The following is a 56,966-nucleotide window of genomic DNA, read 5'->3' on the forward strand; positions in this document are numbered from 1 at the left end:
ACGGCGTGCTGCAGGCCGCGCCGGCGCACAAGTCGAACAAGGACACTCACGTCCTGCCCTATGTGACGGCGGTCTATTCCTTCACGCCCTCGCTGCGACTGAAGGCTGCCTTCAGCCAGACCTTGGGCCGGCCCAATCCCGAAACCATCGCGACCGTCGAGGAGGTGGACACCACCGACTTCACCATCACGCGCGGCAACCCGGACATTCAGCCGCGGCGCTCGGCCAACTTCGACCTGGGCGGCGAGTACTACTTCAACAACAACCAGGGCATGGTCACGCTGACCGCCTTCTACAAGGAAATTAAGGACGACATCCTGGAGATCAGCTCGATCGAGACGATCGACGGTCAGGATTGGCAGATCACCGAGCCGGTGAACGGCGACACCACCAAGTATAAGGGCGTGGAGTTCAGCGCCACCAACAGCAGCTTCGGCAACATTCACCCGCTGCTCGGGAACGTCGGCGCCTCGATCAACGCCATGTGGGTGAACAGCGACATCGCCTACCGGTACAAGGGCCAGCGGCGCGTGCGGCACAACGTGCAGTTCCAGGCCCCTAATTTCGGCGGCAACGCGGCTGTCTGGTACGCCTTCGGCAAAGGCTCCGAGGTCCGGTTGGCTTACAACCGCACCGGCCGCTACATCGAGGAACTCGGCGCCGGCCCCTGGCAGGACATCGTGGACCCGCCGTACGACACCGTTGATCTGACCGTCAAATGGGCCGTCACGCCCAACTGGTTGGTCAGCCTCGATGGACGCAACATCCTCGACAAGGATCGCCTCAAGACGACGGGCCCGGACGGCGGCAAGTACGATCGCGCGCTGTTGGAAACCGGCAGTTCGTGGTTCGTGCGGCTGACCTATCGCCAGTAACGTCTCGTAGATCGAAGACTGCCAGGCCGTGGAAGCGCAAGCGCCTCCACGGCCTTTGTCATTTGACCGCCGACTCGCCGCCAGCCGAGTCGACGGACGCCTCCTCAGCCGATATGCGATGGCTCGTATCCATGACGCGGTTCGGCCTATCGTCGGTCGACGCGCCTCAAGACGATCCGCGCCTCAAAGGCCGAGCGACAAAGGGGATAGTTCGATGTCTGACGGTGAATTTCTGGTCGCGAACTTCTCGCGTGGACCCGGCGTAATCGGCGCGCATTTCGAGCTGCCGCTCGAGGCGGGCGCCGAAGAGGTGTGGTCGTTCCTGACCGCGCCGGATCGTCTTCCGCAATGGCTGGCCCCGGGCTCCATCGAGCTGCGGGAAGGCGGCGCGGCCAAGCTGGACTTCCAGGACAGCGGCATCGTGATCGACAGCCAGGTCACCCGTTGCGAGGCGCCGCACGCCCTCGCCTATTCCTGGAGCGCGCCCGGCCAACCCGACCGTCCGGTTCGCTGGACCCTAGCCGCCGACGGCGAAGGCACCCACCTTTCGCTCGACCTCGAGCTGCCCTCCGACGAGGACGCGGCGCGTTCGGCGGCGGGCTGGGCCGCGCACCTGGAGATGCTGGCGGCCGCCATGGCCGGGGCGCCCATGAAGTTCCCCTTCCCGACCTTCAAGGCGGCGCGCGAAGCCTTCAACGACAAGGTTGCGCAACTGCCCGCCTAGGTGATCACAAGCAGGTCCTCGGATGCTATACCGGCGCCGGCAGTCGGCGCCGCTCGCGGCATAGGCGCTAGTCCGCCCCTGCCAGCGCCTGGTCGCAATGGATTCTTGAGTAAATTCCGGGGCTCCCCGGGCAAACGGAGGCATACGTGGGACAAGCCGGGAACTCTGACGTCGTCATCTATCACAATCCGGCCTGCGGGACCTCGCGCAACACCCTGGCTCTGCTGCGTGAAAAGGGCGTCGAGCCGACCGTGGTCGAGTACCTGAAGGAAGGCTGGACCAAGGAGCAGCTCCAGGACCTCCTGGCCCGGATGGATGTCCCGGCCCGCGAGATCCTGCGCGACAAGGGCACCAAGGCCCACGAACTCGGCCTCACCGATCCGGCCGCCTCAGACGAGGCGATCATCGCCGCCATGATCCTCGATCCGATCCTGGTGAATCGGCCTATCGTTTCCACCCCTAAGGGTGCGGCGCTGTGCCGTCCTGCCGAACTGGTGCTGGGTCTGCTTTAACTTCGCCGTCGGGTAGCGGCAAAGCTTACCTGGAATTAACCATATCGGTAGACAACGGCTAAGCCGTTCACCAGCACTATGCGACCCGCCGAGGTTTGCCGCCTTGGCCGCACGAGTATGGGGGCACGATGCAAGAGTTTGATCCGCGACGCCCGACGTTTCGCCTGACGCCGGCCCTGGCCATCGGCCTCGCCGGTGTCGCCGCCCTGGCGGTAGGTTGGAAACTCAGCGCCGGTCAGGCCGCCATCCCCGCCCCTAAACCCTCGCTCGACCCGGCCGCGATCTCCGCCCTGCAGCACGCGGCCTTCATCCAGTCCGAGGCCCAGCCGGGCTTCGCCCGCCCGCAAAGCGTCCCGCTGAAGGTCCGCCCCGGCGAGACGCTGGAGTCGGCCGTCCAGCGCGCCGGCGTGCCGCGCGACGAGGCCCGCAAGGCGGTCGAGACCTTGGCCGCGGCCATGGACACCGTCCACATCAAGGCCGGCATGGCCTTCGACGCCGCCATCGCCAAGCCGCGCGGCGAGCGGGGCCAGGCCCGCCTGATCGGGCTGTCGCTGCGCACCGGCCCGGCCAACTCCATCACCCTCTCGCGCACCTTCGACGGCGCCATGCGCCTGCGCGAGATGGAGGAGAAGATCCGCGACGAGCAGATGGTCGCCCACGGCCAGATCAGCGGCTCCCTCTACGAAAGCGCCGCGCGCATGGGCGCCAATCCCGGCGTCGTCAGCGGCATGGTCAAGCTCTTCTCGCACAAGGTCGACTTCGACCGCGACCTGAAGGCCGGCGACGCCTTCACCATGGTCTTCGACCGCAAGGTCACCGAAAGCGGCCGAACCATCGAGACCGGCGCCCTGGAATACGCCGCCATCAAGGGCGTGCAGTTCTACCGCTTCGAGCGCGCCAATGGCGACGTCCAGTACTTCGACGAGAACGGCAAGAACATCAAAGGCTTCCTGCTGCGCACCCCGGTCGACAACGCCCGCATGACCAGCCGCTTCGGCATGCGCCGCCACCCGATCCTCGGCTACAACCGCATGCACCAGGGCATCGACTTCGGCGCCGGCAGCGGCACGCCGGTGTTCGCGGCCGGCGACGGCGTGGTGGTCGAGGCCCGGCGCTGGGGCGGTTATGGCAACTGGGTCCGCATCCGCCATTCCGGCGGCTTCGAAACCGGCTACGCCCACCTCTCGCGCTTCGCCAAGGGCTTGCGCAAGGGCCAGCGCGTCAGCCAGGGCCAGGTCGTCGCCTATGTCGGCACCACCGGCGCCTCCACCGGTCCGCACCTGCACTACGAAATCTGGCAGAAGGGCCGGCGCGTGAACCCCGTCGGCGCCAAGGTGCCCCAGGGCACGGTGCTCGCCGGTTCGGAGCTGGCCGCCTTCCGCGCCCAGAAGGCGCGCATCGACGCCCTGGTGCGCGAGCAGGCGGGCGGCGCCCAGACGACCGAGCTCGCGGCGGCGGACACCGTCACCCGCCGCTGACGCCGCGGAAACTTCGCGCAAATCAAGCGGCTAAGACGCAGACCTAAGCTTCCAACCGGCCAACCGGCGCATTAAGCTTTCTTTTTAGCCGAGTCCGCGCGGAGAGGCGCCTTGACCGCAGCCAGCCAACCCAAGCCCCGCGCCCGCTACGCCGCCAAGCGCGACGCCATCATGGCCGCCGCCACCAAGGTGTTCGCCGACGCGGGCATGAGCGGCTTCACCCTGGCCGCGGTGGCCAAGCGGATGGACCTGCATCCGGTCAGCCTCACCTACTACTTCAAGCGCAAGGAAGACCTCGCCGCGGCGGTGCTGCAGGAAACCATCCGGCGCTTCGCCGAGATGCTCGACCATGCCGAGGACCAGAATTCCCCGGCCGAGCGCCTGCGCGCCTTCGTGGCCGCCTATTTCGAGACCCGCCGCAAGATCGCCGTGGACGAGGAAATCCCGCTCGCGCCGTTCAGCGAGGTCTATCTGGTCGAGGGCGAGCAGAAGAAGCCGGTGATCAAGAGCTTCGAGGCGCTCTATGTCCGTATCGGCCGTCTGCTGAAGTCCGACGACATGCCCTGGGTGGAGGCGCCGCGCCGCCAGGGCCTGGCGCGCCTGATCGTCAACCAGCTCACCTGGTCGGACGTCTGGCTGCCCTCCTACGAGCCGGAGGACTACGGCCGCGTCGCCGACCGCCTGGCCGATGTGATGATCTTCGGCCTCGCCGCCGATGGCCAGGCCTGGCCCGACCTGCCGCTCGTCAATCTGGGCGATCACGACCCCGAGAGCGACGACGTCACCCGCGACCGCTTCCTTGTGGCGGCCACCAAGCTGATCAACCGCGAAGGCTATCGGGGCGCGTCGGTCGACAAGATCTCGGCCGAGCTCAAGGTCACCAAGGGCTCATTCTACCACCACAACAGCGACAAGGACGAGCTGGCGATCGCCTGCTTCAACCACACCTTCGACCTGATCGACCGGGCCAAGCGCGAAGCCGCCTCCGCCTCGTCAGGCTGGAACCGCGTGTGGCTCGCGGTCTCGTCCCTGGGCATGTATCAGGCGCAAAGCGGCGGCGGCGTCATCCTGCGCCATCACGCCATGGCGGCGGTTCCCCAGGACATGCGCCGCCGGATGCGCGTGCGCTTCCAGCAGATCACCTATTCCTTCGCGGGAGTGATTTCCGACGGCGTCGCCGATGGTTCGATCCGCCCCGTCGATCCGCTGCTGGCGGCCAATGCGATGATGGTGACTTTCAATGCCTGCCTGCCGCTCGGCCAGCGCGCCGATCCGCCGGACACGGCCGGCGTCATGGAAGAATACTTGCGCCCGGCTCTGCTCGGCTTCTTCGTGAAATAAGGGGCGCCCGCGGCCGGGGGGACTGGACCCGCGGGCGCGCCCTCCTCCCTACTTGGTCGCGGGCTTGGCCGCAGGCTGCGCCGTCTTCTTGTGATGATGGTGCTTCTTGTGGTGGGTGGTCATCTTGGCCGCGCTAGCGGGCGGGGCCGGGGCGGCGCTCTCCGCGGCCAGGGCCACGCCGGCCATCGCCAGCGAGGCCGCCAGCGAGCCGGCCAGGATCATCGAGGTCTTCATCAGGTCTTCTCCGGGGCTGTCGTCTTAGGCGGGTCTTCGCCGCCACCCCCGGAGCCTCGCCCGCTCACCTGTCCGCGCCCCGCCCGCCGCCTTACAAATTGTTGAGCGAGGCGAGCGCCAACAAAAAAGCCCTCCCCGAAGGGAGGGCTTCCATGTCTCGAAAGAGTGCTCTTTAGGAGTCGAAGACGATGACCGAACGGGCCAGTTCGCCCTTCTTCATCTCTTCGAAGCCTTCGTTGACCTCTTCCAGCTTGATCCGCTGCGAGATCATCTCGTCCAGCTTCAGCTTGCCGGACATGTAGAAGTCCACCAGCCGCGGCATGTCGACCGGGAAGCGGTTGGAGCCCATCAGCGAGCCCTGGATCTTCTTTTCCGACAGGAACTGGAAGCCCGGCAGGGTCACGCTCTGGCCGATCGGGATCATGCCGATGACGTTGGCGGTGCCGCCCCGGCGCAGCATGCCGAAGGCCTGCTCGGCGGTCTTGGCTAGGCCGATGGCCTCGAAGGCGTGGTGGACGCCGCCCTTGGTCATCTCGATCACTTCCTTGACCGCGTCGGTCTTGGAGGCGTCGACGAAGTCGGTGGCGCCGAACTGCGAGGCGATGTTGCCCTTCGAGGCGACCATGTCGACCGCGATGATCCGCGAGGCGCCGGCGATCGCCGCGCCGTTGATCGCCGCCAGGCCGACGCCGCCGCAGCCGATGACCGCCACGGTCTCGCCCGGACGGACGTTGGAGGTGTGGATCGCAGCGCCCACCCCGGTCATCACCGAGCAGCCGATCAGCGCCGCGCGGTCCAGCGGCATGTCCTTGCGGATCGCCACGCACGCATGCTCGTGGATCAGCATCTGTTCGGCGAAGGACGACAGGTTCAGGTACTGCTGCATGGGGCCGTTGGTGGCCTTCAGGCGCGGCTCCTGGCCTTCGTCGCGCTTGGTGTCGGGCGACACGCACAGCGACAGGTGGCCGGTCAGGCAGAACTCGCAGTGGCCGCAATAGGCCGACAGGCAGGTGATGACGTGGTCGCCGGGCTTCACGGTGCGCACCTCGGCGCCCACGGCCTCGACGACCCCGGCGCTCTCGTGACCCAGCACCGCCGGCAGCGCGGTCGGATAGGAACCTTGCATGAAGTGCAGGTCGGAGTGGCAGAGGCCGGCGGCCTTGGTGCGGATCAGCACCTCGTGCGGGCCAGGCTTGTTGATCTGCACATCCTCGATCTGAAGCGGTTTGCCCACTTCACGCAGCACGGCGGCTTTCATTCTTCGCGATCTCCCCAAGCGTCGCCCGGCAGGGCGGTTCATTCGACGCTGCGGGCCGACCGCAGCATCGTGCGCCGAACCTTATCACCGTTAAGATGGCCGGGGCCAAGCGGGTTTTTCGCGAAGGCCGCCGCTCTAGCGAGGCGCCCAGACCTCGGCCTTGCTGGCCGACGAGACGAGGCCCGTCGCCGAGTTCGAAAGGCTGGTCGCCGGCACCGTCGTTGTCTTGCCGCCCGAAGACAGCGTGACGATCGTCTTGCCCTCGACCTTTTCGACCTTGCTGATCCGGCCGAGGTCGGCGCCAGCCGCGTCCTTCACCGCCGCGCCGGGACGCAACTCGGCCTCGGCCGCCACGGCCGACACATTGGCCGCCGCCCCGACCCGGGCGCTCTCGCCCGCGATCGGCGGGGTCGCGCCGCGCACCGGTTCGGTGTCCACCGGCGGCAGGCCAGACATCGCCCCGGAGGGACCGGCGCCCGCCGGGGGCTTCGGAATCGGAGGCGCGTCGCCCGGGCTGCCGACCACCTGGGCGGCCGCCGGCAAGGCCAGCGCCGCCGCCAGGGCGCCGCCCAAAAGCATCTTGGAGATCATGAGCTTATCTCCGCTGAGCCCGCCCAACTGCCGACAACCATCCCCGCTCACCCCCGGTTCCAGACGCCGGCCAATCGTGATTGGGGCCAATCGCGATCAGGCCCGAGCCTGGGGCGCGCCGAACCAGGACATCGCCGGCAGCCGCGGCAACCGCAGCCGGAACGGCTTGCGGACCGGGATGCAGCCCTCCAGCGCCGCCAGCAGCGGCCCCACCGGCTCGTCGTTCAGGAAATGGTTGGCGCCGGCCACCCGCTCGAAGCGGATCGGCCGGCGCGCCCGCGTCTGCGCCACCAGCCGCTCGGCGATCTCGATGGGCGCGAAGTCGTCCTTGTCGCCGTGGATCACATGCACCGGAATCCGCAGCCGGCTCAGCGCCGCCCGCAGATGGTCCAGTTGCGCCGGCTGGCCCGAGACCTCGATCACCGCATGGCGCAAGTCGCGCGGAATGACCCTCAAGAGCCGCGAGCCCAGCCCGATCAGCCAGCGCGCCGTCGGTCCGCTCTCGCCGAAATAGCCCGACAGCAGCACCAGGGCCGCCACCTTGCCGGGGTTCTGCTCGGCCATCAGGCTGGCGATCGCCGCCCCATAGCTCTGTCCGACCAGCAGCACCTTCTGCCCCGGGCGCGCTTTCAGCAGCGGCGCCAGGGCCTTGGCCTGCACCCGGATGTCGCCGACATATTCCACCGGCTCGGAGCCCGCATAGCCGGGCCGGTCGACCACGATCATCTCCCGGTCCTGCGGCAGGGCGGCCAGGGCCGGCGCCCAGTATTCGGCCCAGGACGGCGCGCCGGTCACCACCACCACCTTCCACGGCGCGGTCTTCTCCCGCGGCGTGACGATGGCCGAAAGCTTCCAGCCCAGGCCGCCGCCCGCGTCGATGCGGACACGGCGAACGATCGTGTCGGGATAGTCGTCCGCCGTCGGGACATGCTCGGTGCGCCCGCTCGCGGCGCATGCGATGCACGCCCATCCCATGGACCACACGCCCCTGGGTCTCTTGCGTGTCACTTCCGGCTCCCCGGGCCTGCGCCCGTATGGATTCCTGACTTGAATGCTGAACGCTCCGCCCGGGCCGCGGTTTCTCTCGCGCGCCCCTTCATGGCAGGGCCATCTAGGCTTGCAGATCGTAATCCCCGGCCGCGCGAGCGCGCCGGGGATTCATACGCGCCAGCCTTTGCGGCGGGCCCTCGGCGTCCATGGATGGCCGGGACTGGCGGCCCGGCCATGACGAACGGCGAGCAAGGCCCCCTCACCGCCCCGCGACCAAGTCCCGGATATCCTTGCTGAACTGCAGACGCGTCGGCTGATCGCGATAGAACATGTGCCCGCCCTCGTAGCAGCGGAAGCTCATCGACGCCTTCAGCGCCGACGGCAGGTTCCGCTCCATCTCGGCGTTCGTCGTGCAGCTCGCCAGCGAGTCGTAGCGCCCCGCCGCCACCAGGATCTTCAGCGCCGGCTCCAGCGCCACCGCCTCGGCCGAACCCGGCAGCGGCGGGCCGAGCTGCGGCGGGCCGCCGCCGCGCTGGGCTGCCTCGCGGATGGCCGCGGCCATCTCCGCCGCCGAGACCTCCTTGGTCGCATAGTTCCACTGCGACCCGACGCTCGGCGCCGGCTTGCCGGACGGCGCATAGCCGCTCGCCTCGCCCAGCCCGACATAGATCAGGTCCGTCCGGTAGCCGAGCTCCTGGCGCAGATAGCGGTCGATGGCCCCGTCGAACTCCTCCTTCGGCGCGGCCGTCAGGCGCATGTCGAAGATGTTCAGCACCTTGCCCTCGTCCTTCAGCAGGCCCTGCAGGTACTGGCGAGGCGTGAAGGTCAGGCTCTTGCGGTCGACCAGCGAGGCGTCCAGCCCGGTGTAGCGGGCAAGGTCCGCAATCACCGCCGTGCGCTCGGCCTCCGACAGCTCGCCGGCCCGCTTCAGCGCCGGCGCATAGGTCGTCCGCGCCCAGGCCTCGGCCCGCGCGCGCGCCGCCTCGCCGTCCTTGCCGAGCTTGGGATCGAGCTTGCCGTGCGCCAGCGCCACCGGCGCCAGGTCCGCCGCGCCCAGAGCTGTCGCCAGCTCGGCGGAGACCGGCTTGTCGTGCAGCCCGGCCCCGCCGGAGATCAGCACCAGCCCGGCGACCGGCACGCCCTGCTTCAGCAGCCCATAGCCGACGCTGGCCGCGCGCCCGGCGCCCCAGCTCTCCCCGGCCAGGTAGAGCGGCGCGTCCTGCGCCTCGTGCAGCAGCCGCCAGGCGCGCACGAACTCGGTCACCGAGGCCACGTCCCCGACCGTGCCGTAGAACTCCTTGCCATATTCCGCCTTGGCCGGGCGGCTGAAACCGGTCCCGATCGGATCGACGAAGACCAGGTCCGCATAGGCCAGCCACGTCTCGGCGTTGTCGACCAGCCGCGCGCCCTCCCCGCGCTTGGGACCGACGATCTCGAAATGCAGCGTCGAGGAGTTCGCCCCCGGCCCGCCGTTCCACACGAAGATCAGCGGCCTTAGCGCCGAGCCGGCCGCGCCGGCCGCCCCGCCCGCGCGATAGGCGATGTAGCCCATATAGCCGTGCGCCTCGCCACTCTCCGCATCCCGAATGGCCACCCGCCCGACCTCGGCCGTGTAGTCGAGCCTGCGCCCCCCCGCCGTCATGCTGTGGCTGGTGATCACCGGCGAAGCCGGCACGGCCGAGGCCTCCGAAAACGGCGCATACCGCACCGCCGGCTCAGCCGCCGCAGCTGATCCCGCCGCCAAGGCCACGCCCGCCGCGGCCCCGAACAGCCACCCCCTGCCGCGCACCATCGCCATCAAACCCTCAAGCCCACGCCCAAGCTCTCAGGCTAGGCGCTCGCCAGGGGAATTTCATTGCGTTCGAGGGGGAGGATGGGGACGGCTGTGCATAGGCTAGGCGTGGCGGGGTATCGATTGCGACGGCCCACTCCACCCACAACCGTGACGCGTCCCACTAGCCGGTATATATTATGGGGATAGCCGTCGAGGGCGGCTTGGGGGCATTGATGGTATTCCAGCACTTAGAGCCGACAATTAATTGTCTGGCTGACGAAACCGTTCTGATCCAAGCGTGGAAAAAGGCGTCCGCCTATATTCGTTATCACAACTGGTTTTCCGACACCCTTGAATTGGACAGGCGAGCGATCAACTTGCCCGAATTCATCGCTTCGATTTCCGACGAGGTGAAGTCTGGTGAACCGGTTGTATCTGAGTCCATTCGAATGGTGCCCGCACCCAAAAGTCAGCGGTGGCGGGTAACTGGCGAGGGGCTGTGGGAACCTGCAGAGAAACGTAAAGCAGCTTCCAAAATTCGGCCGCTGGCTCATGTAAGTCTTCGCGACCAAGTACTCGCCACCGCCCTCATGATGTGCTTAGCAGATCGTGTCGAGACGCGACAGGGAAATCCCAGCTTACCACTCGACAGTGCGGACCTGCATGGCATGATCTCGTACGGCAATCGCCTATTCAGTGATTACAATGATGGTAAAGCTCAACAGCGGTGGGGATCCTCGACGCTATACCGTGGATTCTATGAGGACTATCAGTCCTTCTTGGCACGACCTGAAAAGGTCGCCGAGCGTACCGACGCTACTGCACGACGTATTTTCATCGTCCAGTCCGATCTTCGGCAATTCTACGATAGAGTAACCCCATCTCTTCTGGAGAAGCGAGTTCGCGAACTTCAGGTTGAAGGGGACGACCCTGCCTTCTTCGACTTGGCTATCGGCTTTCTAAGGTGGTCCTGGGCGCAGGCTGACATCAGTGAGGTGCAGATCTATGCACAGCAGGCCGGCTTGAGCGACTTCGGAACCGTTGTCCTGCCACAGGGGCTCGTATCTTCAGGATTTTTCGCGAACATCGCCCTGCTTACCTTCGACGACGAACTGAAGGCCCAGATAAACAAAGATATTGCGCCGGATTTGAAGCTTCACGACGCCTCACGGTACGTTGACGACCTTCGGCTAGTAATCTCCGGTCCAGCGGCAACCAAGATTGAAACAGTTCAGAATCAAGCTTTCGAGTGGTTGGAAGCTCTGCTCGATCAGACGGCCCCGGGCCTTGAACCTGCAGCAGAGAAAACACAAGCATCCGCATTCCGCGCGGACGAACGCCCTCTAGTTCAACAAAGCAAACGGATGGCCCGAATTCAAACGGCCATCTCGGGCGGCTTCGATCCAATCGGTGGCGGTGAGGTCTTGGATTCGGTGCTGGCACTGATCCGCGCCCAGGCGCGGCTCGCAAGTTCTGATCCGCCCGATACACACAACCCGTTCACCCCAGTGCCAGATGTTCGAGACGCAACCGTAGACAGGTTCGCTGCCGGGCGGTTCAGAACCACCTATCGATCCCTGAGGCCGCTCCTTTGGGAGTCGGAAGAGGCTCAACGCCGCGAAGGAGAAAACGACGACCTGAGTCAGTTCAAAGGAGTTCGCACGCGACGGGAATTGGATGACGAAACAAGGGCATTTGCACTCGAATTGATTGCAAAATGGGTCCGAGATCCATCGAATGTTAGACTCCTTCGCATCGCGCTCGACCTTTGGCCAGCCCCAGATATACTTGAAAAGATATTGGCGTTACTTCGCCCATTCACCGAGAAAGGCGGACGCCGCAGCGCGCCGCGCCGGGTCGCTTGGTACTGCTTGTCTGAGATATTGAGAGCCGGAGCCACTGAGACCGGCTTCGTCCGAGATATCGAACAACTCCCCTCGGCAGTCGACCTCGACGCGTACAGGCAACGCCTCCGCGCAGAGGCGTTGCGCATCGTCAGGACCAAGAACACCGATCTACCATGGTACCTGAAGCAGCAAGCCTACCTACTCCTTGCCACCAATCCACCGGCCGACCTTCGCAATCTACTGCCAGGTAAGAAATCTCCACTCCAACCATATCGCTCCCTAATTCGGTTCTTGCTGGGCGAGTTCGGTGGCCTAGCTACAGCTGACTTTGCAACTTATGCGGTGCTGGCCCGTAGATCTTACGTGGATCGGGACAAAGCGATCGAACTCGCCGGTCCCTCGATGTCACCAGCGAGACTGAATCGGATCGCTTCGCTAGACCCCAACTTCGCTGCAGAGATAATTGGCAAATCAGGCGATGCTACAGACCTACTTCCGCGAGCATTGGCAGACCTTGGCATCGAAAGCTCCAGCGTAGCCGGACACAACTCCCTCGCCTCTATCGTGCTCGGGAAGGCGACCCGCGAACTTCTGAGAAACGAGCGATCCCTGCTTAGCTTTGCGGCGGCGTTCCTAAAATCCGCGGCGACATTGCCACCAGATGTCACGAGCATCGCGCCTTCAGAGGTCGGCGTCCGACTTTCGAGCGAGGAAAGCCAAGAGGTTGCAGAGGTCTACTTACACCCACGCAACCTCAGCGGCGCTTCTCTCTACGAACCACCAGCATGGGTGCCAGCCGAGAACCGGTGGCGCATCCAACTTGGCTTCCTGCTCAGGTTTATCCTGACCGCACAGCCGGACTTCACGAGAACCGCTGGGGATAAGCATTGGAAAGAAGGTCTTGAACTTTACCGATCCCCCGGCAGTCATTGTCATCAGCGCATCTATGGCCTGTTCAATGGACACACAGCTTTTGGCGACGATTGGCTTCCAATCTCAGATTGGACGGAGCAACTCCTTTTTGGGTTACTTTGGTGGCCTGGGTGCGCCCAGGCCCTGCGTTCGCGCGAGATCGTCAGCACACTACAGTCCACGCGAGACGCTATATCCGTGCGTCTAGAGAAATTGCGTGAGCTACAGGGCTCCAGCGCAGCACTCCTCCCTTTGCGCCTGCCTCGAGTATTCGCACCCCTAAACGGTCGCCCACTCCGGGCCTGCGTTGCTCAGACTGTGTTCCCCTCCGAGAGCGACTTCAATGTAGCCGACTTGCAGATGTCCTCGGCAGCGCACCGAACTCGGCATCGCAGGCACCTGTCCGCAGCTCTCGCGGCGGTGAAAAGCGCCCTCGCCCTACGCGAGACACACAAGGGCATGGACGGTCGGTTAGACTGGCTCATTCTTCCCGAATTGGCCGTTCACCCCGACGACGTAACAACCCACTTGGTCCCTTTCGCGAGGGCACATAAGGCGGTGATCCTCGCGGGTCTCACCTATCAAGAGTTGTTTGCGGGTCAGCCGCTCATAAATTCCGCAGTGTGGGTACTGCCCACGCAAGACCCACACCGGGGACTTCAGGTACTCCTACGCCGCCAAGGCAAGAAGCATTTGGCCCCACTTGAGCAGACCTTAAATCAGTCAGCACCACTCATTCAGTCGTTTCGGCCTTGCCAATGGCTCATCGGCTACGAATGGTCAGTCAACACTGAAGACGATCCGCTCTGGCTTACCGGAGCGATATGCTACGATGCCACCGATATCGGCTTGGCGGCAGACCTTAAGAATCGATCAGACGTATTTGTTGTGCCCGCCCTAAATAGGGACGTCACAACATTTGATCAAATGGCGCTCGCACTTCATTACCACATGTATCAGATGGTGGTCGTCGCAAACAATGGCCGCTACGGAGGCAGTAATGCATACGCACCATTCCGCGACCCATGGAATAGACAAGTATTCCACGTCCACGGTCAACCGCAAGCCTCGATATCTTTCTTCGAACTAGATCATATAGCAGACTTCAAAGCACGCAAAAACGGACAAACCAGCGGGCAGTACCATTTTAAACCCGTTCCAGCGGGTAGTTGAACGTTGACTCGCCCCCTCCCGCAACCAAACCTCGCCCCCCAACGTTCTACAGTCACGCTTCCCACGACACAGGAGCCACGCGTTGCGTAGAGCTACGATCTTCCTGGTTTGCGGTCTGAGCCTGCTGGCGGGCGGTGCGGCGGCTCAGGAGAAGAAGCCGGCGGATGAGGCGGAGGGGCGGGCCATGACCTCGTCGCAGGTCGGCAAGTCGAGCCTGGAGGGGGCGATCACCACGCCCCTGCGGGACATCAACGTCCTGAGGGCCGAGGCGCCCGAGGTGCTGGTCCGGGCCGCGGCCAATCCCTACGCCCGGCCGGCCAAGCTGACCTGCGCGGCCCTGCGGCCGGAGATCGCCGCCCTCGACGACGCGCTGGGCGACGACTTCGACGAGGCCCCGATCCGCAAGGACGGCACCCGCGCCACCGCCTATGGCCTGGTCTCGACGGCGACCGGCGGCCTGCTCCCCATGCGCGGCTGGATCCGCAAGCTCTCGGGCGCCGAGGCGCGCGACGAGCGGATCCAGAACGCGATCCTCGCCGGGGTGGCGCGCCGCGCCTACCTCAAGGGGATCGGCCAGGCCAAGGGCTGCAAGGCGCCCGCCGCGCCCCGCACAGTGGTCGCGACCGCGGCTCGGCCCGCCCCGAAAAAGAAGTAGCCGCGGCAGGTTCCTGGGCGTTTCGGCAGGTTTCCTGCCGACAGGCGGCCTATCGGCAGGTTGTTCTCGGCAGATTCAGGCCGCCATCCGCGCCTTGAAGACCCCGTCCGGCAGAGCGCCCGCCCGGCTCGGGTGGACGAAGAAATAGTCCTTCCAGGGGACGTTCGTCTCGACCTCGGTGCGCTCCTCGAGCCGGTCGCCGTTGACCGCGAACATGCGGTAGCCGCGCGAGCGGAAGACCTCGAGCACCCGGTCGGCCGAGCCGCCGAACCTGGCCTCGAGCATCATCGGGTGGATCTCGATCAGGACGTGGGGAAAGTCGCGGTCGATGATCCCCTGCGCGCCGGTCAGCGCCCGCAGCTCCGCGCCCTCGATGTCCATGCGGATGAAGTCGACGTGCTCGATCCCGTTGGCCGCACAGTAGTCGTCGAGGGCGACCACGGCGGTTGGCTCGACCTCGAGGCCGACGTCCGCAACGTCCGGCCGGACCTGGCCGCACGGCGCTTCGGAGGCGACGTAGGCGTAGGAATGGCCCATCCGTCCGGAGGTCTTCTTGGGCGTGACCAGCAGGAGCTCTCCGGCCGCGTCGGCCACCGCGGCGTGGACCGGCGTCACCTGGGCCCCGATCCCGTGCCAGGCCAGGCAGAGCTTGAGAACCTCGAAGGTGAAGCTCGACGGTTCGAAGGCGTAGATGTGGGCCTGCGGGGCCACCTGGGTCATCACATAGGAGTGGCGCCCGTCGCTCGCGCCGACGTGCAGGCAGACAGGCGCTCCCGACAGGAGATCGGCGAGATAGGGCGTTTCCGGCTCGTGCTTGGCCCACCGCTTGTTGCGGCGCCAGGCGCGGAAAGCGTGACCGAGCACGCGTATCGAAGGCATGACAGCTACCTCTTGACCGCGTGTCTACGCTGCGTCGCGCGTGACCGTCATCATGTAGTTGACGTCGCAGTCGCCCGATCGCCCCCAACGCCCGGTCAGCGGGTTGAACACCACCCCGAACGGCCCCTGCACCGAGACGGAGGCCTCGCCGGCCAGGAAGCCGCGAAGCTCCTCCGGCGTCAGGAATTTCCGCCAGTCGTGGGTTCCGGCCGGCACCCAGCGCAGGACGTACTCCGCGCCCACCTTGGCCAGGGCCAGGGCCTTGAGCGTGCGGTTCAGCGTCGCCACGATCATCAGGCCGCCGGGCGCCAGCAGGCCAGCGCAGGAGCGCAGATAGGCCCCCGGATCGGCCACGTGCTCGATGACCTCCATGTTGAGGATCACGTCGAAGGCCTGGGTGTTTTCGGCCAGCAGGTCCTCGGCGGTCGAGGCGCGGTAGTCGATGGAGAGCCCCTGCTCGGCCGCGTGCGTGCTGGCCGTCCCGATGTTGCGCTCGGAGGCGTCGACCCCGGTGACCTGAAAGCCCAGGCGGGCCATCGGCTCGCACAGCAGGCCGCCGCCGCAGCCGATGTCCAGCAGCCGCAGCCCCTCGAAGGGCCGCACCGACTTGGCGTCGCGGCCGAAGCGCAGCAGCGCCTGCTCTCGGATGAAGGCCAGCCGGGTCGGGTTGAACTTGTGCAGGGGGGCGAACTTGCCCTTCGGATCCCACCACTCGGCGGCGATGCGGGAGAAGCGCTCGACCTCCTGCGGGTCGATTGAGGATACGGACGCAGGCGACATGCCGCCCTTTTCCTCCCACCGCCCGAAAGACGCCAGCCCCTATCGGCCTTCGCCCCGAAGAACGGGCGCCATCTTGCGCGACGCGCGTCCTTTTGGCCTTGGTTCAGGCAGAGATTGCCCCTGCCCGCGCGCCCCGCTATTAGGCGCAGCCTTTCCTATCAAGCGGAGCTCCTGCGCTGTCTCGGCTAGTGATGAAATTCGGCGGCACCTCCGTCGCCGACCTCGAGCGTATCCGGCGCGTCGGCCGCCTGGTGGCTGCTGAAGTGGCCGCCGGCCATCAAGTCGCGGTCGTGGTTTCGGCCATGGCCGGCAAGACCAACGAGCTGGTCGCCTGGACCGACGGCGCGGGCGCCGCCGCCCAGGGCCTGACGCCCTCGGACGACGAGTACGACACCGTCGTCGCCTCGGGCGAGCAGGTCACCGCCGGCCTGCTGGCCATGACCCTGCGCAACATGGGGCTGCCCGCCAAGTCCTGGCTGGGCTGGCAGATTCCGATCATCGCCGACGACGCCCACGGCCGGGCGCGCATCGACGACATCCCGCCGGAGAAGCTGGCCGCGGCTCTCGACGCCGGCGAGGTCGCGGTGATCGCCGGCTTCCAGGGCGTGACGCGCGACGGCCGCATCGCCACCCTGGGCCGCGGCGGCTCGGACACAAGCGCCGTCGCCATCGCCGCCGCCGTCAAGGCCGTGCGCTGCGACATCTACACCGACGTGGACGGCGTCTACACGACCGACCCGCGCATCGAACAAAAGGCCCGCAAACTCAACAAGATCTCCTACGAGGAGATGCTTGAGATGGCCTCCCTGGGAGCCAAGGTCCTGCAGACCCGCTCCGTCGAGCTCGCCATGGCCCAGAACGTGCCGGTGCGGGTGTTGTCCAGTTTTGTCGAGCCCGGCGAAGCGCCCGGCCAAGGCACCATCGTGTGCGACGAGGAAGAGATCATGGAAAAGCGCATCGTGAGCGGCGTCGCCTACAGCCGCGACGAAGCCAAGATCAGCGTGTTCGGCCTGCCGGACCATCCGGGCGTGTCGTCGTCGATCTTCGGCGCCCTGGCCGACGCCAACGTCAATGTCGACATGATCGTCCAGAGCCATGCGCGCACCGCCAACACCGCGAACATGGAGTTCACGGTCGGCAAGCGCGACGCGGCGCGCGCCGTCGAAATCGTCCGCGCCGCCCAGCCGCAGGTCGGCTTCGACGACGTGCAGGTGAACGAGGACGTCGCCAAGGTCTCGGTCATCGGGGTCGGTATGCGCAGCCACACCGGCGTCGCCAAAACCATGTTCGAAGCCCTCGCCGACAAGGGCGTGAACATCCAGGTCATCTCGACCAGCGAGATCAAGATCAGCGTGCTGATCGACGCCGCCTACACCGAGCTGGCGGTCCGCGCCCTGCACGCCGGCTTCGGCCTGGACCAGCTCTAAGTTCCCTAGGATCTCGGGGCGGTCAACCTGAAGGCCGCCCAGACTCCCGCCAGCGCGACCGGCAGGATCAGGGCGAACACCCAAAGCCCGGTTTCGCGCGCGCTGGCCTCGGAGAGCCCTTGCGAGAACCCCGCAAGGTTGGCGATCGCCCCGGCGGCGGCTGCGCCCACGGCCGAGCCGGTCAGTCGCACCGTCGTCATTCCCGCAGCCCCGATCGCCCGCTCCTCGCCCTCCAGCGAGGCCAGGATGCGCTGGCTCATGAAGGCCCAGGAGAGCCCGAACCCGCCGCCAAGGAGCACGCCGGCGGCCACCACCCCGGCCACCGAAGCTGCGGGAAACGCCACGGCGCTGAGCAGCACGCCGAGCGTCGCCACCACCGCTCCCAGCCGGATCATCCGCACCGGCCAGGCTCCCGTCAGGTGCGCCACCGCAAGGCCCAGCACCGTCCAGGCCACCGACTCCACCGCCACCACATAGCCGGCGGTCAGCGCCGAAAGCCCGGCCAGGGTCTGCAGGATCGCCGGGCCGTAGATCGCAAAGCCCATGGACGCGGCGGTCATCAGGAACATGGTCGCAAAGCCTGCGCCCGGGATCGACATCATCGAGCCCGAGCCCCGCGGCAGCAACCGCACCGCCATCCGCCCGTCCGTCCAGATCATCATCAGCAGCAGCGCGACCCCGCCGGCGGTCATCAGCAGCGAGCGGGCGAAGTCCTGGGCGATGTCGGCCAGGCCGATGGCCGCGACGCCGGCGGCGATCAGGCCAAGCTGCGGCCAGGCCAGCCGCGCAGCCCCGTCGCCCTCGTGCTCCCCCTTCGGCAGCATCACATGGGCCGCCCAGGCGACCCCGACCGCCTGGATGGCGAAGAACCAGAAGGCCCAGCGCCAGATCCCGAGGTCAGCGAAGATGCCGCCGACCAGCGGCCCCAACAGGCTGGCCACGCCCCAGATCCCGGTGATCGCCGCATAGACCCGCGGCAGCACCCGGTCGGGGAACAGAAGACCGATCGCCACCGAGCAGAACCCGACCACCCAGCCGCCGCCCAGCCCCTGAAGGACGCGTCCGAAGAGGAAGCTCGCCATGTCCGGCCCCATGGCGCTGAGCACGCAGCCGGCCGCGCACAGCAGGGCGGCCGCCGAGGTCGCCCGGCGCAGGCCAAAGCGCAGGGCCAACAGCCCCGAACTCGCCCCGGCCATCACAGAGCCCAGCAGGAAGCCGGCCGTCGCCCAGCCGAAATAGGCATAGCCGCCGAGGTCGGCCCCGACACTGGGCATGATCGTCGCCGTCACCAGCGAGTCGGCCGCCGTGATCCAGACGCCCATGCAGATCAGGACGAAGCGCGGCAGCCGCCCCTCGCCGATCACGTCGGCCCAGCTTCCGTCCTGGCGCGCAACCATCGCCATTCCACGCAATCTCCAAACCGGCCCTGGCGAAGCGCCGCCTTGCCCCTACCTAGTCGCTCATGGAGATCGTCGCTCTCGAAAAACTCGATCCCGCCCAGGTCACCGACTGCGCCCGCATCCTGCGCGAGGCCTTCGCGGCCAGCGGCGGCTATGGCGGCCCGAGCGAGGCGGAGCGGGAGATCGCGAGCTTCCTTCCGCCCGGCGAGCGCTTCGCCCTGGCGGCGGTCGAGGGCCGCCGAGTGCTCGGCCTGGTCGGGGGCATAGACACCTACAGCCACGCCATGGAGCTGCATCCGCTGGTCGTCGATCCGCCGCAGCAAGGCCGGGGAATCGGCGCGGCCCTGGTCAAGGCGCTGGAAGCCCAAGCCGCCGCCCGCGGAAAACTGGCCGTCTATCTGGGCACGGATGACGAAATCGGCGGCACGAGCCTTTTCGGCGCGGATATTTTTCCGAACGCGCTCGCCAAGCTGGCGGCGATCGCTCCCACCACCGGACATCCCTTCTTCTTCTACCAAAAGCTTGGCTATGAACCGATCGGCGTCATTCCGGACGCCAACGGTTTCGGCAAACCCGACCTGCTCATGGGCCGCCGGATCGCGAAAACCTGACTTCGGCCAAGCCTCACAAGGTCGCGCGCGCCCTTTTCGTCTCTGTTCCGACGTTCAAAGCTGCTAGGAGGCAAGCAGCACCAGGGAGAAATGCTGACCGATGGCCATGCCTGGCGTCGCGGTTCGAGGACAACGCAGTCTGCTTCGGCAGATCCGCGAGGCGCTCGCCTCCGGCGGGCCGGCGCAGTCCCGTCTCGACATGGTCGTGCGGATCATCGCCCGTTCGATGGTCGCCGAGGTCTGCTCGCTCTACATGCGCGAGGCCAGCGGCGACATGGAGCTGTTCGCCACCGAGGGCCTCGATCCCGAGGCCGTGCACGTCACCCGGATGAAGCCGGGCGAAGGCCTGGTCGGCGAGATCATGCGCCTGGGCCGGCCGCTGAACCTTTCGGACGCCCCGAACCATCCGGCCTTCTCCTACCGGCCCGAAACCGGTGAAGACCCCTTCCACGCCTTCATGGGCGTGCCGCTGCTGCGCGGCGGCCGCGCCATCGGGGTGCTGGTCGTCCAGAACCGCACCGAGCGGGTCTATACCGACGACGAGGTCGAGGACCTGCAGATCGTCGCCATGGTCCTGGCCGAGATGGTCGCCGGCAGCGAGCTGGAAGGCGAACTCAAGGGCGTGGAGATCGCGCCCCGACGGCCCGAACGGCTGATCGGCTCGCGCTTCGCTGACGGCCTGGCGCTGGGCGTCGCGGTCCTGCACGAGCCGCCGGTGGCGCCCTCCCAGCTCCTGGCCGAGGACGTCGTCGCCGAAGAGACCCGCCTGAAGGCCGCCGTGGCCAGCCTGCAGGCCCAGATCGACGACATGCTCAGCGGCGAACATGGCCTGGTCGAGGCCTCCTACGAGGTGCTCGAGACCTACAAGATGTTCGCCCACGATGGGGGCTGGAACCGCAGTCTGGAAGACGCCGTGCGCAACGGCCTGACCGCCGAGGCCGCCGTGGAGCGCGTCCGGTCCGAGCACCGCGCGCGCCTGGGTCAGGCCCGCGATCCCTACCTGCGCGAACGGCTGCACGATTTCGAAGACCTGGCCGACCGCCTGCTTCGCCACTTGGCCGGCGACGGTCACATGGCCCGCGACCTGCCTGAAAACGCCATCCTCATCGCCCGCAACCTGGGCCCGGCCGACCTGCTGGAATACGACCGCACCAAGCTGGCCGGCCTGCTGCTGGAGGAAGGCTCCTCGGCGAGCCACGCGGCAATCGTCGCCCGCGCGCTCGACATCCCCTGCGTGGGACGGCTGCCGGGCCTGCGCGACAAGGTCTCCGAAGGCGATCCGGTCATCGTCGACGCCGAGACCGGCGAGGCCTACCTGCGACCGCGGGCCGACGTGATCAAGGCCCTGCACGCGCGACTGGAAGTGCGCCTGCAACGCCGAGCCGAATTCGCCAAGCTGCGCGACACGCCGGCCTTCACCCGGGACGGCGCGAAGATCAGCCTGCTGATGAACGCCGGGCTCGACGTCGACCTGGACATCCTCGACGAGACCGGCGCCGAGGGCATCGGGCTGTTCCGGACCGAGTTCCAGTTCATGGTCGCCGAGGAGATGCCGCGCTTCAACGCCCAGGCGATGCTCTACGAGCGGGTGATGGACGCCGCCGGCGGCCGCCCGGTGACCTTCCGCACCCTCGATCTCGGCGGCGACAAGGTCTTGCCCTATCTGGAGGCCGAGCGGGAAGAGAACCCCGCCCTCGGCTGGCGGGCCATCCGCATGGGGCTGGACCGGCCGGCCCTGCTGCGCCTGCAGCTCCGCGCCCTGATCGCTGCGGCCCGCGGCCGGCCGCTGCGGATCATGTTCCCGCTGGTGGCGAGCGTCGATGAGTTCCGGGCGGCCCGCGCCCTGGTCGATCACGAGGTCGCCTGGGCCCAGCGCCGCGGCCGCCCCGCCCCCTCGCGCCTGGACGTCGGCGCCATGATCGAGGCCCCCGCCGTGGTCTGGCACCTGGACGCTCTACTTCCGATGACTGATTTCGTCAGCGTCGGCACCAACGACCTCATGCAATATCTGTTCGCGGCCGACCGGGGAAACCCAAGGGTGTCGGACCGCTACGACTTCCTCTCCCCGCCCGCCCTCCGCGCGCTCGAAACCATTCAGATCGCCTGCGAGGAAACCGGCACGCCGGTGTCGGTCTGCGGCGAGATGGCGGGCCGGCCGCTGGAGGCCTTCGCCCTTGTGGCGCTTGGGTTTGAGCGTCTTTCCATGCCTCCCGCCGGCATCGGTCCGGTGAAGCAGATGGTGCTGTCCTGCGACCGCGAGGCGGCCCGCCGCGGCGTGACGACCCTGGCCCGCAGCTCGGCTGGTTCGGTCCGGAACGAGATCGAAACCCTCGCCCGGAAATTGTATTTGGCGATCTAGAACTCGAGTCGCAACAAGCGTCGCCTCGTCTCTCCGCGTCTGATTAACGCATTGAATTGGAGAGGATTCGGTGTTATCCACAACCAAATATTAAGCTCTTTACTGTAATCCCGGCTGGGCGTCAGTTCGCCTTTAGATCGCAACGCTAACAAGAGGCGCCAAGTAGCCATGCCGCTCGATACTGGCGGGGTTACAAGTTTGGACTTCCGCAACGACCGCGACCGCAAGGCCGGGCGCCGCAACATCCCGACTCCCACGATCGATGCCGCGCCGGATATTGGCGCTGCGCTCAGGGCCGTGCGCGAGTTCAAGGGCCTCAACCTTCAGGACTTGGCGGATTCTACGCGGATCCGTCGCAGTTACCTCGCCGCCATTGAAGAGATGCGGATCGAGGAGCTCCCTTCCCGCCCCTTCACCATCGGCTACATCCGCGCCTACGCCGCGGCCCTCGGCCTGGACGGCGACGCCGCGGTCGAACGCTTCCGCCGCGACGAGCCGACGCCGGACACCGCCCTGCGCGCGCCGATCGGGGTCGAGGAGGGCAAGGATCCGCGGCTGACCATGGTGATCGGCGGCGGCCTGCTGGTGATCGCCGCCATAGTGCTCTGGAACGTCGCCCAGCGGGCGATGACCCAGGACGCCCCGCCGCCCCACACCGCGCCCGCCTCGGCGATGGCCAAGGCCAAGCTGGCCGCGCCCGCAGGCCCGGTCGCGCTCGGCGCGCCGCTGCCGGCGCCGGTCGAGTCGACCACGCCGACGCCCTACGAGACCCCCGGCCTGGACATCGCCACCGCGGCCGGCGGCTCGTCCGACGCGGTCGAAGCCGCCAAGGCGGCCGCCGCGGCGGCCCCGAAGACGGAACCGGCGCTCCCGGCCCAGCCCCTGCCCCCGATCTTCGTCGCCGGCGCGGCGATCTACGGCGCCCCACCCCATACCTCGACCGTGACCCTGCAGGCTCGCAAGGGCGCATCGCTGATCGTCCGCGGCGACAGCGGCGCGGTCTATTTCGCCCGCCAGCTCTCCATGGGCGAGGCCTATCGGGTGCCGAACCTCAAGGGCCTCCACCTGGAGGTTTCCGACCCTGCCGCCTTCCAGGTTTTCGTGGCCGGCGAGAGCAAGGGCCTGATGCCCGCCGCCATCACCACCGCGGCCAAGCTCGCAGGCTAGCTTCGAGCGGCCAATCCGGCCAAGTTGCCCCTCCTTTTGAGTGGAGGTTTCGACATGGCGGCTGGCGGCGACGGCGGAGAGCCCAGAAACGAGGCGCAGATCGCCTCGCCTTCCTACCGCCTGGCGGCCCTGGACGAGGACTTCCTGCTCGGCGACTCCATGCGCGGCGTGCGCTTCCTGCTGGAATACGCCAAGGCCGAGGAGGCCCTGCGCGCCTGGGGCGTGCGCACCACCATCGTCGTCTTCGGCAGCGCGCGTATCGTGGAGAACGGCCCTGGCCGCCATGCCGGCTGGTACGCCCAGGCCCGTGAGTTCGGTAAGATCGCCTCCGAACGCGGCGGCGCCATCCTCGCCAACGGCCGTCCCCGCGACAACGTCATCGCCACCGGCGGCGGCCCGGGGATCATGGAGGCGGCCAACCGCGGCGCCGCGGACGCCGGCGCCCCTTCCGTGGGCTTCAACATCACCCTGCCCTTCGAGCAGGAGCCGAACGCCTATTCCACGCCGGACCTGACCTTCCGCTTCCACTACTTCGCCATGCGCAAGATGCACCTGGCCATGCGCGCCAACGCCCTGGTGGTCTTCCCCGGCGGCTTCGGCACCTTCGACGAGCTCTTCGAGATCCTGACCCTGCGCCAGACCGACAAGGCCCCGCCGATCCCGGTGGTGCTGTTTGACGAGAGCTACTGGCGCGCGGCCATCAACTTCGAGGTCCTGATCGCCGAGGGCATGATCAAGCGCGAGGACCTCAACCTCTTCCGGTACGCCGAGAACGCCGAAGGCGTCTGGCAGGCTCTGCTGGACTGTGGGCTGAAGCCCTACGAGGATATCGCCTAGCGACCTTTGGGGGCCTCGCGTTTTCGTGCGCGAGGCCTTATTTTCCACAGCCATGACCGTGCAAGATCACACTCACGTCCGCCCCTGGCGCGCCATAGATCGCCGCGTCTCGCGCAAGATCCGCGTCGGCTCGGTGGAGGTCGGGGGCGATGCGCCGATCACGGTCCAGTCGATGACCAACACGCTCACGGCCGACGCCGCGGCGACCATCGACCAGATCCGCCAGTTGGAGGACGCGGGCGCCGACATCGTCAGGGTCTCCTGCCCCGACGAGGACTCCACCGCCGCCTTCAAGACCATCGCCAAGGCCGCGAAGGTCCCGCTCGTGGCCGACATCCACTTCCACTACAAGCGCGGTATCGAGGCGGCCCAGGCGGGCGCGGCCTGCCTGCGCATCAATCCCGGCAACATCGGCTCGCCCACCCGGGTCAAGGAAGTCATCCAGGCGGCCCGCGACCACGGCTGCTCCATGCGGATCGGCGTCAACGCCGGCAGCCTCGAGCCTCACCTGCTGGAAAAGTACGGCGAGCCCTGCCCGGCGGCGATGGTCGAGAGCGCCCTCGACCACGCCCGCATCCTGCAGGACAACGACTTCCACGAGTTCAAGATCAGCGTGAAGGCGTCCGACGTCTTCATGACCGTCGCGGCCTACCAGCAACTGGCCGAGGCCATCGACTGCCCGCTGCACGTGGGCATCACCGAGGCCGGCGCCACGCGCACTGGCACAGTGAAATCCTCGATCGGCATGGGCTCCCTGCTCTGGGCCGGCATCGGCGACACCATCCGCGTCAGCCTGGCGGCCGACCCGGTGGAGGAGATCAAGGTCGGCTTCGACATCCTGAAGTCGCTGGGCCTGCGCCACCGCGGCGTGAACATCATCGCCTGCCCGTCCTGCGCGCGTCAGGGCTTCAACGTCATCGCCACGGTCGAGGCCCTGGAGAAGCGTCTGGCCCACATCGCCACCCCGATGAGCCTCTCGATCATCGGCTGCGTGGTGAACGGCCCGGGCGAGGCGCTGCTCACCGACATCGGGTTCACCGGTGGCGGCAAGGGCGCGGGCATGGTCTACATGGCCGGCAAGCCCGACCATAAGATGGACAACGAGCGGATGGTCGACCACATCGTCGAGCTGGTCGAGGCCAAGGCCGCCGAACTCGCCAAGGCTGCCGCCGCGTCCCTGGAGGCCGCCGAGTAAAATCCTGTCGGCGCGCACTATCGGCGATTGTCCCCGCGCATCGAAGTGCCTAGACCTTGAAGGGCGGTCTTCGAGGCGCTTTGAGTGATGACAGATCTCCCGCTCGACAACCGACGTGCCATCGTCAGGATTTTCGCTTACGACGCGCTCCGCGCCCTGAGTTCGCTGGCCCGGCTGGGCGAGGGCGACCTCATCGAGGTTCTCACCTTCACCGGCATCTGGACCCTCAACAGCCATCACCTGATCGGCGAGGAACGCTACGTCGAGCTGCGCGACATCCCACCTGACGCCCTTCGGCGGCCTGTCAGCCTGGACGAGCTCCTGCGCCTGCTGTCCATGCCCGAGGACATCGTCCGCGCCTATGTCGATCGCCTGATCGCCAAGGACATGGTCGAGCGCAGCCCCGGCGGAGGTCTCGTCGTGCCCTCGGCAGTCTTCTCGCAGCCGGCGATGCTGGATGCGACCAACGAGATCTACGGCTGGGCCGTCGCCCTGGTGACCGACATGCGGTCCGCAGGTTTCCGGTTCGGCGACGACGATGAGCTTGACCTTAGGGGGCCCGCCTCTTCATAGGTGTGCCGATTTGACACGGGGGAACTGGCGGGTGAGCAGTAATCGAGGCGCCGATAACCGCCGGGCCGTGGTCCGAACGAGCGCCTTCGAAATCCTGAAGGCCCTGCGCTCGTTCTCACGCCTGCACGGCGGCGACATGTTCGCCCTGCTGGTCTTCACCACGATCTGGAGCGCCAACAGCGCGCACCTGATCGGCGACGATCGCTACAAGGGCATCTACGACGTCGCGCCCGACAGCACCAATGTGCCGATCACCGACGAGGAGCTGTACCGCGCCGTCGGGGCGCCGCCCGAGGTGATCGCCGGCTATGTCGAGGCCTTCGTGAAGGAGGGTATCGTCGAGCGGGTTCCCGGCGGCCTGATCAGCCCGCGCCCGGTGTTCCTGACCGCGGAGATGATGGACGCCACCTACGAGTTCTACGATCGCATCCTCGGCCTGGTCAGCGCACTGCGCGCCGCAGGCTTCTCCTTCGGCGACGAGCCCATGCCCGCGCACTGGCGCGGACCGCCCCGCCCGTAACGAACATCGCCAAAGATGACGCCTGCGTCACCTCTTGCGCAGGCACGTCAGCCTTGGTTAGCTGCCGCGCCTAAACCCAGGGAGGGACATCATGTCCGCGGACGGCAACTGGAAGATCACCATTCAATCGCCCATGGGCGCGCAAGAGGTCGAGGCGAAGATCGCCACCAACGGTGACACCTTCACCGGCACGACCTCGGGTCGCATGGGCGACCAGACCATCGAGGGCAAGGTCGCGGGCGACACGCTCACCTGGTCCACGGCCATCACCCAGCCGATGCCGATGACGCTGGAGTTCTCGGCCACCGTCGCCGGCGACAGCATGAGCGGCAACGTCAAGCTCGGCGCCTTCGGCTCCGCGCCGCTGACCGGCGTGCGCGTCTAAACCGACCGGCGCGACAATTCGGGAAGGGCCCTCTCCTCCGGGAGGGGGCCTTTTTCGTTGGCCGCCGTCGCGTCGGGAGGTAGAGAAGCCTCCCTCTTTTTCATCATCCCCTCTCTTTTTCACCAACGAACGGAAACCGTGCGTCTTCCTCAGGCCAGACTGGATCAGGTCATCGACCGCTTCCGCGAGATCGAGGCCCGCATGGGCGCAGCCACCGACGGCGCCGAGATCGTGCGCCTGTCCAAGGAGCATGCCGAGCTGAAGCCGGTCGCCGACGCGGTCACCGCCGTCGCCCGCGCGCGCGAGGAACTGCCCGAACTCGAGGAGATGGCCAAGGCCGGCGACGCCGAGATGGCCGCCCTGGCCCAGGACGAACTGGTCGCCCTCAACGAGCGCCTGCCCGAGCTCGAGCGCGAAGTCGCGCTGCTGCTGGCGCCGAAGGACAAGGATGAGAACGCCTCGGCCATCCTGGAAGTCCGCGCCGGCACCGGCGGCGACGAGGCCGCCCTCTTCGCAGGCGACCTCTTCCGCATGTATCAGCGTTATGCCCAGAACCACGGCTGGCGGGTGGAGATCGACTCCATCTCCGAGGGCGAGGTCGGCGGCTACAAGGAAATCATCGCCTCGATCACCGGCGAAGGCGTCTTCGGCCGCCTGAAGTTCGAGAGCGGCGTCCACCGCGTCCAGCGCGTGCCCGAAACCGAGGCCGGCGGCCGCATCCACACCTCGGCCGCCACCGTCGCCGTGCTGCCGGAAGTCGAGGACGTGGAAATCGACATCCGCGACCAGGACCTGCGCATCGACACCTATCGCTCGTCCGGCGCCGGCGGCCAGCACGTCAACAAGACCGACTCCGCCGTCCGCATCACCCACCTGCCCACCGGGATCGTGGTCACCTCGTCGGAGAAGTCGCAGCACCAGAACCGCGCCCGCGCCATGAAGGTGCTGCAGGCCCGGCTCTACGACATGCAGCGCGAGGCCCTCGACACCGCCCGCGCCGACGCCCGCAAGAGCCAGGTCGGCTCGGGCGACCGCTCCGAGCGCATCCGCACCTACAACTTCCCGCAAGGGCGGGTGACCGACCACCGGATCAACCTGACCCTCTACAACCTCGCCAAGGTGATGGAAGGCGAGGCGCTGGACGACGTGATCAACCCGCTGATCGCCGAGGATCAGGCCGCCCGGTTGGCCACGCTGGAAGACGAGCTGGGCTGACGGCCCAGCAGGCGCAGCACCTTGTCCGCCTGCCGGCGGCTATCCCCCAGCGTCTTGTCGCCGATCTCCGACAGCTTGAAGTGAAAGGCCAGGCCGACGCTGTCAGCCATGGCCGCGCCGCGCTCGCCCATCGGCTTGGCCGGGCCGGTCGTCGAATCCAGGGCGGTCTGGTGCTCGACCTCGGCGTTCAGCTCCGCGCCGATCAGCACCACCATCACCGAAAACCAGATCCAGGTCATGAAGGCCACGACCGCGCCCAGCGAGCCGTAGGTGACGTCATAATGCGCCACGTTGTTGATGTACCAGGACAGGCCCAGCGAACCGACCAGCCAGACCGCCGCCGCCAGCAGCGCCCCCAGCCCCACCCAGCGCCAGCGGGCCCGGGCCCGACAGGGTGCGTACCGGTAGATGATCGCGAAGGCCACGGACGCCATGCCCAGCATCGCCAGCCAGCGCAGCGGAATCCAGACCGAGGCGAGCGCCCAAAGGCCGAGCCGCTGCAGCACCAGCGGGGCGGCCACCAGGACCGCAGTCATCACCACCAGGAACACCAGGGCGCCGAAGGTGAAGAGGTAGGTCATCGCCGTCAGCTTGACGATGTGCCGCTTCTCCTTCTCGTCATAGGCGATGTTCAGGCCGTTGAAGAGCGCCTTCATCCCCGCATTCGCCGACCACACCGACAGGAGAAGGCTGACGACGAAGGCGACCGACAGCGTGGCCTGGGGCCGGTTCGTCAACAGGGTCATCTGGTCGCCGAGGATGCTGATCACCTCGGAGGGAAACACCGTGGACAGGTCCTCCAACTGCTTGTTGACCGCGTTCAGGTCCGCGAAGATCCCGTAGAGCGAGACGAACACCCCGAGGGCGGGGAACAGCGCCAGCAGCGTGAAGAAGGTCACGCTGGCCGCGACCATCGGCAGCTTGTCCTTGTCGATCTCGCGATAGGTCCGCCAGGCGATGTCCTTCCATCCCAGCGGCGGTATCTGGTGGGGAGCTTTCGCGACCCGGCCGCGACGTGGCTCGGCCGCGTCGAACACTTCCGGCGGCGCGATGGCGTCGACGCTCATTCGAGCCCGGTGATGCTGCTGGCTGCGTCGCCACAGCTCGGTCATCACCACGAGACCTATCCAGGGCGCCGCGCGCCAGAACACCGAGACGGCCTTGTCGTACGCTGTGCGCTCGGCATCCTTGGTCATCGCAACCCCTTGCTCGCCACCTTGGCTGGAACACGCAGCCCAGGTCGCCGTTCCCCGGGCCTTCGCCCCTACCGGCGCCGGCCAGACTATGCGAAGAGGGCGGCTCGGCGCGTCGCCGCAGCCATCATCATGCGGACCATCATGACCGGCCACATCGCAGCCATCTATCGCCATCCCGTCAAAGGCTTCACGCCCGAGCAGCTCAGCGGCGCAAACTTGACCGCCGGCGCCGCGTTCCCCTGCGATCGCCTGTTTGCGGTGGAGAACGGCCCGTCGGGCTTCGACCCAGCCGCGCCGGTTCACCTGCCCAAGCAGAAGTTCACGGTGCTGATGGCCATCGCCGACGTCGCCAAGGCCAGGACCCGCTACGACGAGGCGACCGGCGTCCTCACCGCGACCGCCGCCGGGCGGCCCGACTTCAAAGGCTCGCTCGGCGACGAGGCCGGCCAGGCCGCCTTCGCCGCCTGGCTTGCGGACCTGCTGGGCGAAGAGGCCCAGGGCGAGCTGAAGGTCGTGCAGGCCCCCGGCCACCAATTCACGGACCACCCGCTCGGCCACGTCTCGATCGTCAATCTCGCCAGCGTCCGCGACCTGGAGGCGCGCATCGGCCGCCCGGTCGATCCGCTCCGCTTCCGGGCCAATCTTTATGTCGAGGGCTGGCCCGCCTGGGCCGAGACCAGGTGGGAGGGCCGCGAGCTGATGCTCGGCTTCGCCCGCGCCAAGGTCTTCAAGAACATCGTCCGCTGCGCCGCCACCCACGTGAATCCGGTCACCGCCGAGCGCGACCTGGACGTGGTCAAGGCGCTGTTCGACAACTACGGGCACATGAACCTCGGCATCTACGTCCACGTTACCAACTCGGGGCCGATCGCCGTTGGCGACGCCTGCACCGCCCCAACCATGGAGTCCGCTGAATGAGCCTCACCCTGCTCCAGGCATGGCAGTCGGCGAAGCAACGGCTCGAAGCGGTGGGCCTGACCGGGCCGGTGATCGACGCGCGCCTGCTGGTCGAGGCCGCCGCCGGCGCCAGCCGCGCCGACATTGTCACCGATCCCTATCGGGCGCTGACGCCCCAGCAGGAAGAGATCCTCGCCGACTATGTGGCCCGTCGCGAACGCCGCGAGCCGGTGAGCCATATCCTCGGCCGCAAGGGCTTCTGGAAGGTGATGCTGGCGGTCAACGCCGACGTGCTGACCCCGCGGCCCGAAACCGAGGTCATCGTCGACTACGTCCTCAAGCAGTTCCCCGAAGGCATGGCCTTCAACATCCTCGATCTGGGCGTCGGCTCAGGCGCGATCGTCCTGTCGATCCTCGCCGAGCGACCGGCCGCCAAGGGCCTGGCCACCGACATCTCGGACGAAGCCCTGGCCATTGCGCGCGAGAACGCCGCCAATCTCGGCCTGGCTTCCCGGGTCGCCTTCGCCCGCGGCGACTGGACCAGCGGTCTGGCCGACGAGAGCTTCGACGTGGTCGTCTCCAACCCGCCCTACATCGCCAGCGAGGTCATCGAGACCCTCGATCCCGAGGTGAGGCAATACGACCCACGCATCGCCCTGGATGGCGGCATGGACGGTCTGGACGCCTATCGCAACCTGGCGCCGGAAATCATGCGCGTCCTCAAGCCCGGCGGCCTGTTCGCCGTGGAAATCGGCTTTGACCAAAAGGAAGCGGTGGAAGCGCTGTTCAATCAGGCCGGCGCAAGCGACGTCTGGACGATCAAAGACTTGTCCACCCACGATCGTGTCGTGGTTGGGACGAAAAACCCCTTGGAAACCCGTAAGTGAATCGCTAAGTCTTTATCTCGTCTCCACCCAATTCGCCGGTGCTAGAGGTCTCGGACGCCCTGGAAGCCAGGACGGACAACCGCATCGGCAGGCGCGCAGGCTTTGCGTGTCTCGCGCCTCAAGCCCAGGGCGGATGACGGAGAACACTTACGTCTTCAACACGGACTAACGGGCGGAACGGCCCGACCAAGGCGAGAGGATAAACCGCCTGCTCATCGGCCAAGGGCCGAGGCGGCGGCGATATAACGAATGAGAGATTTCAAGGGCATGAAGCGCCAGCGTGGCCGCAATCGCGGTGGCGGTGGCAAGCCGCAACAGCAGAACGCCAACCGCGCCTTCGACTCGAATGGTCCCGATGGCGTGAAGGTGCGCGGCAACGCCCAGCACGTCTTCGAAAAATACCAGCAGCTCGCGCGGGACGCGTCGTCCTCGGGCGACCGCGTGCTGGCCGAGAACTACCTGCAGCACGCCGAGCACTATTTCCGGGTCGTGCGCGCCATGCAGCCGACCAAGCCCGCGGCCGAGATCCTCGGCCGTGACAACTATTCCGGCGGCCTCGACATCGACTTCGAGGACGAAAGCGGCGCCCAGGCCGCGGCCGAGGCAGAAGCCGCCGCGGCGGCCGATAACGAGACCTCGGAAGGCGAAGAAGGCCAGCAGCCCCGCGGCGAGCGCTGGCGCGACCGCGACGACCGCCAACGGGATGACCGTCAGCGCGACGACCGCCCGCGCGGCGACCGTTTCGAAGGCCGCAATCGTGACCGGGACCGCGACCGTTGGCGCGACCGCGACGACCGCCGCAACGACGACCGCCCCCGCGATGAGCGTCGTGACGAACGGCAACGTGACGACCGCCCACGCGATGACCGTCAGCGCGACGATCGCCCGCGCGGCGAACGCGAAGATCGCCGCGACCGCGACGACCGCCAGCGCGACCGCTACGAAGGCCGCCGCGACCGCGAAGAGCGGGGCGAGCGCCAGGAGCGCGATCCCCTGGCCGTGGTCGAACCGCAGGCCGCCGCGCCGCTGGCCAGCGAAACGCCCTCCCCCGCCCCCGTGCTGCGCGACGAGGACGGCGGCGAAAGCCACGCCCCGGCCTTCCTGAAGGCGCCCCGCGCACCGCGCGCACCCAAGGCCGAAGCTTCAGCCGACGGTGAGGAAAAGCCGAAAACCCGCCGCCGCCGCGCCCCGCGCAGCTTCGAAGGCGGCGAGGCCTCCTCGAACGAAACCGAAGAAGCCTAAGACGACCAACCCCTCCCTAGCGGAGGGGTTTTTCGTTTTCCGAGCCAACGAGATCCCCACTGGGGGAGGCGGATCGGCGCGAAGCGCCCAGGCGGAGGGGGCCGCGAAGCCCCCCCAAGGCTCGCGACCTAGAACTTGTACCCGACGCCGACCCGGAAGTTGCGGCCCGGCAGCGGCGCGAGGTCCTTCAGGAACGAGGCGTGCTCCCGCGCCTCGGTGTTCGTCAGGTTTCTGGCGTCCAGGTAGATCTTGAGGTTCTTGTCCTTGAACGGCGAAGCGGTGATCGAGGCGTTCAGCATGCGATAGCTGTCGGTGGGCAGTTCGAAGTCGGCCACGCGATCCTGCTTGCCGACCTGGCGCAGCTCCAGCTTGCCGGTCCACCAGCCGCCGTCGAAGACCGCCCGGCCGGTCGCCGACCACGGCGGAATGCGGGCCGGCGCGCCGCGATCGGTATCGCCATGGACGTAGTCGGCGGCGCCTTCCAGCGAGAAGCTCCGGTCGCCGTCTTCCCAAAGGCGATAGGAGACCTCGGCCTCCGCGCCATAGAAGGTCGCGTCGGTCTGGACGGAGTCGAAGATCGCAAAGCCGGTCTCCTCATCGTCCACGCCCCTCGGGCGCAGATCGATGAAGCCGTCGTACTTCACGTAGAAGGCGTGAATGTCGGAGTTCCAGCGGCCGGCGCCGTAGTGGACCGTTCCGTCCAGCGAGTACGAGACTTCCGAATCCAGGTTCGGATCGCCCGCCTCGAAGCCGCGGGTTGCGGCGTGGGCGCCGTTGGCGAAGAGCTCCGCTTCGGTCGGCGCACGAGCGGCGCGCGAGGCGCTCAGACCGAGGAACCAACCCTCGGCTGGCCGCATGAAGGCGCCGACGCTGGCCGAAAAGTTCGTGAAGTCCTTCGACGTCTCTTCGGTCTCGATTTCACGCCGATCGAGGCGCAGGCCGCCCTCGACACCCCAGCTGTCGCGATCGAGGCGCTGCAGGGTGAAGACGCCGAGCTCGCGGGTCTTCGTTCCAGGCACGTACGCCTCGTCGCCGACGGCGTCGAGGTTGCGCGACAGGGCCTGGAAACCCACCGCGCCCTGCCAGCCGTTCCGCTCCTTCTGCACCAGTTCGGCGCGGCCTTCCCAGCCGTCCGACAGAAAGCGGGTGCCCACCTCGCCGCCCTCGATCTCGGCATGCTCGTACTCCGCATAGCCGGCCGAGACCTTGAGCTGGTTGAAGATGCCGAGGTCGAAGTTCAGGCCGCCGCGCAGGTCGTAGCGCGTCTGCTCCAGGTCGATCAGGACGCCGCCGGATTCTTCCTCGGCGGCATGATCGTGGCCCTCATGCCCCTCTTCCTCGTGCTCATGGGAGTGCCCGGGCACGCCGTACTGTGAGTCCGTCCGCTTCACGGCCACGCCGAGGAAGCCGTTGTCGCCCACATAGGAGACGCCGCCGCCGTAGGCCTTCAGGTCCACCGAGGTGTTGGCCACGGTGGAGTTGTCCGGTCCCGGGAACGCTTCACCGTCGGCCGCCATCGCCCGGCGCGACTCCGGCGGAACCGGCACGTCGTAGTCCTGGCTCTTGCGCTGCATGCCGTCGAGGCTGAACACCCAGTTGCCGACGCCGGCCTTCAGCGCGCCGGAGACCGAGGTCCCGTCATCGACGCTGGTGGCCGAGACCAGCCCCCGCCCGTGGATCCCCTTCACGCGGGTGCTCGAAATCCGGTCGTCGATGATGTTGACGATGCCGCCGATGGCCGAGCCGCCATAGGCCAGGGCCGAGGGCCCGCGCAGCACCTCGATCCGCTCGGCCTCCTGCGGGTCGTTGGCCACCTGGTGGTCGGGCGACAGGGCCGAGGCGTCGATCATTCCAACGCCATTGCTCAGCACCATGACCCGTGGACCGGCCAGGCCCCGGATCACCGGCCGGCTGGCGCCCGGACCGAAGAAGGTCGAGCGCACGCCCGGGAGGCCCGAGAGCATGTCGCCCACGCCCGCCGACGGCGCGGCGGCCAGGTCCTCGCGCTTCATCACCTCGACGCTGGTGGTCACCGAGTCCATTGAGACCACATAAGGGGCCGCCGAAACCACGACCTCCGAGACCTCCTTGGGCGCATCCGCCGCCCAGCTCGGCGAGGCCATCAGGACTGCGAGGCCGCTCGCCGCGAACAGGTAGGTCTTGGTCATGGTATGTTTCTCTGGGCCTTGAAAACGGCCCGCCCCGTTACGAAATATCGCTTGCTGTTATGAGATAACATAACCAGTCGTCAAGCACCTTAGCTTGCGAACCGTCCTCAAGGCCGTTAGCGAGAGGTTATGGGCACCGAGTGTCATCACGCCGATGGCGCACATCCTGGCCTGAAGGGCCCCGCGCTGAGCCACGCCCTGGCTCTGGCCGAGAGTCGTTGCGCCGTCACGCAGGAACGCCTGACCGCGCCGCGCCGGCGGGTGCTCGAGCTGCTGCTCGAAGCCAACGCGCCGCAGAAGGCCTACGACCTGATCGCCGCCTTCGGCGAGCACGGCGAACCGGCCAAACCCCCGACTGTCTACCGGGCGCTGGAATTCCTGGAACGCCTCGGCTTCGCCCATCGGATCGAAAGCCTGAACGCCTACGTGCCCTGTCGCATGGACGGCAAGGGCCACCGCGCCGCCTTCCTCATCTGCGACTGCTGCGGCGCCGCCGAGGAGTTCGAGCCCGACTTCTCCAGCCAGCTCGCCGCCGCCCAGCAGGCCGGCTACCAGGTCTCCACGATCACCCTCGAAGCCCGCGGCCGCTGCGCCGCCTGCCGCGAAAGCTGACAGCCGCCGCAGACGGACTCGCCGCGGGCCCCTCCCTGCACACATGCGTTCCGATCCCATGAGAAAGCGAATCTATCTCGATTGCGACGGCGTGCTCGCCGATTTCGACAGGGGTGCGGCGGCGATCCTGGGCCTTGCCCCCGACGCCTTCCAGAAGGCCCACGGGCCTGGCGAGTTCTGGAAGCGGCTGGCCCACGCGCCGGAATTCTTCGCCAATCTCGATCCCCTTCCCGACGCCATGGACCTCTATGAGGCCGTGCGCCATCGCCGGCCGGTGATCCTGACCGGCCTGCCGCGGGGCAATTGGGCCGCGGCGCAGAAGCGGCGCTGGGCGGAGCGCCACTTCCCGGGCGTGCCGATCATCACCACCATGGCCGCGCTCAAGCGCGAACACTGCCTGCCCGGCGACGCCCTGGTGGACGACCGCGACAAGCACCGCCACCTCTGGGAGGCTGAAGGCGGCGTCTTCATCCACCACAAGAGCGCCGCGACCTCCATCGCCAGCCTGCGCGAGAAAGGCTTCATCTAGGCCGGCGCTACGGCTCATGCGCATAAGTATCCGCTACGCTGAGACCAACCGCCGGAAAGCCCCGTGATCGAAGTCACGCCCTCCATCAGCATCGCCGAGGACGAGATCGTCGAGCGGTTTATCCGCGCGGCGGGGCCGGGCGGGCAGAACGTCAACAAGGTCTCGACCGCCGTCGAGCTGCGCTTCGACGTGAGGCGCTCGCCGTCCCTGCCGAACGACGTGGCGGTTCGCCTCATGCGGCTGGCGGGGCGCAAGATCACCCAGGATGGCGTGCTGGTCCTGACCGCCATGAAATTCCGCACCCAGGAACGCAATCGCGCCGATGCGCTGGAGCGGCTTGTCGAGCTGATCCGCAAGGCTGCCGAGCCTCCGCCGCCCCCGCGGAAGAAGACCAAACCGACCCTCGCCTCCAAGAAAAGACGCCTGGAAGCCAAGACCCGCCGCGGCGGCGTGAAGGCCATGCGCGGAAAAGTGCGCGGCGACGATTAAGGCTCGCCCTTGGCGGCGACGCTCAGCTTTGCGTAATGTGCCCCCGCCATGTCCTGGAAAAGTTCGCTAACCGCATCCGCCGTCCTCCTGTCGCTCGCCGCTTGCGCCCCGACCCTTGGACCCCCGCCGCCTCCGCCGCCCGGGAGCGGCGGTCCGCCGTCGGCCGGCGTGTTCCGCGCCGAGGACTTCTCCTGGTCGGCGGTGCCCGGCCAGGGCCGTGTCGTCGGCCGCCTGACCCATCGCTCCGGCCAGACCCGGTTTAGCTGCGCCGGGGCCGGCGTGGTGCTGACGCCGGAAACGCCCTGGACGCGCCGGCGCATGACCATCCTCTACAAGTCGGCCGAGCGCTCCGCCCTGCCGGCCGAGGAAGTCCGCGCCCGCACGCCCTCGGCGCCCAGCGGCGACTACTCGGCCTTCGTCAAGCGCACCGTCTGCGACGCCGACAGCCGCTTCAGCTTCTCCGGCCTGGCCAACGGGGCCTGGTACGTGATCACGGTCGGCAAGCCGGTCGCGCCGGCCACCGGCGATGACATCGCCGTCATGCGGCGGATCGAGATCCGTGGCGGCCGCACGGTCAACGTCGAGCTCTAGGCTTCGCCCCAAGCGGAAACAAAAACGCCCCGGACGGCATCGTCCGGGGCGTCTTCGTCTGTGGGCCCTGGCTTAGTGGACCTTGGCCCTGCCGATCTCCAGGCCGTTCGCATCGGCGCCGACCTGGATGACCGAGCCGTCGTCCAGTTCGCCGGCCAGCAGCTTGCGGGCGATGGGGTCGACCAGATCCTTCTGGATCACCCGCTTCAGCGGCCGGGCGCCATAGACCGGGTCGTAGCCCTTGTCGGCCAGCCAGTGCATGGCCGCCTGGTCCAGCACGATCGACATACGCCGATCGGCCAGCAGCTTCTCGACCCGCTGAAGCTGGATGCCGACGATATTGTCCATCTCGCCGCGGCCCAGCCGCTTGAAGAGGATGATCTCGTCGATCCGGTTCAGGAACTCCGGCCGGAAGTGGCGGCGCACGACCTCCATCACCATCGGTCGCGCGTCCTCGATGTCTTCGCCCTCGGCCTGGTTGGCCAGGAACTCGGAGCCGAGGTTCGAAGTCATGATCAGGATGGTGTTGCGGAAGTCGACGGTGCGGCCCTGGCCGTCGGTCAGGCGACCGTCGTCCAGCACCTGCAGCAGCACGTTGAAGACGTCGGGGTGCGCCTTCTCGACCTCGTCGAACAGCACGACCTGGTAGGGCCGGCGGCGCACCGCCTCGGTCAGCGCCCCGCCCTCGTCGTAGCCGACATAGCCGGGAGGCGCGCCGATCATCCGGCTGACCGAGTGCTTTTCCATGTACTCCGACATGTCGAGCCGGGTGATCGCGCTCTCGTCGTCGAACATGAATTCGGCCAGGGCCTTGGTCAGCTCGGTCTTGCCGACGCCGGTCGGGCCCAGGAACAGGAACGAGCCGATCGGGCGGTTCGGGTCCTGCAGGCCCGCGCGCGCACGGCGGACTGCGTCGGAGACGGCGACCAGCGCTTCCTCCTGACCGACCACGCGACCGCGCAGCTTGTCCTCCATGGTCAGCAGCTTTTCGCGCTCGCCTTCCAGCATCTTGTCGACCGGGATTCCGGTCCAGCGGCTGACCACGGCGGCGATCTGCTGGGAGTCCACGACCTCGGGCGAGACCGCATCCTCGGCCGCCTTGGCCTCGGCCTCGGCAAGCTGGCGCTCCAGCGGCGGAATCTCGCCGTAGGCGATCTCCGAAGCGCGCTGCAGGTCGCCGCGGCGCTGAACCGTCGACAGTTCGGCGCGCAGCCGGTCCAGGGCCTCGCGCAGTTGGGCGGCGGAGGTGACCTTTTCCTTCTCGGCCTTCCACTTGGCGGTCATTTCCTGCGACTGCGCCTCGAGGTCGTCGAGTTCTTCCTCCAGCCGCTCCAGCCGCGCCTTCGAGGCCGCGTCGCTTTCTTTCGACAGGGCTTCACGCTCGATCTTCAGCTGCACGACGCGACGATCGATCTCGTCCAGTTCCTCGGGCTTGGAGTCGACGGCCATGCGCACACGGCTGGCGGCCTCGTCCACCAGGTCGATGGCCTTGTCGGGCAGGAAGCGGTCGGTGATGTAGCGGTTCGACAGGGTCGCGGCCGCCACGATGGCGCTGTCGGAGATGCGCACCCCGTGGTGCACCTCATACTTTTCCTTGAGCCCGCGCAGGATCGAGATGGTGTCCTCGACCGTGGGCTCGCTGACGAACACCGGCTGGAAGCGACGGGCGAGCGCCGCGTCCTTCTCGACGTGCTTGCGGTACTCGTCCAGCGTAGTCGCTCCGACGCAGTGCAGCTCGCCGCGCGCCAGGGCGGGCTTCAGCAGGTTCGAGGCGTCCATGGCCCCGTCGGTCTTCCCGGCGCCTACCAGGGTGTGCATCTCGTCGATGAAGAGGACGATCGAGCCCTCGGCTTGGGTGACCTCGTTCAGCACCGCCTTCAGGCGCTCCTCGAACTCGCCGCGATACTTCGCGCCGGCGATCAGCGCGCCCATGTCGAGGGCGTGGAGTTGCTTGTCCTTCAGGCTCTCGGGCACGTCGCCGTTGACGATGCGCAGGGCCAGGCCCTCGACGATCGCGGTCTTGCCGACGCCGGGTTCGCCGATCAGCACCGGGTTGTTCTTGGTCCGGCGCGACAGCACCTGGATGGTGCGGCGGATCTCCTCGTCGCGGCCGATCACCGGGTCGAGCTTGCCGTCGCGCGCGGCCTGGGTCAGGTCGCGGGCGTAGCGCTTGAGCGCGTCATAGCCTTCTTCGGCCGAGGCGCTGTCTGCGGTCTTGCCCTTGCGCATGGCCTTGGCGGCGTCTTCCAGGGCCGAGGCCTTGGCCCCGGCGTCCTTCAGCGCCTTGGCCGCGTCGCCGCCTTCCTTGGCGATGGCGATCAGCAGGCGTTCAGTGGTGACGAAGGCGTCGCCGCCGGCCTTCGCCCCGGCCTCGGCCTCGGCGAAGATGCGCGCAGTCTCGGGCGCCATGTAGAGCTGGCCCGACCCGCCCTCGACCTTCGGCCGCTTGGCCAGCAGGTCGTCGGCGGCCTTGTCGGCCTCGTCCGGACGCCCGCCGGCGCTCTGGATCAGCGCGCGGGACAGTCCGTCCTTCTCTTCCAGAAGGACCTTCAGCAGGTGCTCGGGCGCAAGCTGCTGGTGCCGGCGCGCCAGGGCCAGGCTTTGGGCCGACTGGATGGCCTGCTTGGCGCGGTCGGAATAGAGATCGATGTTCATGCGTTCCCCTCGATAGGCGGATTGGCGGGGCCGCCTTATCAAGCACAGCCTCGCCTCGACGGGATGTAGTGTTGCCAATACGCAACACAAGCCGATCTGGCCGCCAAATCTCAGTTCGGCGGCTTTTCCACAAAGGTCATCACCGCCCGCGCCGCAGCTTAGGACGCACCTGCGCGCGGCTCAACGCCGCCAGATATATCGAATTGGGGTCCGCGGGACCGCGACCAGACCTAGGCTTCCCCCACACTCCCTAAGGTGGAGCTCAGTCCGCGTAGCTTGGTGGCGACAAGTACCGCCCGGCCGGCGGCCGACTCAAGGCAGCTACTCTCGCGCCATCTCGGCCACGCCCACCGCTTCCCCGTCTAGGTCCTGATCGGCGTCCATGGTCACCGTCACTGTCCGCAACGCCCCGCTGAACCGGAAGGGCTCGGCATAGTCGCCGACCGGGCTGCCGCGGTCGCGGCCGATGTCCAGGCCCGACCAGGAGATCAGTGTCAGGAAGCCCATGTGGGTCGCGATCTCGCCGGCGGGCGCGCCGTCGATGGTCAGGGTGAACCGCCGCCTGTCGCCCTGCAGGCAGCGCATCCCCAGCTTGCGCCGGCCCGGCGAGATGACCCGGTCGGAGCTGACCGTGGTCCGCAGGCCGCCGATGTTCAGGGTGTGGTGCAGCCGCCCGTCACGCACGAACAGCGAATAGCCGCTGGTGGCGTCGCCGTGGGCCACCAGCACGCCCTCGTCGCCATCCTTCACCGTGACGTCGGCCTCGATGAAATAGGAGCGCGAGCGCACGTCCGGCGCGCAGTCGGTCGGCACATGGCCCATGCCCTTGTGGAAGACGAACCGCTTGCGCGCGCCCTGGTGGCGCTGGGCGTTCTCGGCGAAACGCGGGCCGAAGCGGTCGTCCAGCGGCAGCACCTTGCACCGCTCGGCCTGCCGCCACCATTCGGCGACCATCGCCTCCAGCCGCGCCGGATCCCGCTCGGCCAGGTCCTCTGTTTCCGAGAAGTCGGCGTCGAGGTGATAGAGCTCCCAGCGATCGGCGTCGAACGGCGCGCCCGGCGGGTGGAACGCCACCGCCTTCCAGCCGTCCTGCCAGAGGCCGCGGTGGCCGAACATCTCGAAGTACTGCGGCTCGGCCTTGGAGGGCGCGGCCGGGTCGGTCAGGGATGCGGCGAAGCTCACCCCTTCCATCGGCGCCTGTGCGACCCCGGCGATGGTTTCCGGGGCCTCCAGGCCCAGCAGGTCGAGGATGGTCGGGGCCAGGTCGCAGGCATGGGCGAACTGGTGACGCAACTCGCCGCGGGCCGCCAGGCCGTTCTTCCAGCTCACCACCAGCGGATCGCGAATGCCGCCGCCATGGGTGTTCTGCTTGTAGCGGCGCAGAGGCGTGTTGGACGCCTGGGCCCAGCCGTGGGGAAAGTTCGAATGGCTGTCGGGGCCGCCGATATCCTCCAGCCGCGCCAGCTTCTCGGGGATCGGCTCGAACTTCATGTTGTAGGGGCCCATGGCGTTGACCATGCCCAGAGGCCCGCCCTCCTGGCTCGCACCGTTGTCCGACAGCACCAGGATCAGGGTGTCGTCCTTGACGCCCGCCGCCTCGAGGAAGGCGATCAGCCGCGCCAGGTGACGGTCGGCATGGTCCAACATGCCCGCGAAGGCGCTCTGCAGTCGGGTGAAGACCTTGCGCTCCTCCTCGCTGTGCTCGGCCCAGGGCTTCACCCCGTCGTTGCGCGGCGGCAGGCGAGTGACGGGCGGCGCAACGCCCAACGCCTTCTGGCGGTCCAGGCGGCGCTCGCGCTCGGCGTCCCAGCCAGCCTGGAACACCTCGTCATAGCTCCTGATGATGTCCATCGGCGCCTGGTGCGGCGCGTGGCAGGCGCCGAGCGCCAGCCACAGCAACCAGGGCTGTTCAGGCGCGTCGGCGATGTGGTCGGCGATGAACCGGATGCTCTCGTCGACCAGGTCCTCGGTGAGATGATAGCCCTCGGCGTAGCGCGCAGGCGCTTCCACCGGAGTGTTGTCGCGCACCAGTTCCGGCGAGAACTGGTCGGTCTCGGCGTCCATGAAGCCGTAATAGCGGTTGAAGCCCCGCCCCAGCGGCCACCCGTCATAGGGGCCGGACGCGCCGGTTTGGCTCAGCGGCGTCGCGTGCCACTTGCCGACCATGTAGGTCCCATAGCCATGACCGCGCAGGATTTCGGGCAGGGTCCCCGCCTCCCTCGCGATCTTGCCGCGATAGCCGGGGAAGCCGGAGTCGAAGTTGGCCAGACACCCCATGCCCACCGAATGATGATTGCGTCCGGTCAACAGCGCCGCCCGCGTGGTCGAGCACATCGCCGTGGTGTGGAAGCCCGTATAGCGCACGCCCTCGGCCGCCAGGGCGTCGATGGTGGGCGTGCGGATCGGTGAGCCGTAGCAGCCGAAATCCGAGAAGCCGACGTCGTCGAACAGCACGACCAGGATGTTGGGCGCGCCCTTCGGGGGCTTCGGCCGTTCGGGCCAGTAGGGGGTGGACTCCGCCAGCGTCCTGCCGATCTTCGCTCCGGACATTTTGACACCTTTAATGCCAATTTAATTTCCGTTGTGACTCCTCCGCGGCGGGAAGGCAAGGCGGCGCAAAAGCTGAGCTTTGCAACTAAGCCGCCGCCTCGGGTGTTGTGAGGACAACCGATCCGAGCGCTGACCTTCCTCCTCGAAAGACCAGTTCCATGAACAGATTGACCCTCCTCGCGGCGTCGACGACCGCTGCAGCCCTTTTCGCCAGCCAGTCCCAGGCCGCCGGCTTCTACCTGCAGGAGCAGTCGGTGAAGGGCACGGGCCGCGCCTATTCCGGCGAGGTCGCCGACCAGGGCGTCGACTCCCTGTGGTGGAATCCGGCCGCCATCGCGCGCTCGGGCCGCGAGGCCTATCTGGGCATGCACGCCGTGTTCGTGGACGCCACCGTCGAGAACCACGGCTCCACCATCACCTATCCCGGCGGGACCACGATTCCCGTCCAGGGCGAGCCGCGGGCCTTCAACCCGATCGAGGACGGCATCGCGCCGAACTTCGCCATCGCCACCCCGATCGGCGACCGCTTCGCCCTCGGCCTGTCGGTGGCCGCGCCCTACAACTTCACCACCGACTACCGGCCCACGTCCTGGGCCCGGTACGATGCGCTGCATTCACGGCTGACCACCGCAGACATCCAGCTCACCGGGGCCATGAAGGTGACCGACTGGCTCGACCTTGGCGTCGGGGTGAGCGCGCAGTATGCCGACGCCAAGCTGTCGACCGCCTATCCGAACCTCTCGCCGGCCCTGCCGGACGGGGTCTCGCAGCTCAGCGGCGACGGCTGGGACTTCGGCTGGACCGTCGGCGGCCAGGCGCACTTCGGCCAGTTCACCCTGGGCGCCAGCTATCGCTCGAAGATCGAGCATGACCTCGACGGCACGGTGTTCGTCGGCGGTCTGGTCGGCCCGCTGGCCGCCGCCAACCGCGACGGCCCCGGCTCGGCCAAGTTCACCACGCCCTGGATCGCCACCCTCGGCGGCCGCTGGCAGGCCACCGACAAGCTGGCCATCAACGCCCAGGTCCAGCGCATCGGCTGGGGCGAGTTCGACGCCATCAATGTCAGGTTCGAAGGCGGCGGGGGCGAGGTGCTGCGCCAGGACTACGAGGACACTACCTCAGGCGGGGTGGGGATCGACTATGCGGTCAACGATCGCCTGACCCTGCGGGGCGGCGTGCAGTACGACCCGACCCCGACCCCCGACGACGCCCGCACCGCCCGGGTGCCTGACGGAAACCGCTGGCTCTATGGCGTCGGCGCGACCGCCACGGTGGCCGAAGGCCTGAAGGTCGACGCCGCACTGGCCTATATCGATTTCGAGAAGACCGACGTCGTGCACGACACGACCTTCTACGAAGGCACGCCCGCCGCCACCACGACCCGCCTGCGCGGCGACGTCCAGGGCGAAGGCTACGTGCTGTCGCTGGGCCTGCGAAAGACGTTCTAGGCCCGAGACGAGCTAGATGCTCCCCCGCTGGGGAGCTGTCAGCGAAGCTGACTGAGGGGGCCTCCCCGCCAGCGGAGGGCGGCGTCGACGGGGTGGAACCGCCTCTCGGCGGCCCCCTCCGTCGCGCATTCGCGCGCCATTTCCCCCAACGGGGCAGGATCTGCCTTACTTCTGGTTGGCGTAGATCTTCACCACCTCGTAGAGGAAGTCGCGGCCCTCGTAGAGCGAGCGGACGCGCATCTTCTCGTTCAGCCCGTGGGCGCCGTTGCCGGCCAGTTCGCTGAAGAAACCGGTCAGGCCATAGGCGGGCACGCCCACCGCGTTGAGGAAGCGGCCGTCGGTGGCGCCCGTGGCCATCACCGGGACCACTGGAACGCCTGGCCACAGCTTGGCCGAGACCTTCTCGATCGGCCCCATGATGTCCTTGCTGAGCGTCGGGGGCGGCGAGACCGGGCTGGGCGAGCCGACCGTCGTGACCTTGATCGCGTCGTCGGCCAGCACCTTGACCAGAGCCTGGCGGGTTTCCTCCACGCCCTCGCCGGGCAGGATACGGCAGTTCACGTTGGCGCGGGCTCGCTGCGGCAACGCGTTGGGCGCGTGGCCGGCATTGACCATGGTCGCCACGCAGGTGGTCCGCATCATGGAGTTGCGGCCCGGGTCGCGCGCCACGGTGGCGACCGCCGCCGCGTCGCTCGGGTTCTTGGCGACCGCCGCCATGGCCGCGCCGCTGGCGCCGCCCTCGATCGTCGCCATGCGCTCGAAGTTGGCCTTCACGGCGTCGTTCAGCTCCACCGGGAAGTCGTAATCAGCCAGCCGCGCCAGCCCGGCCGACAGGTGATAAATGGCGTTGTCGCGAACCGGCGCCGAGGAGTGGCCGCCGATGTTGGTCACTTCCAGGGTGTAGTCCTGATAGACCTTTTCGCCGGCTTGCACGCCCAGCGAGACGCGCTCGCCCGCCTCGTTCAGCCGCCCGCCCGCGCCTTCGTTCAGCACGAACTCGGCGTCCATCAGGTCGCGATGGTTGGCGATCAGGTACTGCACGCCGTTGAAGGTGTCCGGCGTCTCCTCGCCGCAGGTCAGGGCCATGCGCAGGGTCCGCCGCGGCTGGAAGCCTTCCTGCTTGAAGCGGATCAGGGTGTCGGTCCAGACCGCCGCCTGGGCTTTGTCGTCGCTGGCGCCGCGGGCGTAGAAGAAGCCGTCCTCCTCCACCAGCTTGAAGGGATCGCGCTCCCAGTCGGCGCGGTTGGCTTCGACCACGTCGATGTGGGCCAGCAGCAGGATCGGCTTGGCCTTGGCGTCCGCTCCCTTCAGCGTCGCGACCAGGGCCCCGTCCTTGGGCCGGTCTGCCGGAGCGATGACCTGCAGGTCGGCGTCGGCATAGCCCGCCGCCTTCATTCGCGCGGCCATGGCCTGCGCCGCCGCGGTGCAGCTCCCCGACGACAGGGTCGTATTGGTCTCGATCAGTTCCTTGTAGAGGTCGCGGAACGCCAGTTGGTCGGGACGCAGGTCCTGCGCCATGGCGGGGCTCGCCAGGGCGGTCGCCGCCAGCAGGGCGGCGACGGAAATGGTGCGGATCATTGAAGGCTCCCCATGAACTGAGGCCGAGCCTATTTGCAGCGCCGAGCGCAGGCAACGGCGCAGCTCGCCGTCAGTTCACTTCGGTCTTCTTCGGCGGCGCGGGCGGCAGGGCGGCTATGGGCACGCCCTCCTCCGTCAGCTTGCGGATCTCCTTCGGCGAGGCTTCGCCATAGATGCCGCGATCCTCCGAGCGCCCCTCGTGGATCGCCCGCGCCTCGTCGGCGAAGGCGTCGCCCACATAGTCGAAGTTCTCTTCCACGTGCGAGCGCACCCGGCTCATGGCCTCCATGACCATGGAGCGCATCTGCGGCGGCAGGTCGGTCGCCGTGCTCTTCTTCGTGCCGGAAACCGAGGGCGCCATGATCTGCTTGCGCACCGCATGGCTGTCGCAGACCGGGCAGGCGACCAGACCGCGCGCGGACTGATCCTCGAAGTCGTCGGACGACCCGAACCAGCCCTCGAACTCATGGGCCTCGTCGCAGACAAGCGCGTAGCGGATCATAGGAGAGATATAGGCGCCTCGAAGGCCCGCGCATTGGCCAGGGCGGGGATCGCCGCCCGCGCCTTGGCGACCGCCGACAGGTCCAGATCAGCGACCAGCACGCCCGGCTCGTCGTGATCGAGCACGCCCAGCACCTCGCCCCACGGCCCGATGGCCATGGTCCGGCCCCAGGTCCCGCGGCCGTCCTCGTGGAACCCGCCTTGGGCCGGGGCCAGCACGAAGCTGCCAGTCTCGATGGCGCGGGCCCGCAGCAGGATCTCCCAGTGCGCCTCGCCGGTCGGCCGGGTGAATGCGGCGGGCGTCACGATCACCTCCGCGCCCGCCAGCGCCAGGGCGCGATAGAGCGCCGGGAAGCGCACGTCGTAGCAGATGGTCAGGCCAAGCTTCAGCTCTTCGACCGCCGTGGTCACCGCCCGCGCGCCAGGCTCGTAGGTCTCGCTCTCGCGCGCGGTCTCCCCGGTGGGCAGATTCACATCGAACATGTGCAGCTTGTCGTAGGTGGCGACGATCTCGCCCGCCCGCGTGATCAGCGCTGCGCGGTTGGCCGCCTTGCCGTCCTCGCGCTTCACCAGGGCCGAGCCGATCAGGATCGCGACTCCCAGTTCCGCAGCCAGCTCGCGCAGGCCGCGAACGGCGATGTCGTCCTCGATCAAGGCGAGCTGGGGCAGCAGCAAGGCCTTGTCCCGCTGCAGGATGTTCGTCGCCTCCGGCGTGGCGATAAAGCGCGCGCCCTGGCCCGCGGCCTCGCGGATCAGGGGCGCCACATGGGCCAGCGCCGCCGCTTGGCTGGCGGGGGTACGTGTCTGGATCAGGCCGACGCGCAGGGTCATGACCTTCCCGATAGGTCAGCCACGCGTGAGGTCAAGTCCACAGCGCGCCTTCTAGGCCGCCAGCAGGGCGTCCAGCTTGCCGTCGTATTCCAGGGCCATCATGTCGTCGCAGCCGCCGATGTGCTGCTCGCCGATGAAGATCTGCGGGAAGGTGGCGCGGCCGTTGGCGCGCTGGATCATCTCCTGGCGCTTCGCAGGATCGGTCGCCGCCTCGATCTCGGTGAAATCCACGCCCTTCTTCTCCAGCAGCGAGACCGCGCGGATGCAGTAGGGGCAGTAGGGCTTGGTGTAGATCGTGACGTCGGCCATTGTCTCATCTGATACGTGTGGACGGGTTCGGTTCTATATGGCGCGGTTTGCGGCTTCTTTAACCCTCGCCACCACTGCGACATCGACGCGCGCCGCGCCGGCGGTCCGCAGCGCCCGCGCGCACCCCTCCAAGGTGGCCCCGGTGGTCATGACGTCGTCGATCAGCAGCAGGTTTCGCCCCTCCACCTGACGCCGCCGGGCCGGCGGCACGGCGAAGGCCGCCGCCACGTTCCGCCGCCGCCCGGAGGCGGACTTGCCGCCCTGGGTGCCGGTCGAGCGCACCCGCGCCAGGCTGTCCGGCAGATAGGCCACGCCGCTGATCCGGCTGAGCGGCCGGGCGATCTCGGCGGCCTGGTTGAAGCGGCGGCCCAGCAGGCGGCTGCGATGCAACGGCACGGGGACCAGGGCGTCGGCCTCCTCCAGCAGCTCGCGCGCCGAGCGGCTGATCCAGCGGGCGAACATCGGCGCCAGGTCCGTGCGGTCAGCGTGCTTGAGCTGCAGGATCGGCCCGCGCGAAGCCTCGTCATAGAGGCAGGCCGCCCGCGCCCGCGAAAACGCCCTCGGCTTGGCCATGCAGTCGGCGCAGCGGACGCCGCGGCCCAGGTCATATTCGAAAGGCGCGCCGCACCCGTCGCACAGCGGTCCGTCGATGAACGGGATGCGCATCCAGGCATCGGCGTTGAAGCCGCTGGTCATCGATGCGGCGCCGTCGCCCAGCGATTGGGGTGGGAAAAGCAGGTCGAGCGCGGTACGAACCGCCGCTTTCGTTCGGGGACCGGGTTTCCACCAGGCCGCCGCATCGCCATCTGGATAGTCCATGTCCGCCCCGCCCCGCCTCTTCGACCGCGACCTGCTCCGCCTCCGCCTGGATCGGGCCGCCCCCGGCTACGCCGCCGCCGACTTCCTCAAGCGCCGGGCCGCCGAGGACGCCGTCGTGCGCCTTGAGGCGATCATGCGCGAGTTTCCGCTGGCCGTCGATCTGGGCGCCCGCAACGGCGCCTTCCGCGAGGCGCTGGCCATGAGCGACGCGGCCCAGCGGGTCGGGACCCTGATCGAGGCCGACCTTTCGCTCCGCATGCTCCAGGGCCGCGCCGGCCCGCGCCTAGTGGCCGACGAAGAGCGCCTGCCCTTCGCGGCCGGCAAGCTCGACCTGATCGTCTCCACCCTGTCGCTGCACTGGGCCAATGACGTGGTCGGCGCCCTGATCCAGATGCGCCGGGCGCTGAAGCCGGACGGCCTCTTCATCGGCGCCTTCCTCGGCGGAGCCACCCTCACCGAGCTGCGCCAGTCGCTGCTGACCGCCGAGGCCGAACTCACCGGGGGCGCCGGCCCGCGCATCTCGCCCTTCGCCGACGCCTATGACGCCGCGGGGCTGCTGCAGCGGTCGGGCTTCGCCCTGCCGGTCGCCGACGTGGACCGGGTGACCGTCCGCTATTCCCATCCGCTGAAGCTGCTGGCCGACCTGCGCGCCATGGGCGAGACCAGCGTGCTGGCCGAGCGCCATCCCAAGAGGCTGACCCGCGCCATCCTGGCCCGCGCCTTCGAGGTCTACGCCGAGCGCTTCGCCGAGCCCGACGGCCGCCTGCCGGCCACCTTCGAAATCCTCACCCTGACCGGCTGGGCCCCGGACAAAAGCCAGCAGAAGCCCCTGAAACCCGGCTCGGCCAAGATGCGCCTGGCCGACGCCCTCGGCGTGAAGGAACATCCCCTGCCCCGTCAGGAAGACTAGTACGCCGTATGCTCGCAGCCTGGCTGGGAACGCCCGCAGAACGGGCAGTTCGGCGAAACCCGCTCAAAAAAATTTGGTGTGTCGCATTTTAGCCGCGCTCGCGCTTTAGGGTGGGAGTGGCTCGACTACAACTGCCATAGGAACTGCTGTTCATGCGTATTGCTATCCTGGCCGCTGGCCTTCTCGGCGTCGCCGCCACCGCGGCCTCCGCCCAAGCCCAGACCGCTCCGGCGGCGGAAGCTCCTGCCGCTGCGGCGCCGGCTGCTCCCGCGGCGGGCGGTTTCTCCGACGAAGACCTGAAGGCCTTCGGCGCGGCCATGACCGAAATCCAGAAGATCAACGGCGAATACGGCCCCAAGATCACCGCCGCGACTGACGCCAACGCCAAGGCCGAAGTGCAGAAGGAAATGATCGGCAAGATGGGCGCGGCCGTGCAGGCCAGCGGCCTCTCGGCCGAAAAGTACAACGACATGTCGAACGCGGTCCAAAAGGACGCCGCCCTGCGCGCGCGCCTGACCGAGGTCCTGAACGCCGCCCCGGCCGCCTAAGGCCCCCAGCGACGTCGATATCGGGAATGGCCGTCCTTCGGGGCGGCCATTTTCGTTTCAGGCCCCGCGCGCGGCTACTGGCCGCCGCGCCGCATCCAAAGGCACGACCATGTCGGCGCGCCCCGGCATCTCGGCCAGGATCCAGCGCGTCAGGCGCTCGTAGTGCTGGACGAACGCCCGGACCTGCTCATCGCTCATGACCCGCGCCAGGTCGCGCCCCTCCCGCGCCAGGCGCTCGCGCAGCTTGCGCTCCTGCTCGAGCCGCCAGCCCAGCACCGCCTCGAAGCCGGGCGCCTGCAGCAGGACCAGGTGATCGATCCGCGAAAACAGCCGCCGATAGGGTCCGGCCAGCGCTTCGTTCACATAGGCCCGCCAGGCTCCGTCCGGATCCCGCTTCCGCTCCAGATCATTGATCGGAACGGCCAGGTCCTCCGGCCGCTGCGGCCGCGCTCCGACGCACCAGCCCTCGAACAGCACCACGTCCGCCGGCCCCTCGAAGGAAGGCCCCGCCACCCGGTCGTCTCGCGCCTTGTCGAAGGCCGGTAGGGCCACGCTACCCGGCTGGTCGAGTTCAACCAGTAGGCGCTCTCCCAAGGCGACGTCGTGGGTCCCCGGCACGCCACGCGTGGCCAGCAGCGGATGCGCCTGCGCGGCCAGAGCCTGCCGCTCCGCATGGGTCAGGTAGAGGTCGTCCAGCGACAGCACCGCCGCCTTCAGCCCGCGCATTTCCAGAAGACGCGCCAGCGCCGCCGTCAGGGTCGACTTGCCGCTGCCCTGGGCGCCGCAGATCCCGACCACCAGGCCCGGCGCATCAGCGCGCCCGGCGATGTCGTCGGCCAGCGGACGCGCGACCTCCTCGACAAAGGCCCCGTAGCTTTCGGGCAACCGCTCATCGGCAAGGAACTGGGCCAGCCAGGACGGCCTCATCGCACCGGTCTCTCCATGGCCCGAACCTAGCAACCGAACCGACGCGTCACCACCGGCGACAGGCGGGAGCCGGCGCGACCCCGACCGGCCCAAACCGCGACAGATGCGACATTTCGTCCGCACCAATACCAAATATGGGGCTGGCCCTCGACACAGACTCGGGCGCAACCTGCGAGCGTCCAGTGCTGGACCTGCATTGGAAGGTGTAGGCGGTTAGCCCCGCCCCCATGAAGAGAGACCCGCGGCGATCCGAGCTCGCCGCGGGTCTTTTCCGTTTCAGATCAAGTCTCTCAGCCAGGCGACCAGCGGCCCGTCGGCGGGCGGCATTTCGTAGTCGCCGAGCTTGGCCGGCTTCACCCACGCGATGGCCGAATGCTCCTTGGCCGTCACGAACCCCTCCCACTTGCGGCAGAGATAGAGCGGCATCAGCAGGTGGAAGTCCTCGTAGGTGTGGCTGGCGAAAACGAAGGGGGCCAGGCAGGCCTGCGCCACCCTGATCCCCAGCTCCTCGTCCAGCTCCCGGATCAGGCACTCTTCCGGGGTTTCGCCCGGCTCGACCTTGCCGCCGGGAAACTCCCACAGCCCGGCGAGCTGCTTGCCTGGCGGCCTCTGGCAGATCAGCACCCGTCCATCGGTATCGATCAGGGCGGCCGCGGCCACCAGCAGCATGCGTTTGCTCATGCTGCTTCCTCGCGGGGTCCGCGCCTGAATGCAAGCCGGTGAGTCAGCGCCCCGCCATGAAACGATCGCCGCAACATCGTAAACAACCGGGCAAGATTGGCCTCCCGATCAGGCGGACACGCAGAACCATCTTGCCGACAAAAAGTATCTATGCGCTGATCGCCAAATCTCAGGTGGGACGCGTGGCTGTATCATGGCCAGTTGGGGAGAACGCGTAAGGCCGCTACAGTCAAGCTTTGCCTGAATACTCCAATCAGGACAGAAAATGACAAAAGAAGTGACGCCTAGGGAGGCGATAACGCTGGAAAGCGGGCTGCCCGCCGATCCGGAAATCCGCTACGACGCTTCGGCCGACCCGCTGGCCGGCGGAGAACTGCGAGACCTGCCGATCTGGACTCCGGAGCAGATCGCCGAGCACTTGAACCGCACCGGGTTCGAGTGGAGCGAAAAGGCCCTCAGCGACGGAAACCTGACCTACGGCTTCTATGACGGGCCGACCACCACGGGCATCTACAACAATCCTCACGAGGCGGCCGAGACCTACGGCTACGCGCCGATGAGCGAGGCCCAGCAGGAGGCCACCCGTGAGGCCCTGGCCTATTGGGACGACCTGATCCCCATCGGCTTCGAGGAGCGCGCCACCGGCCACGGAAATTGGGACATTTCCTACGCCACCACCACGACCGGCCCGGCCCAGGCCTGGGCCTACCTGCCGCACGACAAGTTCTATGGCGCGAAGTACCAGCACATCGAGGGCGACGTCTGGATCAATCCCGGCCCGGTCAGCGACATCCAGCTAGAAGACGGCTTCTATGGGATGCAGACCCTGGTCCACGAGACCGGTCACGCCCTGGGCCTCTCCCACCCCGGCGACTATAACGCCAGCGACGACATCGAGCTGAGCTACGCCCTGGCCGACTACTATCAGGACTCCCGCCAGTACACGGTCATGTCCTACTGGGACTCCTATGAAACGGGCGCCAGGCACATCGACTGGGGGCTGATGCGCTACGTCTATTCGACGACGCCTCTGGTGCACGACGTCGCCGCGATCCAGGGACTCTACGGCGTCGACACCACCACCCGCACCGGCGACACCACCTATGGCTTCAACTGGACCGACGACCTGGCCGACCGCACGGCCTTCCAGCTTGGGCCCAACCAGCTCGCCCCGGTGTTCACCATCTGGGATGCGGGCGGCGTCGACACCCTGGACCTCTCCGGCTACTCGACCCCGTCCTATATCGACCTCAACCCGGGATCGTTCAGCAGCGCCGGCGGCGTCGAGCAGTTCCTGTCGCTCGAGGAGATCAACGCCAACAACGCCGCGGCCGGCCTCCCGGCCCGCAGCGAGCAGCTCTACGAGGTCTACAACAACGGCGTCGAGGGCATTAACGGCGGCCTGAGCTGGCGTGAGATCGTCGGCGCCACCGACCCGCTGATGCACGACAACATCTCCATCGCCTATGGCGCGGTGATCGAGAACGCCATCGGCGGCTCCGGCGACGACACCATCGTCGGCAACGACGCCGACAACCAGCTCACCGGCGGCGAGGGCGCGGACCACCTGGTCTTCGCGGCCGACGCCGGGAACGACACCGTCACCGACTTCGCCGCGGGCGACATCATCGACCTCTCCGGGATCGCCGGCCTCGCCAGCTTCGCCGATGTGCAGCCGCTGCTGTCCGAGGACGAGAACAGCGATGCGGTCCTCACCCTCGGCTCCGGCAAGGTCGTCCTGACCGGAGTAGCGGTCGCCGATCTCACGGCCGAAGACTTCCTGTTCGCCTAGGCGGCGCGTGCGGGAGCGGCCAGCGCCGCTCCCGCTATCGGCGCAAACCCTTACCGCACTTGACTTTCGGCCTCTGAGCCGCCATTTTCCTGTTGCGCTGCAGCATCGTGGCGCTATCGGCGCTCCAACCGCGTGATGGTTCCGTTTCCCGGATCCAGTTGTAGAGCGCCCTGAAAAGATCGCATCGATCGCCCCGCCACGCGGGGGCTTTCCACAAATGAACCGCGTCACCGCGACCCTCGCATGCTGCGAGCGGCCGCCTTCGGCGCATCGTGAAAGTTTTAGGTTTGACCACGAAATTCACCGACCTCGGCCTCGACAAGGCGCTGCTCAAGGCCCTCTCCGACGAGGGCTACGAAAAGCCGACGCCGATCCAGGCCCAGGCCATCCCCGGCGTCATGGCCGGCAAGGACCTGCTCGGCATCGCCCAGACGGGCACCGGCAAGACCGCCGCCTTCGCCCTGCCCATCCTCCACCGCCTGGCCGCCGACCGTAAGGCCGCGCCGCGCCGCGGCTGCCGGGTGCTGGTGCTCTCGCCGACCCGCGAGCTCGCCACCCAGATCGCCGAGAGCTTCAAGGCTTACGGCAAGCACATGGGCGTCTCGGTCGCCATCATCTTCGGCGGCGTGAAGTACGGCGGCCAGATGCGCGCCATGGCCCCCGGCGTCGATGTGCTGGTGGCCACGCCCGGCCGCCTGCTCGACCACCTGCAGGAAAAGACCATCACCCTTCAGGGCGTCGAGATGTTCGTCCTCGACGAGGCCGACCAGATGCTCGACATGGGCTTCATCGTGCCGATCCGGCAGATCGTGAAGCACCTGCCACGCCTGCGCCAGAACCTGTTCTTCTCGGCCACCATGCCCGGCGAGATCGAGAAGCTGGCCGGCGAGCTGCTGCGCCCCAACCCGACCAAGGTCTCGGTCACCCCGCAGGCGACCACCGTCGAGCGCATCAAGCAGCAGGTGATCTTCGTCGAGGCCACCCGCAAGCGCGCCCTGCTCTGCGAGCTCTTCGCCGAGAAGGACTTCAAGCGCGTCATCGTCTTCACCCGCACCAAGCGCGGCGCCGACCGGGTCGCCAAGTCGCTGGAAGCGGCCGGGGTCAACGCCGCGGCCATCCACGGCGACAAGAGCCAGGGCCAGCGCGAGCGCGCCCTGGCGGCCTTCAAGGCCGGCGACGTCCGCGCCCTGGTGGCCACCGACATCGCCGCGCGCGGCATCGACATCGACGCGGTCAGCCACGTCGTCCAGTACGAACTGCCGAACGTGCCGGAGGCCTATGTCCACCGCATCGGCCGCACGGCCCGCGCCGGCGCCGACGGCTCGGCCGTGGCCTTCTGCGCCGACGACGAGCGTGGCCTGCTGAAGGACATCCAGAAGGTCACCCGCCAGACCATCCCCGCCTTCGACCGCCGCAACGACCGCGGCCTGGGCGTGATGACCAAGGCCATGCCCGAGCTCGCGACCGAAAAGGCCGAACGCCACGACCGCGGCGACCGCCGTCCCGAAGGCCGCAGCGAGCTGCCGCCGGGCCTGCGCAAGCAGCGCCGCCGCAAGCCCCAGGCCCAAGGTCAGGGCGGCGGAGAGCAGCGCCAGGGCCAGCCCAAGCGCCACGCCGACCATCGCGCCGGCGGCCAGCGCAAGCACGGCGAACGCGCCTCGACCACGCCGATCGACCAGTCGCAGTTCAAGGGTCCCAAGCGCGGCGCCGGCAAGCCCGCCGAAAAGCGCTGGAGCCCGCTGGACTAAGCCCTCAGCCCGCCACTGGAAAAGATGGATCGCCGGAAGGCGAGACGGAGGGGCCGCCGTCAGGCGGTCCCCTCAGCCCGCCGGCTCGGGGTTCAGCTTGCGCTTGAAGAAGTCCAGCGTGGTGATCGCCCGGTGCAGCCGGTGGGACTGGGTCCAGCCGGCGCGGTGGCGCAGGCCCGGATAGGTCATCATCTCGAACGGAATGGCCTTGGCCTGCAGCACCGCCATGGCCTTGGTCGCATTGTCGAAGGTGACGTTGTCGTCGGCCATGCCGTGGATGATCATCAGGGTGTCGGGCTTCAGCCGCCCCAGCCGCGCGGTCACCTCTGCGGCCGCGTAGCCGTCGGCGTTGTCCGCCGTCGTGCCCATGAACCGCTCGGTGTAGTGGGTGTCGTAGAGCGACCAGTCCACCACCGGCGCCCCGGCCACCCCAGCCGCGTAGGGCGAGTTCGGCGCGGTCAGGGTCATCAGCGTCATGTAGCCGCCGTTGGACCAGCCGGTGATGCCGATCCGGGCGGGGTCCACGTAGGGAAGCGACTTCAGATAGCCGACGCCCGCCAACTGGTCCTCGACCTCCAGCACGCCCATGCGCCGGTCGATAGCCGTCTTGAACGCCACCGAACGGTTCGGCGTGCCGCGGTTGTCGATCGAAAACAGGATGAAACCGGCCTCGAGGAAAAGCTGATCCTCCGGCTTCATCCAGACCTTGTCGACCATGGAGCTGGCCGGCCCGCCATAGACCTGCACGATCACCGGATAGCGCTTGGCCGGATCGAAGCCTGGGGGCGTCACCAGCGTCCACCACAGGTCCTGGCCGTCGCTCGCCTTGATGGTCCCGAACTGCGGCTCGCGCAGCCGCGAGACATAGGGCCAGTAGGGATGGCCCTCGGCCAGCCTGTTTTCCTCGATCCAGCGCACCCGCGAGCCGTCGGCCTTGTAGAAGCCGGTCTGCGGCGGGGTCCTGGGATCCTGGTAGGTGGCGGCGAAGGCCTTGCCGGACTTGGCCACCGAGGCCGTCCACCAGCCGCCGCCCGAGGTCAGGGCCTTGGGCTCGGCCGGCGCCTTGTAGGACACCTCGTAGATTCGCCGCTCGACCGGCGCATCCTTGCTGGCCCCGAAGATCACCACGCCGCGGGCCTCGTCCACGCCTTCGACCGCGTCCACTGGCCAGTCGCCGGAGGTCACTTGGGCGATCAGGCGGCCATCGCCCTCATAGTGATAGAGGTGCCGGTTCCCCGACCGCTCCGAGGACCACAGGAAGGTCCCGTCCTTCAGCGGCTTGAAGTCGTCGGTCAGCTCGATCCAGTGCGGCGTCTCCTCGGTGAGGATCACCTTCGAAGCCCCCGTCGCGGGGTCCACCGCCAGCAGGTCCAGCCGACGTTGATCGCGGCGCTCGCGCTGGACGTAGAGCGTCTTGCCGTCCTTGGCCCAGTCCACGCGGGCCAGGTAGATGTCCTTCTCCGGCCCCAGGTCGACCTTGGTCCGCGCTCCGGTGGCGACGTCGGCCACATGGAGTTCGACCACCGCATTGGGGCGGCCGACCCGCGGATAGCGCTGGCGCACGATGGCCGCGCCCGCCGCATTGACGTCCAGCCGCTCGACCACGTCCACGCCGGTCTGGTCGACGAAGGTCAGGGCGATCTTGCTCTCGTCCGGAGACCACCAGTAGCCGGTGGGGCGGCTCATCTCCTCCTGGGCGATGAACTCGGCGGTCGCCCAGCTCTTCAGCTCCTCGCCGCCGGTGGTCAGGGCGCGCTCCGCCCCGCCGCCGGAGGGGACCACGAACAGATTGTCGTCCCGCACGAAGGAGACGAAGCTTCCCTTGGGCGAGACCTTGGCGTCGATCTCGTCCGAAGCCGTGGCGGTGAGCTGCGTCACCTTCCCGCCGGCCAGGCGATAGAGGAAGAGGTCGCCCTCCACCGGGACCAGGATGAAGCGCCCCTGCTCGTCCCAGGCGTAGTCCACCACCCCGCGGGTCTGGACGCCCTGGCGCTCGCGTCGGCTCTTCTCGGCCTCGGACAGCTCCTTTTCCTGCGGCGCCAGGCTGGCGGCGTCGATCAGCAGCCGAGGCGCGCCGCCCTTCACGTCGGCGATCCAGAGGTCGGTCATCCGCTGGTCGTCGGCCTTGGCCCGCAGATAGGTGACCGCTGCCCCATCGGGCGAGACTTTCACGCCCCGCGCCAGCGGCCCCGACAGGTCAGGATCGGCGAACACCCGCTCGGGGGTCAGTTTCTCGGCGTGCGCCGCGCCAAAGGTCATGCAGGCCACCATCAGCCCCACCGCCAGCTTCATCGAACGCCCCCAAAGGTCCCGGTGGTCAGGACCTGTAGTCCCCGTTGATCGCCACGTACTGTTTCGTGAGGTCGCACGTCCACATGGTCGCCGAGGCGCGGCCGACGCCGACGTCCACCGAGACCTCCAGCTCCTGGTTCTTCATGTAGGCGCTCATCTTCGCCTCGTCGTAGGTCGGCGCGATCAGGCCGTCCTGGGCGGCGACCAGCGGCCCGAACTTCACGCTCACCCGGTCACGGTCGATCGGCTCGTCGGCGCGGCCCACGGCCATGACGATGCGGCCCCAGTTGGCGTCCTCGCCGGCGAAGGCGGTCTTCACCAGCGGGCTTTCGCAGATGGTCCGGGCGATCTTGCGGGCCGAGGCCGAGCTCTCGGCGCCGGTCACCGTCACCTTCACGAACTTGCCGGCCCCCTCGCCGTCCCGCACGAGCTGAAGCGCCAGGTCCTGCAGCACCGCCTCCAGCTTCTCGCGGAAGTCGGCCAGCCGGCGGTCGCCAGCGCGGGTGATGTTCGGCGCGCCCGACTGGCCGGTCGCGAACAGCAGCAGGGTGTCGTTGGTCGAGCGGTCCCCGTCCACGGTGATCGCGTTGAAGGTGTTGCGGGTATAGAGATTGGCCAGGGTTTGCAGCGCGGTCGGCGAGATCGCCGCGTCGGTCGCCACGAAGGCCAGCATGGTCGCCATGTCCGGCGCGATCATGCCCGAGCCCTTGCAGATGCCGGCGATCCGCACCTTCTCCCCGTCGATCACCGCCTCGGCGTAGGCGCCCTTGGGAAAGGTGTCGGTGGTCATGATCGCCTGGGCCGCGCCGGCCCAGCCGTCGTCGGTCAGCCGGGTTTCCACGTCGGGCAGGCGCTGGGCGATCTTCGTGTCGTCCAGCAGCACGCCGATCACGCCGGTCGAGGCCACCATCACATCGCGCTGGCGGCAGTCGAAGCGCTTGGCCACCGCCGAAGCCACCCGGCGCACGGCGTCCGCGCCGGGCTTGCCGGTGAAGGCGTTGGCGCAGCCGGCGTTGACCACCAGAGCCCGAACGTCCGCGCCCTTGGTCATTTC

At 67.9% G+C, this 56,966-nt stretch carries 50 protein-coding genes (2 of these 50 only partly in view); 29 read left to right on the plus strand and 21 right to left on the minus strand.

Features of this window, described 5'->3' with window-relative positions:
• The 5 genes from ABID41_RS17645 to ABID41_RS17665 all read left to right on the plus strand — a co-directional run.
• On the plus strand, window positions 1–875 hold the 3' end of the coding sequence (locus ABID41_RS17645; protein WP_354298308.1) for a TonB-dependent receptor. 1,690 nt of this gene lie to the left of the window's left edge; only the last 875 of its 2,565 coding nucleotides appear in the window; the start codon falls outside the window, past its left edge; its stop codon occupies window positions 873–875.
• A 214-nt stretch (window positions 876–1,089) separates the two neighbouring features.
• Window positions 1,090–1,599 (plus strand): SRPBCC domain-containing protein, encoded by a 510-nt coding sequence (locus tag ABID41_RS17650; RefSeq protein WP_354298309.1) that lies wholly within the window; start codon window positions 1,090–1,092, stop codon window positions 1,597–1,599.
• 146 nt (window positions 1,600–1,745) lie between these two features.
• Window positions 1,746–2,111, plus strand: coding sequence for an arsenate reductase (glutaredoxin) (gene arsC / locus ABID41_RS17655; protein WP_354298310.1), 366 nt, complete (start codon window positions 1,746–1,748; stop codon window positions 2,109–2,111).
• Window positions 2,112–2,239: 128 nt separating this feature from the next.
• Window positions 2,240–3,589, plus strand: a complete 1,350-nt coding sequence (locus ABID41_RS17660; RefSeq protein ID WP_354298311.1) for a M23 family metallopeptidase — start codon at window positions 2,240–2,242, stop codon at window positions 3,587–3,589.
• 111 nt (window positions 3,590–3,700) lie between these two features.
• Window positions 3,701–4,930 (plus strand): TetR/AcrR family transcriptional regulator, encoded by a 1,230-nt coding sequence (locus ABID41_RS17665; protein WP_354298312.1) that lies wholly within the window; start codon window positions 3,701–3,703, stop codon window positions 4,928–4,930.
• A 48-nt stretch (window positions 4,931–4,978) separates the two neighbouring features.
• On the opposite strand, the gene ABID41_RS17670 is transcribed toward ABID41_RS17665, so the two are convergent.
• The 5 genes from ABID41_RS17670 to ABID41_RS17690 all read right to left on the minus strand — a co-directional run bounded on the left by ABID41_RS17670 (window position 4,979) and on the right by ABID41_RS17690 (window position 9,801).
• Window positions 4,979–5,164 carry a hypothetical protein gene (locus tag ABID41_RS17670; RefSeq protein WP_354298313.1) on the minus strand — a complete coding sequence of 62 codons (186 nt, stop codon included), beginning with the start codon at window positions 5,162–5,164 and terminating at the stop codon, window positions 4,979–4,981.
• 172 nt (window positions 5,165–5,336) lie between these two features.
• Window positions 5,337–6,422, minus strand: a complete 1,086-nt coding sequence (locus ABID41_RS17675; protein WP_331929342.1) for a Zn-dependent alcohol dehydrogenase — start codon at window positions 6,420–6,422, stop codon at window positions 5,337–5,339.
• 135 nt (window positions 6,423–6,557) lie between these two features.
• On the minus strand, window positions 6,558–7,013 hold the full coding sequence (locus ABID41_RS17680) for a hypothetical protein (protein ID WP_354298314.1): 456 nt from the start codon (window positions 7,011–7,013) through the stop codon (window positions 6,558–6,560).
• A gap of 96 nt (window positions 7,014–7,109) precedes the next feature.
• Window positions 7,110–8,021 carry an alpha/beta fold hydrolase gene (locus ABID41_RS17685; RefSeq protein WP_354298315.1) on the minus strand — a complete coding sequence of 304 codons (912 nt, stop codon included), beginning with the start codon at window positions 8,019–8,021 and terminating at the stop codon, window positions 7,110–7,112.
• A gap of 241 nt (window positions 8,022–8,262) precedes the next feature.
• Window positions 8,263–9,801, minus strand: coding sequence for a S10 family serine carboxypeptidase-like protein (locus ABID41_RS17690; RefSeq protein ID WP_354298316.1), 1,539 nt, complete (start codon window positions 9,799–9,801; stop codon window positions 8,263–8,265).
• Between the two features lie 209 nt (window positions 9,802–10,010).
• On the opposite strand from ABID41_RS17690, the gene ABID41_RS17695 reads away from it, so the two are divergent.
• Window positions 10,011–13,709 (plus strand): reverse transcriptase domain-containing protein, encoded by a 3,699-nt coding sequence (locus ABID41_RS17695; protein WP_354298317.1) that lies wholly within the window; start codon window positions 10,011–10,013, stop codon window positions 13,707–13,709.
• A gap of 82 nt (window positions 13,710–13,791) precedes the next feature.
• Complete coding sequence (locus ABID41_RS17700) at window positions 13,792–14,364, plus strand: hypothetical protein (protein ID WP_354298318.1); 573 nt, start codon at window positions 13,792–13,794, stop codon at window positions 14,362–14,364.
• Window positions 14,365–14,439: 75 nt separating this feature from the next.
• Here the strand turns inward: ABID41_RS17700 and ABID41_RS17705 are convergent, their stop codons facing one another.
• Together ABID41_RS17705 and ubiG are read right to left on the minus strand one after the other, a co-directional pair.
• Window positions 14,440–15,243: an FkbM family methyltransferase gene (locus ABID41_RS17705; RefSeq protein WP_354298319.1), complete on the minus strand. Its 804-nt coding sequence runs from the start codon at window positions 15,241–15,243 to the stop codon at window positions 14,440–14,442.
• Window positions 15,244–15,267: 24 nt separating this feature from the next.
• On the minus strand, window positions 15,268–16,023 hold the full coding sequence (gene ubiG, locus ABID41_RS17710; RefSeq protein WP_331932090.1) for a bifunctional 2-polyprenyl-6-hydroxyphenol methylase/3-demethylubiquinol 3-O-methyltransferase UbiG: 756 nt from the start codon (window positions 16,021–16,023) through the stop codon (window positions 15,268–15,270).
• A gap of 176 nt (window positions 16,024–16,199) precedes the next feature.
• On the opposite strand from ubiG, the gene ABID41_RS17715 reads away from it, so the two are divergent.
• Window positions 16,200–17,450 (plus strand): aspartate kinase, encoded by a 1,251-nt coding sequence (locus tag ABID41_RS17715; protein ID WP_331932092.1) that lies wholly within the window; start codon window positions 16,200–16,202, stop codon window positions 17,448–17,450.
• A 5-nt stretch (window positions 17,451–17,455) separates the two neighbouring features.
• On the opposite strand, the gene ABID41_RS17720 is transcribed toward ABID41_RS17715, so the two are convergent.
• Complete coding sequence (locus tag ABID41_RS17720; RefSeq protein ID WP_354298320.1) at window positions 17,456–18,853, minus strand: MFS transporter; 1,398 nt, start codon at window positions 18,851–18,853, stop codon at window positions 17,456–17,458.
• Between the two features lie 59 nt (window positions 18,854–18,912).
• On the opposite strand from ABID41_RS17720, the gene ABID41_RS17725 reads away from it, so the two are divergent.
• The 9 genes from ABID41_RS17725 (at window position 18,913) to prfA (ending at window position 27,712) form a co-directional block, all read left to right on the plus strand.
• Window positions 18,913–19,461, plus strand: coding sequence for a GNAT family N-acetyltransferase (locus tag ABID41_RS17725; RefSeq protein WP_354298321.1), 549 nt, complete (start codon window positions 18,913–18,915; stop codon window positions 19,459–19,461).
• Between the two features lie 100 nt (window positions 19,462–19,561).
• Complete coding sequence (gene ptsP, locus ABID41_RS17730; protein ID WP_354298322.1) at window positions 19,562–21,820, plus strand: phosphoenolpyruvate--protein phosphotransferase; 2,259 nt, start codon at window positions 19,562–19,564, stop codon at window positions 21,818–21,820.
• A gap of 168 nt (window positions 21,821–21,988) precedes the next feature.
• Complete coding sequence (locus ABID41_RS17735; protein WP_354298323.1) at window positions 21,989–22,987, plus strand: helix-turn-helix domain-containing protein; 999 nt, start codon at window positions 21,989–21,991, stop codon at window positions 22,985–22,987.
• 54 nt (window positions 22,988–23,041) lie between these two features.
• Window positions 23,042–23,824, plus strand: a complete 783-nt coding sequence (locus ABID41_RS17740) for an LOG family protein (protein WP_331929879.1) — start codon at window positions 23,042–23,044, stop codon at window positions 23,822–23,824.
• 52 nt (window positions 23,825–23,876) lie between these two features.
• Entirely contained in the window at window positions 23,877–25,019 is a 1,143-nt protein-coding gene (gene ispG / locus ABID41_RS17745; protein ID WP_331929877.1) for a flavodoxin-dependent (E)-4-hydroxy-3-methylbut-2-enyl-diphosphate synthase, read from the plus strand.
• 84 nt (window positions 25,020–25,103) lie between these two features.
• Window positions 25,104–25,592: a hypothetical protein gene (locus ABID41_RS17750; protein WP_331929876.1), complete on the plus strand. Its 489-nt coding sequence runs from the start codon at window positions 25,104–25,106 to the stop codon at window positions 25,590–25,592.
• A gap of 31 nt (window positions 25,593–25,623) precedes the next feature.
• Entirely contained in the window at window positions 25,624–26,112 is a 489-nt protein-coding gene (locus ABID41_RS17755; RefSeq protein ID WP_354298324.1) for a hypothetical protein, read from the plus strand.
• A gap of 91 nt (window positions 26,113–26,203) precedes the next feature.
• On the plus strand, window positions 26,204–26,497 hold the full coding sequence (locus ABID41_RS17760) for a hypothetical protein (RefSeq protein ID WP_331929873.1): 294 nt from the start codon (window positions 26,204–26,206) through the stop codon (window positions 26,495–26,497).
• A 138-nt stretch (window positions 26,498–26,635) separates the two neighbouring features.
• Entirely contained in the window at window positions 26,636–27,712 is a 1,077-nt protein-coding gene (gene prfA / locus ABID41_RS17765; RefSeq protein ID WP_354298325.1) for a peptide chain release factor 1, read from the plus strand.
• On the opposite strand, the gene ABID41_RS17770 is transcribed toward prfA, so the two are convergent.
• Window positions 27,670–28,908: a YihY/virulence factor BrkB family protein gene (locus ABID41_RS17770; RefSeq protein ID WP_354298326.1), complete on the minus strand. Its 1,239-nt coding sequence runs from the start codon at window positions 28,906–28,908 to the stop codon at window positions 27,670–27,672. The genes prfA and ABID41_RS17770 overlap by 43 nt on opposite strands.
• A gap of 141 nt (window positions 28,909–29,049) precedes the next feature.
• Here ABID41_RS17770 and ABID41_RS17775 point away from each other — a divergent pair, with 141 nt between their 5' ends.
• The 3 genes from ABID41_RS17775 to ABID41_RS17785 all read left to right on the plus strand — a co-directional run bounded on the left by ABID41_RS17775 (window position 29,050) and on the right by ABID41_RS17785 (window position 31,934).
• A complete protein-coding gene (locus tag ABID41_RS17775) occupies window positions 29,050–29,826 on the plus strand; it encodes an MOSC domain-containing protein (RefSeq protein ID WP_354298327.1) in 777 nt (258 codons plus the stop codon).
• Complete coding sequence (prmC, locus tag ABID41_RS17780) at window positions 29,823–30,692, plus strand: peptide chain release factor N(5)-glutamine methyltransferase (protein ID WP_354298328.1); 870 nt, start codon at window positions 29,823–29,825, stop codon at window positions 30,690–30,692. The genes ABID41_RS17775 and prmC overlap by 4 nt, the downstream gene beginning before the upstream one ends.
• Before the next feature lie 249 nt (window positions 30,693–30,941).
• Window positions 30,942–31,934, plus strand: coding sequence for a DUF4167 domain-containing protein (locus tag ABID41_RS17785; protein ID WP_354298329.1), 993 nt, complete (start codon window positions 30,942–30,944; stop codon window positions 31,932–31,934).
• Window positions 31,935–32,062: 128 nt separating this feature from the next.
• On the opposite strand, the gene ABID41_RS17790 is transcribed toward ABID41_RS17785, so the two are convergent.
• A complete protein-coding gene (locus ABID41_RS17790; protein ID WP_354298330.1) occupies window positions 32,063–34,102 on the minus strand; it encodes a TonB-dependent receptor in 2,040 nt (679 codons plus the stop codon).
• Window positions 34,103–34,231: 129 nt separating this feature from the next.
• Between ABID41_RS17790 and ABID41_RS17795 the strand changes: the two genes are divergently transcribed.
• From ABID41_RS17795 to ABID41_RS17810, 4 genes are all read left to right on the plus strand, one after another.
• Complete coding sequence (locus ABID41_RS17795; protein ID WP_354298331.1) at window positions 34,232–34,714, plus strand: Fur family transcriptional regulator; 483 nt, start codon at window positions 34,232–34,234, stop codon at window positions 34,712–34,714.
• A gap of 58 nt (window positions 34,715–34,772) precedes the next feature.
• Entirely contained in the window at window positions 34,773–35,243 is a 471-nt protein-coding gene (locus ABID41_RS17800) for a 5' nucleotidase, NT5C type (protein ID WP_354298332.1), read from the plus strand.
• 63 nt (window positions 35,244–35,306) lie between these two features.
• Complete coding sequence (gene arfB / locus ABID41_RS17805) at window positions 35,307–35,732, plus strand: alternative ribosome rescue aminoacyl-tRNA hydrolase ArfB (RefSeq protein ID WP_331931943.1); 426 nt, start codon at window positions 35,307–35,309, stop codon at window positions 35,730–35,732.
• Window positions 35,733–35,900: 168 nt separating this feature from the next.
• Window positions 35,901–36,323, plus strand: a complete 423-nt coding sequence (locus tag ABID41_RS17810; RefSeq protein WP_354298333.1) for a hypothetical protein — start codon at window positions 35,901–35,903, stop codon at window positions 36,321–36,323.
• A 72-nt stretch (window positions 36,324–36,395) separates the two neighbouring features.
• Here the strand turns inward: ABID41_RS17810 and clpB are convergent, their stop codons facing one another.
• Together clpB and ABID41_RS17820 are read right to left on the minus strand one after the other, a co-directional pair.
• Window positions 36,396–38,978 (minus strand): ATP-dependent chaperone ClpB, encoded by a 2,583-nt coding sequence (clpB, locus tag ABID41_RS17815; RefSeq protein ID WP_331933073.1) that lies wholly within the window; start codon window positions 38,976–38,978, stop codon window positions 36,396–36,398.
• Window positions 38,979–39,299: 321 nt separating this feature from the next.
• Window positions 39,300–41,528 (minus strand): arylsulfatase, encoded by a 2,229-nt coding sequence (locus tag ABID41_RS17820; protein ID WP_354298334.1) that lies wholly within the window; start codon window positions 41,526–41,528, stop codon window positions 39,300–39,302.
• A gap of 158 nt (window positions 41,529–41,686) precedes the next feature.
• On the opposite strand from ABID41_RS17820, the gene ABID41_RS17825 reads away from it, so the two are divergent.
• The gene (locus ABID41_RS17825) at window positions 41,687–42,976 is read left to right on the plus strand and encodes an OmpP1/FadL family transporter (protein ID WP_331933075.1); all 1,290 of its coding nucleotides are present in this window, start codon (window positions 41,687–41,689) and stop codon (window positions 42,974–42,976) included.
• 165 nt (window positions 42,977–43,141) lie between these two features.
• Here the strand turns inward: ABID41_RS17825 and ABID41_RS17830 are convergent, their stop codons facing one another.
• From ABID41_RS17830 to ABID41_RS17850, 5 genes are all read right to left on the minus strand, one after another.
• Window positions 43,142–44,554: a M20/M25/M40 family metallo-hydrolase gene (locus ABID41_RS17830; RefSeq protein WP_354298335.1), complete on the minus strand. Its 1,413-nt coding sequence runs from the start codon at window positions 44,552–44,554 to the stop codon at window positions 43,142–43,144.
• Between the two features lie 70 nt (window positions 44,555–44,624).
• Window positions 44,625–45,056 (minus strand): DUF1178 family protein, encoded by a 432-nt coding sequence (locus ABID41_RS17835; RefSeq protein WP_354298336.1) that lies wholly within the window; start codon window positions 45,054–45,056, stop codon window positions 44,625–44,627.
• Window positions 45,053–45,886 (minus strand): carbon-nitrogen hydrolase family protein, encoded by an 834-nt coding sequence (locus ABID41_RS17840; RefSeq protein ID WP_354298337.1) that lies wholly within the window; start codon window positions 45,884–45,886, stop codon window positions 45,053–45,055. Before ABID41_RS17840 ends, ABID41_RS17835 begins: the two co-directional genes overlap by 4 nt.
• 51 nt (window positions 45,887–45,937) lie before the next feature.
• Window positions 45,938–46,195 carry a glutaredoxin 3 gene (gene grxC / locus ABID41_RS17845; RefSeq protein ID WP_331929220.1) on the minus strand — a complete coding sequence of 86 codons (258 nt, stop codon included), beginning with the start codon at window positions 46,193–46,195 and terminating at the stop codon, window positions 45,938–45,940.
• Between the two features lie 33 nt (window positions 46,196–46,228).
• Window positions 46,229–47,014: a ComF family protein gene (locus ABID41_RS17850; RefSeq protein ID WP_435530035.1), complete on the minus strand. Its 786-nt coding sequence runs from the start codon at window positions 47,012–47,014 to the stop codon at window positions 46,229–46,231.
• On the opposite strand from ABID41_RS17850, the gene ABID41_RS17855 reads away from it, so the two are divergent.
• Window positions 47,013–47,924, plus strand: a complete 912-nt coding sequence (locus ABID41_RS17855; RefSeq protein WP_354298338.1) for a methyltransferase domain-containing protein — start codon at window positions 47,013–47,015, stop codon at window positions 47,922–47,924. The genes ABID41_RS17850 and ABID41_RS17855 overlap by 2 nt on opposite strands.
• A 152-nt stretch (window positions 47,925–48,076) precedes the next feature.
• Entirely contained in the window at window positions 48,077–48,472 is a 396-nt protein-coding gene (locus tag ABID41_RS17860; RefSeq protein WP_354298339.1) for a DUF4168 domain-containing protein, read from the plus strand.
• Window positions 48,473–48,529: 57 nt separating this feature from the next.
• On the opposite strand, the gene ABID41_RS17865 is transcribed toward ABID41_RS17860, so the two are convergent.
• Both ABID41_RS17865 and mutT read right to left on the minus strand, forming a co-directional pair.
• On the minus strand, window positions 48,530–49,399 hold the full coding sequence (locus ABID41_RS17865) for a kinase (protein WP_354298340.1): 870 nt from the start codon (window positions 49,397–49,399) through the stop codon (window positions 48,530–48,532).
• Between the two features lie 276 nt (window positions 49,400–49,675).
• The gene (gene mutT / locus ABID41_RS17870) at window positions 49,676–50,080 is read right to left on the minus strand and encodes an 8-oxo-dGTP diphosphatase MutT (protein ID WP_331929095.1); all 405 of its coding nucleotides are present in this window, start codon (window positions 50,078–50,080) and stop codon (window positions 49,676–49,678) included.
• 265 nt (window positions 50,081–50,345) lie between these two features.
• On the opposite strand from mutT, the gene ABID41_RS17875 reads away from it, so the two are divergent.
• Together ABID41_RS17875 and ABID41_RS17880 are read left to right on the plus strand one after the other, a co-directional pair.
• On the plus strand, window positions 50,346–51,872 hold the full coding sequence (locus ABID41_RS17875) for a M10 family metallopeptidase C-terminal domain-containing protein (RefSeq protein WP_331929097.1): 1,527 nt from the start codon (window positions 50,346–50,348) through the stop codon (window positions 51,870–51,872).
• Between the two features lie 287 nt (window positions 51,873–52,159).
• Window positions 52,160–53,620, plus strand: a complete 1,461-nt coding sequence (locus ABID41_RS17880; protein WP_354298341.1) for a DEAD/DEAH box helicase — start codon at window positions 52,160–52,162, stop codon at window positions 53,618–53,620.
• A 72-nt stretch (window positions 53,621–53,692) separates the two neighbouring features.
• Here the strand turns inward: ABID41_RS17880 and ABID41_RS17885 are convergent, their stop codons facing one another.
• Complete coding sequence (locus tag ABID41_RS17885; protein ID WP_354298342.1) at window positions 53,693–55,912, minus strand: S9 family peptidase; 2,220 nt, start codon at window positions 55,910–55,912, stop codon at window positions 53,693–53,695.
• Between the two features lie 25 nt (window positions 55,913–55,937).
• On the minus strand, window positions 55,938–56,966 hold the 3' portion of the coding sequence (gene argJ, locus ABID41_RS17890) for a bifunctional glutamate N-acetyltransferase/amino-acid acetyltransferase ArgJ (RefSeq protein ID WP_354298343.1). It continues 402 nt past the right edge of the window; 1,029 of the gene's 1,431 nt are visible here — the last part of the coding sequence; its start codon lies off the right edge, out of view; the stop codon is at window positions 55,938–55,940.

It is taken from the genome of Phenylobacterium koreense, from assembly GCF_040545335.1.
Lineage (GTDB): Bacteria > Pseudomonadota > Alphaproteobacteria > Caulobacterales > Caulobacteraceae > Phenylobacterium > Phenylobacterium koreense.

Bases quoted from the DNA above. Each gene is read 5' to 3' on its own strand.
- ABID41_RS17670 (WP_354298313.1), bottom strand. From the start codon at position 5,164: ATGAAGACCTCGATGATCCTGGCCGGCTCGCTGGCGGCCTCGCTGGCG.
- ABID41_RS17855 (WP_354298338.1), top strand. From the start codon at position 47,013: ATGTCCGCCCCGCCCCGCCTCTTCGACCGCGACCTGCTCCGCCTCCGC.
- ABID41_RS17740 (WP_331929879.1), top strand. From the start codon at position 23,042: ATGGCGGCTGGCGGCGACGGCGGAGAGCCCAGAAACGAGGCGCAGATC.
- ABID41_RS17735 (WP_354298323.1), top strand. From the start codon at position 21,989: ATGCCGCTCGATACTGGCGGGGTTACAAGTTTGGACTTCCGCAACGAC.
- ABID41_RS17850 (WP_435530035.1), bottom strand. From the start codon at position 47,014: ATGGACTATCCAGATGGCGATGCGGCGGCCTGGTGGAAACCCGGTCCC.
- ABID41_RS17885 (WP_354298342.1), bottom strand. From the start codon at position 55,912: ATGAAGCTGGCGGTGGGGCTGATGGTGGCCTGCATGACCTTTGGCGCG.
- ABID41_RS17690 (WP_354298316.1), bottom strand. From the start codon at position 9,801: ATGGCGATGGTGCGCGGCAGGGGGTGGCTGTTCGGGGCCGCGGCGGGC.
- ABID41_RS17875 (WP_331929097.1), top strand. From the start codon at position 50,346: ATGACAAAAGAAGTGACGCCTAGGGAGGCGATAACGCTGGAAAGCGGG.
- ubiG (WP_331932090.1), bottom strand. From the start codon at position 16,023: ATGTCGCCTGCGTCCGTATCCTCAATCGACCCGCAGGAGGTCGAGCGC.
- ptsP (WP_354298322.1), top strand. From the start codon at position 19,562: ATGGCCATGCCTGGCGTCGCGGTTCGAGGACAACGCAGTCTGCTTCGG.
- ABID41_RS17800 (WP_354298332.1), top strand. From the start codon at position 34,773: ATGAGAAAGCGAATCTATCTCGATTGCGACGGCGTGCTCGCCGATTTC.
- ABID41_RS17760 (WP_331929873.1), top strand. From the start codon at position 26,204: ATGTCCGCGGACGGCAACTGGAAGATCACCATTCAATCGCCCATGGGC.
- ABID41_RS17860 (WP_354298339.1), top strand. From the start codon at position 48,077: ATGCGTATTGCTATCCTGGCCGCTGGCCTTCTCGGCGTCGCCGCCACC.
- ABID41_RS17785 (WP_354298329.1), top strand. From the start codon at position 30,942: ATGAGAGATTTCAAGGGCATGAAGCGCCAGCGTGGCCGCAATCGCGGT.
- prmC (WP_354298328.1), top strand. From the start codon at position 29,823: ATGAGCCTCACCCTGCTCCAGGCATGGCAGTCGGCGAAGCAACGGCTC.
- ABID41_RS17830 (WP_354298335.1), bottom strand. From the start codon at position 44,554: ATGATCCGCACCATTTCCGTCGCCGCCCTGCTGGCGGCGACCGCCCTG.
- clpB (WP_331933073.1), bottom strand. From the start codon at position 38,978: ATGAACATCGATCTCTATTCCGACCGCGCCAAGCAGGCCATCCAGTCG.
- mutT (WP_331929095.1), bottom strand. From the start codon at position 50,080: ATGAGCAAACGCATGCTGCTGGTGGCCGCGGCCGCCCTGATCGATACC.
- ABID41_RS17660 (WP_354298311.1), top strand. From the start codon at position 2,240: ATGCAAGAGTTTGATCCGCGACGCCCGACGTTTCGCCTGACGCCGGCC.
- ABID41_RS17795 (WP_354298331.1), top strand. From the start codon at position 34,232: ATGGGCACCGAGTGTCATCACGCCGATGGCGCACATCCTGGCCTGAAG.
- ABID41_RS17865 (WP_354298340.1), bottom strand. From the start codon at position 49,399: ATGAGGCCGTCCTGGCTGGCCCAGTTCCTTGCCGATGAGCGGTTGCCC.
- ABID41_RS17695 (WP_354298317.1), top strand. From the start codon at position 10,011: ATGGTATTCCAGCACTTAGAGCCGACAATTAATTGTCTGGCTGACGAA.
- ABID41_RS17840 (WP_354298337.1), bottom strand. From the start codon at position 45,886: ATGACCCTGCGCGTCGGCCTGATCCAGACACGTACCCCCGCCAGCCAA.
- ABID41_RS17770 (WP_354298326.1), bottom strand. From the start codon at position 28,908: ATGACCAAGGATGCCGAGCGCACAGCGTACGACAAGGCCGTCTCGGTG.
- ABID41_RS17650 (WP_354298309.1), top strand. From the start codon at position 1,090: ATGTCTGACGGTGAATTTCTGGTCGCGAACTTCTCGCGTGGACCCGGC.
- ABID41_RS17680 (WP_354298314.1), bottom strand. From the start codon at position 7,013: ATGATCTCCAAGATGCTTTTGGGCGGCGCCCTGGCGGCGGCGCTGGCC.
- ABID41_RS17825 (WP_331933075.1), top strand. From the start codon at position 41,687: ATGAACAGATTGACCCTCCTCGCGGCGTCGACGACCGCTGCAGCCCTT.
- ABID41_RS17820 (WP_354298334.1), bottom strand. From the start codon at position 41,528: ATGTCCGGAGCGAAGATCGGCAGGACGCTGGCGGAGTCCACCCCCTAC.
- ispG (WP_331929877.1), top strand. From the start codon at position 23,877: ATGACCGTGCAAGATCACACTCACGTCCGCCCCTGGCGCGCCATAGAT.
- grxC (WP_331929220.1), bottom strand. From the start codon at position 46,195: ATGGCCGACGTCACGATCTACACCAAGCCCTACTGCCCCTACTGCATC.
- ABID41_RS17705 (WP_354298319.1), bottom strand. From the start codon at position 15,243: ATGCCTTCGATACGCGTGCTCGGTCACGCTTTCCGCGCCTGGCGCCGC.
- ABID41_RS17835 (WP_354298336.1), bottom strand. From the start codon at position 45,056: ATGATCCGCTACGCGCTTGTCTGCGACGAGGCCCATGAGTTCGAGGGC.
- ABID41_RS17725 (WP_354298321.1), top strand. From the start codon at position 18,913: ATGGAGATCGTCGCTCTCGAAAAACTCGATCCCGCCCAGGTCACCGAC.
- ABID41_RS17675 (WP_331929342.1), bottom strand. From the start codon at position 6,422: ATGAAAGCCGCCGTGCTGCGTGAAGTGGGCAAACCGCTTCAGATCGAG.
- ABID41_RS17775 (WP_354298327.1), top strand. From the start codon at position 29,050: ATGACCGGCCACATCGCAGCCATCTATCGCCATCCCGTCAAAGGCTTC.
- ABID41_RS17790 (WP_354298330.1), bottom strand. From the start codon at position 34,102: ATGACCAAGACCTACCTGTTCGCGGCGAGCGGCCTCGCAGTCCTGATG.
- ABID41_RS17720 (WP_354298320.1), bottom strand. From the start codon at position 18,853: ATGGCGATGGTTGCGCGCCAGGACGGAAGCTGGGCCGACGTGATCGGC.